This is a genomic window from Nocardioides sp. zg-1308 (assembly GCF_013155375.1).
In the GTDB taxonomy this organism is placed as follows: Bacteria; Actinomycetota; Actinomycetes; order Propionibacteriales; family Nocardioidaceae; genus Nocardioides; species Nocardioides renjunii.
Genome location: NZ_JABJQY010000001.1, coordinates 57672 through 112535, shown reverse-complemented (window position 1 = coordinate 112535; position 54864 = coordinate 57672). Strand labels below are relative to the sequence as shown.

At 73.4% G+C, this 54864-nt stretch carries 58 protein-coding genes and 2 tRNA genes (2 of these 60 running past the window's edge); 39 read left to right on the top strand and 21 right to left on the bottom strand.

The genetic code is table 11. The features are described 5' to 3' along the window. Window positions 1–101 carry the 3' portion of an MFS transporter gene (locus tag HN031_RS00570; protein ID WP_172264820.1) on the top strand. The gene continues 1096 nt to the left of window position 1, outside the view, so 101 of the gene's 1197 nt are visible here — the last part of the coding sequence; the start codon falls outside the window, past its left edge; the stop codon is at window positions 99–101. Window positions 102–208: 107 nt separating this feature from the next. After that, the gene (gene cimA / locus HN031_RS00565) at window positions 209–1789 is read left to right on the top strand and encodes a citramalate synthase (RefSeq protein WP_172264817.1); all 1581 of its coding nucleotides are present in this window, start codon (window positions 209–211) and stop codon (window positions 1787–1789) included. A gap of 77 nt (window positions 1790–1866) precedes the next feature. On the opposite strand, the gene HN031_RS00560 is transcribed toward cimA, so the two are convergent. Beyond that, window positions 1867–4281 (bottom strand): Ig-like domain repeat protein, encoded by a 2415-nt coding sequence (locus HN031_RS00560; RefSeq protein WP_172264814.1) that lies wholly within the window; start codon window positions 4279–4281, stop codon window positions 1867–1869. A 166-nt stretch (window positions 4282–4447) separates the two neighbouring features. Between HN031_RS00560 and HN031_RS00555 the strand changes: the two genes are divergently transcribed. Then, complete coding sequence (locus HN031_RS00555; RefSeq protein ID WP_172264811.1) at window positions 4448–5170, top strand: DUF305 domain-containing protein; 723 nt, start codon at window positions 4448–4450, stop codon at window positions 5168–5170. A 161-nt stretch (window positions 5171–5331) separates the two neighbouring features. On the opposite strand, the gene HN031_RS00550 is transcribed toward HN031_RS00555, so the two are convergent. Further along, entirely contained in the window at window positions 5332–5922 is a 591-nt protein-coding gene (locus tag HN031_RS00550) for a helix-turn-helix domain-containing protein (protein WP_172264809.1), read from the bottom strand. A gap of 72 nt (window positions 5923–5994) precedes the next feature. On the opposite strand from HN031_RS00550, the gene HN031_RS00545 reads away from it, so the two are divergent. Genes HN031_RS00545 through HN031_RS00535 form a run of 3 tightly spaced genes read left to right on the top strand, consistent with a single transcriptional unit; the run spans window position 5995 to window position 8410 of the window. Then, window positions 5995–6552 carry an NAD(P)H-dependent oxidoreductase gene (locus HN031_RS00545; protein ID WP_172264807.1) on the top strand — a complete coding sequence of 186 codons (558 nt, stop codon included), beginning with the start codon at window positions 5995–5997 and terminating at the stop codon, window positions 6550–6552. Window positions 6553–6606: 54 nt separating this feature from the next. Next, window positions 6607–8013: an amidase family protein gene (locus tag HN031_RS00540; protein WP_172264805.1), complete on the top strand. Its 1407-nt coding sequence runs from the start codon at window positions 6607–6609 to the stop codon at window positions 8011–8013. Window positions 8014–8023: 10 nt separating this feature from the next. Continuing rightward, window positions 8024–8410, top strand: a complete 387-nt coding sequence (locus tag HN031_RS00535; RefSeq protein ID WP_172264803.1) for a glyoxalase/bleomycin resistance/extradiol dioxygenase family protein — start codon at window positions 8024–8026, stop codon at window positions 8408–8410. An 8-nt stretch (window positions 8411–8418) separates the two neighbouring features. Here HN031_RS00535 and HN031_RS00530 read toward each other — a convergent pair whose 3' ends face one another. Genes HN031_RS00530 through HN031_RS00520 form a run of 3 tightly spaced genes read right to left on the bottom strand, consistent with a single transcriptional unit; the run spans window position 8419 to window position 10386 of the window. Beyond that, the gene (locus HN031_RS00530) at window positions 8419–9051 is read right to left on the bottom strand and encodes an energy-coupling factor transporter transmembrane protein EcfT (RefSeq protein WP_367650609.1); all 633 of its coding nucleotides are present in this window, start codon (window positions 9049–9051) and stop codon (window positions 8419–8421) included. Between the two features lie 7 nt (window positions 9052–9058). Beyond that, window positions 9059–9757 (bottom strand): energy-coupling factor ABC transporter ATP-binding protein, encoded by a 699-nt coding sequence (locus HN031_RS00525; RefSeq protein WP_172264801.1) that lies wholly within the window; start codon window positions 9755–9757, stop codon window positions 9059–9061. A gap of 8 nt (window positions 9758–9765) precedes the next feature. Further along, entirely contained in the window at window positions 9766–10386 is a 621-nt protein-coding gene (locus tag HN031_RS00520; protein WP_172264799.1) for a biotin transporter BioY, read from the bottom strand. A 131-nt stretch (window positions 10387–10517) separates the two neighbouring features. On the opposite strand from HN031_RS00520, the gene HN031_RS00515 reads away from it, so the two are divergent. Beyond that, window positions 10518–11075: a TetR family transcriptional regulator gene (locus HN031_RS00515; RefSeq protein WP_172264797.1), complete on the top strand. Its 558-nt coding sequence runs from the start codon at window positions 10518–10520 to the stop codon at window positions 11073–11075. Window positions 11076–11083: 8 nt separating this feature from the next. On the opposite strand, the gene HN031_RS22100 is transcribed toward HN031_RS00515, so the two are convergent. After that, on the bottom strand, window positions 11084–11692 hold the full coding sequence (locus HN031_RS22100; RefSeq protein ID WP_172264795.1) for a pentapeptide repeat-containing protein: 609 nt from the start codon (window positions 11690–11692) through the stop codon (window positions 11084–11086). Between the two features lie 53 nt (window positions 11693–11745). Between HN031_RS22100 and HN031_RS00505 the strand changes: the two genes are divergently transcribed. Beyond that, a complete protein-coding gene (locus HN031_RS00505; RefSeq protein WP_172264793.1) occupies window positions 11746–12387 on the top strand; it encodes a sulfotransferase family 2 domain-containing protein in 642 nt (213 codons plus the stop codon). Here the strand turns inward: HN031_RS00505 and HN031_RS00500 are convergent. Beyond that, entirely contained in the window at window positions 12375–13262 is an 888-nt protein-coding gene (locus HN031_RS00500; protein WP_172264791.1) for a 3-methyladenine DNA glycosylase, read from the bottom strand. The two genes, HN031_RS00505 and HN031_RS00500, sit on opposite strands and share 13 nt — an antisense overlap. Before the next feature lie 46 nt (window positions 13263–13308). Here HN031_RS00500 and HN031_RS00495 point away from each other — a divergent pair, with 46 nt between their 5' ends. From HN031_RS00495 to HN031_RS00470, 6 genes are all read left to right on the top strand, one after another. Next, a complete protein-coding gene (locus HN031_RS00495) occupies window positions 13309–14691 on the top strand; it encodes an aminotransferase class V-fold PLP-dependent enzyme (protein WP_172264789.1) in 1383 nt (460 codons plus the stop codon). A gap of 61 nt (window positions 14692–14752) precedes the next feature. After that, entirely contained in the window at window positions 14753–15580 is an 828-nt protein-coding gene (locus HN031_RS00490) for a fumarylacetoacetate hydrolase family protein (protein ID WP_172264788.1), read from the top strand. Between the two features lie 8 nt (window positions 15581–15588). Beyond that, window positions 15589–17055, top strand: a complete 1467-nt coding sequence (gene gltX / locus HN031_RS00485; protein ID WP_172264787.1) for a glutamate--tRNA ligase — start codon at window positions 15589–15591, stop codon at window positions 17053–17055. Window positions 17056–17059: 4 nt separating this feature from the next. Next, window positions 17060–18070 (top strand): CPBP family intramembrane glutamic endopeptidase, encoded by a 1011-nt coding sequence (locus HN031_RS00480; RefSeq protein ID WP_172264786.1) that lies wholly within the window; start codon window positions 17060–17062, stop codon window positions 18068–18070. 72 nt (window positions 18071–18142) lie between these two features. Continuing rightward, window positions 18143–18214: transfer RNA gene (locus tag HN031_RS00475), tRNA-Gln, on the top strand. A gap of 88 nt (window positions 18215–18302) precedes the next feature. Beyond that, window positions 18303–18378 (top strand) — tRNA-Glu (locus HN031_RS00470). Window positions 18379–18460: 82 nt separating this feature from the next. Here the strand turns inward: HN031_RS00470 and HN031_RS00465 are convergent. Genes HN031_RS00465 through HN031_RS00450 form a run of 4 tightly spaced genes read right to left on the bottom strand, consistent with a single transcriptional unit; the run spans window position 18461 to window position 21931 of the window. Beyond that, window positions 18461–18856: a universal stress protein gene (locus HN031_RS00465; protein WP_172264785.1), complete on the bottom strand. Its 396-nt coding sequence runs from the start codon at window positions 18854–18856 to the stop codon at window positions 18461–18463. Further along, a complete protein-coding gene (locus HN031_RS00460; protein WP_172264784.1) occupies window positions 18853–20403 on the bottom strand; it encodes a tripartite tricarboxylate transporter permease in 1551 nt (516 codons plus the stop codon). Before HN031_RS00460 ends, HN031_RS00465 begins: the two co-directional genes overlap by 4 nt. After that, a complete protein-coding gene (locus tag HN031_RS00455; protein ID WP_322425595.1) occupies window positions 20403–20939 on the bottom strand; it encodes a tripartite tricarboxylate transporter TctB family protein in 537 nt (178 codons plus the stop codon). Before HN031_RS00455 ends, HN031_RS00460 begins: the two co-directional genes overlap by 1 nt. Beyond that, a complete protein-coding gene (locus HN031_RS00450; RefSeq protein ID WP_172264783.1) occupies window positions 20936–21931 on the bottom strand; it encodes a tripartite tricarboxylate transporter substrate binding protein in 996 nt (331 codons plus the stop codon). Before HN031_RS00450 ends, HN031_RS00455 begins: the two co-directional genes overlap by 4 nt. 116 nt (window positions 21932–22047) lie before the next feature. On the opposite strand from HN031_RS00450, the gene HN031_RS00445 reads away from it, so the two are divergent. The 4 genes from HN031_RS00445 to HN031_RS00430 all read left to right on the top strand — a co-directional run bounded on the left by HN031_RS00445 (window position 22048) and on the right by HN031_RS00430 (window position 26378). Then, window positions 22048–23658: an ATP-binding protein gene (locus tag HN031_RS00445; RefSeq protein WP_172264782.1), complete on the top strand. Its 1611-nt coding sequence runs from the start codon at window positions 22048–22050 to the stop codon at window positions 23656–23658. Next, window positions 23655–24344 carry a response regulator gene (locus HN031_RS00440; protein ID WP_172264781.1) on the top strand — a complete coding sequence of 230 codons (690 nt, stop codon included), beginning with the start codon at window positions 23655–23657 and terminating at the stop codon, window positions 24342–24344. The genes HN031_RS00445 and HN031_RS00440 overlap by 4 nt, the downstream gene beginning before the upstream one ends. A gap of 74 nt (window positions 24345–24418) precedes the next feature. Then, window positions 24419–25894, top strand: coding sequence for a DNA-3-methyladenine glycosylase 2 (locus tag HN031_RS00435; protein WP_172264780.1), 1476 nt, complete (start codon window positions 24419–24421; stop codon window positions 25892–25894). 1 nt (window position 25895) lies between these two features. Continuing rightward, window positions 25896–26378, top strand: a complete 483-nt coding sequence (locus HN031_RS00430) for a methylated-DNA--[protein]-cysteine S-methyltransferase (protein WP_172264777.1) — start codon at window positions 25896–25898, stop codon at window positions 26376–26378. Window positions 26379–26390: 12 nt separating this feature from the next. On the opposite strand, the gene HN031_RS00425 is transcribed toward HN031_RS00430, so the two are convergent. The 3 genes from HN031_RS00425 to HN031_RS00415 form a co-directional block, all read right to left on the bottom strand. Beyond that, window positions 26391–26813, bottom strand: coding sequence for a hypothetical protein (locus HN031_RS00425; protein WP_172264774.1), 423 nt, complete (start codon window positions 26811–26813; stop codon window positions 26391–26393). A gap of 47 nt (window positions 26814–26860) precedes the next feature. Next, complete coding sequence (locus tag HN031_RS00420) at window positions 26861–27445, bottom strand: TIGR03086 family metal-binding protein (protein WP_172264771.1); 585 nt, start codon at window positions 27443–27445, stop codon at window positions 26861–26863. A 150-nt stretch (window positions 27446–27595) separates the two neighbouring features. After that, the gene (locus HN031_RS00415; RefSeq protein WP_090972091.1) at window positions 27596–28318 is read right to left on the bottom strand and encodes an IclR family transcriptional regulator; all 723 of its coding nucleotides are present in this window, start codon (window positions 28316–28318) and stop codon (window positions 27596–27598) included. A gap of 78 nt (window positions 28319–28396) precedes the next feature. Here HN031_RS00415 and leuC point away from each other — a divergent pair, with 78 nt between their 5' ends. The 3 genes from leuC to HN031_RS00400 all read left to right on the top strand — a co-directional run bounded on the left by leuC (window position 28397) and on the right by HN031_RS00400 (window position 31215). Next, window positions 28397–29803: a 3-isopropylmalate dehydratase large subunit gene (gene leuC, locus HN031_RS00410; RefSeq protein ID WP_172264768.1), complete on the top strand. Its 1407-nt coding sequence runs from the start codon at window positions 28397–28399 to the stop codon at window positions 29801–29803. Between the two features lie 3 nt (window positions 29804–29806). Next, window positions 29807–30406: a 3-isopropylmalate dehydratase small subunit gene (gene leuD, locus HN031_RS00405; protein WP_172264765.1), complete on the top strand. Its 600-nt coding sequence runs from the start codon at window positions 29807–29809 to the stop codon at window positions 30404–30406. Between the two features lie 116 nt (window positions 30407–30522). Continuing rightward, window positions 30523–31215, top strand: coding sequence for an HU family DNA-binding protein (locus tag HN031_RS00400; protein WP_172264762.1), 693 nt, complete (start codon window positions 30523–30525; stop codon window positions 31213–31215). A 35-nt stretch (window positions 31216–31250) separates the two neighbouring features. Here the strand turns inward: HN031_RS00400 and cofC are convergent, their stop codons facing one another. Then, on the bottom strand, window positions 31251–31940 hold the full coding sequence (cofC, locus tag HN031_RS00395) for a 2-phospho-L-lactate guanylyltransferase (RefSeq protein WP_172264759.1): 690 nt from the start codon (window positions 31938–31940) through the stop codon (window positions 31251–31253). A 137-nt stretch (window positions 31941–32077) separates the two neighbouring features. On the opposite strand from cofC, the gene HN031_RS00390 reads away from it, so the two are divergent. Next, window positions 32078–32869, top strand: a complete 792-nt coding sequence (locus HN031_RS00390) for a lysophospholipid acyltransferase family protein (RefSeq protein WP_322425584.1) — start codon at window positions 32078–32080, stop codon at window positions 32867–32869. Then, complete coding sequence (locus HN031_RS00385; RefSeq protein WP_172264756.1) at window positions 32866–33867, top strand: NAD(P)H-dependent glycerol-3-phosphate dehydrogenase; 1002 nt, start codon at window positions 32866–32868, stop codon at window positions 33865–33867. Before HN031_RS00390 ends, HN031_RS00385 begins: the two co-directional genes overlap by 4 nt. Before the next feature lie 4 nt (window positions 33868–33871). On the opposite strand, the gene HN031_RS00380 is transcribed toward HN031_RS00385, so the two are convergent. Further along, complete coding sequence (locus HN031_RS00380) at window positions 33872–34966, bottom strand: PLP-dependent aspartate aminotransferase family protein (protein ID WP_172264753.1); 1095 nt, start codon at window positions 34964–34966, stop codon at window positions 33872–33874. Window positions 34967–34998: 32 nt separating this feature from the next. Here HN031_RS00380 and HN031_RS00375 point away from each other — a divergent pair, with 32 nt between their 5' ends. Beyond that, a complete protein-coding gene (locus HN031_RS00375) occupies window positions 34999–36132 on the top strand; it encodes a D-alanine--D-alanine ligase family protein (RefSeq protein ID WP_172264750.1) in 1134 nt (377 codons plus the stop codon). Window positions 36133–36153: 21 nt separating this feature from the next. Here the strand turns inward: HN031_RS00375 and HN031_RS00370 are convergent, their stop codons facing one another. Beyond that, the gene (locus HN031_RS00370; RefSeq protein WP_216651953.1) at window positions 36154–36657 is read right to left on the bottom strand and encodes a DUF3515 domain-containing protein; all 504 of its coding nucleotides are present in this window, start codon (window positions 36655–36657) and stop codon (window positions 36154–36156) included. 25 nt (window positions 36658–36682) lie between these two features. Then, a complete protein-coding gene (locus HN031_RS00365; RefSeq protein WP_172265396.1) occupies window positions 36683–36919 on the bottom strand; it encodes an Lrp/AsnC family transcriptional regulator in 237 nt (78 codons plus the stop codon). 117 nt (window positions 36920–37036) lie between these two features. Here HN031_RS00365 and HN031_RS00360 point away from each other — a divergent pair, with 117 nt between their 5' ends. Continuing rightward, entirely contained in the window at window positions 37037–37987 is a 951-nt protein-coding gene (locus HN031_RS00360; RefSeq protein ID WP_172264747.1) for a thiamine-phosphate kinase, read from the top strand. Between the two features lie 193 nt (window positions 37988–38180). Here HN031_RS00360 and rpmB read toward each other — a convergent pair whose 3' ends face one another. Further along, window positions 38181–38366 carry a 50S ribosomal protein L28 gene (gene rpmB, locus HN031_RS00355; protein ID WP_129473193.1) on the bottom strand — a complete coding sequence of 62 codons (186 nt, stop codon included), beginning with the start codon at window positions 38364–38366 and terminating at the stop codon, window positions 38181–38183. A gap of 224 nt (window positions 38367–38590) precedes the next feature. Between rpmB and HN031_RS00350 the strand changes: the two genes are divergently transcribed. The 10 genes from HN031_RS00350 to HN031_RS00305 all read left to right on the top strand — a co-directional run bounded on the left by HN031_RS00350 (window position 38591) and on the right by HN031_RS00305 (window position 47824). Next, window positions 38591–40261 (top strand): DAK2 domain-containing protein, encoded by a 1671-nt coding sequence (locus tag HN031_RS00350; protein ID WP_172264744.1) that lies wholly within the window; start codon window positions 38591–38593, stop codon window positions 40259–40261. 27 nt (window positions 40262–40288) lie between these two features. Next, window positions 40289–42499, top strand: coding sequence for an ATP-dependent DNA helicase RecG (locus tag HN031_RS00345; RefSeq protein WP_172264741.1), 2211 nt, complete (start codon window positions 40289–40291; stop codon window positions 42497–42499). A 10-nt stretch (window positions 42500–42509) separates the two neighbouring features. Further along, window positions 42510–43079 (top strand): 16S rRNA (guanine(966)-N(2))-methyltransferase RsmD, encoded by a 570-nt coding sequence (gene rsmD / locus HN031_RS00340; RefSeq protein WP_172264738.1) that lies wholly within the window; start codon window positions 42510–42512, stop codon window positions 43077–43079. A 52-nt stretch (window positions 43080–43131) separates the two neighbouring features. Then, window positions 43132–43617, top strand: coding sequence for a pantetheine-phosphate adenylyltransferase (gene coaD / locus HN031_RS00335; protein WP_172264734.1), 486 nt, complete (start codon window positions 43132–43134; stop codon window positions 43615–43617). Between the two features lie 97 nt (window positions 43618–43714). After that, window positions 43715–44287, top strand: coding sequence for a DUF177 domain-containing protein (locus HN031_RS00330; protein WP_367650608.1), 573 nt, complete (start codon window positions 43715–43717; stop codon window positions 44285–44287). A 55-nt stretch (window positions 44288–44342) separates the two neighbouring features. After that, on the top strand, window positions 44343–44528 hold the full coding sequence (gene rpmF / locus HN031_RS00325; protein ID WP_056906555.1) for a 50S ribosomal protein L32: 186 nt from the start codon (window positions 44343–44345) through the stop codon (window positions 44526–44528). After that, complete coding sequence (gene rnc, locus HN031_RS00320) at window positions 44525–45268, top strand: ribonuclease III (RefSeq protein WP_216651983.1); 744 nt, start codon at window positions 44525–44527, stop codon at window positions 45266–45268. The genes rpmF and rnc overlap by 4 nt, the downstream gene beginning before the upstream one ends. 3 nt (window positions 45269–45271) lie before the next feature. Then, window positions 45272–46168: a bifunctional DNA-formamidopyrimidine glycosylase/DNA-(apurinic or apyrimidinic site) lyase gene (mutM, locus tag HN031_RS00315; RefSeq protein ID WP_172264725.1), complete on the top strand. Its 897-nt coding sequence runs from the start codon at window positions 45272–45274 to the stop codon at window positions 46166–46168. Between the two features lie 95 nt (window positions 46169–46263). Beyond that, a complete protein-coding gene (locus tag HN031_RS00310) occupies window positions 46264–46458 on the top strand; it encodes a hypothetical protein (protein WP_172264722.1) in 195 nt (64 codons plus the stop codon). Between the two features lie 46 nt (window positions 46459–46504). Further along, window positions 46505–47824, top strand: a complete 1320-nt coding sequence (locus tag HN031_RS00305) for an MFS transporter (protein WP_172264719.1) — start codon at window positions 46505–46507, stop codon at window positions 47822–47824. On the opposite strand, the gene HN031_RS00300 is transcribed toward HN031_RS00305, so the two are convergent. Further along, on the bottom strand, window positions 47804–48955 hold the full coding sequence (locus HN031_RS00300; RefSeq protein WP_172264716.1) for a bifunctional 2-polyprenyl-6-hydroxyphenol methylase/3-demethylubiquinol 3-O-methyltransferase UbiG: 1152 nt from the start codon (window positions 48953–48955) through the stop codon (window positions 47804–47806). The two genes, HN031_RS00305 and HN031_RS00300, sit on opposite strands and share 21 nt — an antisense overlap. A gap of 40 nt (window positions 48956–48995) precedes the next feature. Here HN031_RS00300 and HN031_RS00295 point away from each other — a divergent pair, with 40 nt between their 5' ends. Genes HN031_RS00295 through HN031_RS22095 form a run of 3 tightly spaced genes read left to right on the top strand, consistent with a single transcriptional unit; the run spans window position 48996 to window position 51964 of the window. Then, entirely contained in the window at window positions 48996–50357 is a 1362-nt protein-coding gene (locus HN031_RS00295) for an FAD-binding oxidoreductase (RefSeq protein WP_367650607.1), read from the top strand. A 28-nt stretch (window positions 50358–50385) separates the two neighbouring features. Beyond that, window positions 50386–51492 (top strand): alanine--glyoxylate aminotransferase family protein, encoded by a 1107-nt coding sequence (locus HN031_RS00290; protein WP_172264710.1) that lies wholly within the window; start codon window positions 50386–50388, stop codon window positions 51490–51492. Further along, entirely contained in the window at window positions 51485–51964 is a 480-nt protein-coding gene (locus HN031_RS22095) for a GNAT family N-acetyltransferase (RefSeq protein WP_172264707.1), read from the top strand. Before HN031_RS00290 ends, HN031_RS22095 begins: the two co-directional genes overlap by 8 nt. A 19-nt stretch (window positions 51965–51983) precedes the next feature. Here the strand turns inward: HN031_RS22095 and HN031_RS00280 are convergent, their stop codons facing one another. After that, a complete protein-coding gene (locus HN031_RS00280) occupies window positions 51984–52658 on the bottom strand; it encodes a hypothetical protein (protein WP_172264704.1) in 675 nt (224 codons plus the stop codon). Between the two features lie 143 nt (window positions 52659–52801). Between HN031_RS00280 and smc the strand changes: the two genes are divergently transcribed. Then, on the top strand, window positions 52802–54864 hold the 5' portion of the coding sequence (smc, locus tag HN031_RS00275) for a chromosome segregation protein SMC (RefSeq protein WP_172264701.1). The gene runs 1492 nt beyond the window's last position; only the first 2063 of its 3555 coding nucleotides appear in the window; its start codon is at window positions 52802–52804; its stop codon lies off the right edge, out of view.

Genomic DNA, 54864 nt, shown 5'->3' with positions numbered 1-54864 from the left:
TGCTCGCGGCGGGGGTCGCGGTGCTCGCGGCGGCGTGCGGCGCAACCAGATCCCGAGACACCGCCACGACCGTCCGGATGGATGCCACGATGGGCTCGTGAGCAGCACCACCATCATCATTGCCTAGCGCGACGGGACTCCCCGCCGCGCCGACCTCCTGCACCCCAGGAGGTTTTTTCATGTCAGACCACCGACCGAGAGAGCTCCGATGGACCTGCACGGCTCGTTCCACGTCTACGACACCACCCTGCGCGACGGCGCGCAGCAGGAGGGCCTCAACCTCTCGGTCGCCGACAAGCTGGCGATCGCCCGCCAGCTCGACGGGCTCGGCGTGGGGTTCATCGAGGGCGGCTGGCCGGGCTCGAACCCCAAGGACACCGAGTTCTTCCGCCGCGCCCGCGAGGAGCTCGACCTGCGGCACGCCCGGCTCGCCGCGTTCGGCGCCACCCGCCGCGCGGGCGTACGCGCCGCGGACGACCCGCTGGTCGGCGCCCTCCGCGACTCGGGAGCCGGGGTCGTGACACTGGTGGCGAAGTCGCACGACCGCCACGTCGAGCTCGCGCTGCGCACCACGCTCGAGGAGAACCTCGCGATGGTCCGCGACACGGTGACCCACCTGCGCGAGGAGGGGCAGACGGTGTTCCTCGACGCCGAGCACTTCTTCGACGGCTACCGCGCCAACCGGGCGTACGCCCTCGAGGTGCTGCGCACCGCCGCCGAGGCCGGCGCCGAGGTCGTGGCGCTCTGCGACACCAACGGCGGCATGCTGCCGGACTGGGTCAGCGACGTCGTCCACGACGTCATCGGCTCGACCGGCGCTCGGGTCGGCATCCACGCCCACAACGACAGCGGCTGCGCCGTCGCCAACTCCCTGGCGGCCGTCAACGCCGGCGCGACGCACGTGCAGGGCTGCATCAACGGCTACGGCGAGCGCACCGGCAACGCCGACCTCGTCACCGTCGTCGCCAACCTCGAGCTCAAGCTGGACCGCTCGGTCCTGCCGACCGGCCTGCTCCGCGAGGCCACCCGCATCGCCCACGCCGTCGCCGACGTGACCAACGTGCCGCCCGCCTCGCGCCAGCCGTACGTCGGCACGTCGGCGTTCGCGCACAAGGCCGGGCTGCACGCCAGTGCGATCAAGGTCGACCCGGACCTCTACCAGCACATGGACCCGGTCGGCGTCGGCAACGACATGCGGCTGCTCGTCTCGGACATGGCCGGGCGTGCCTCGATCGAGCTCAAGGGCCGCGAGCTCGGCTACGACCTGTCGGAGGACCGCGAGCTCGTCACGCGCGTGACCGCCCGGGTCAAGGAGATGGAGCAGGGCGGCTACACCTTCGAGGCCGCCGACGCGTCCTTCGAGCTGCTGCTGGCCGAGGAGGTCGAGGGCACGCGGCCGTCGTACGTCGAGGTCGAGTCGTGGCGCGTCATCACCGAGACCCGCACCGCGGGTGAGGCGATCTCCGAGGCGACGGTGAAGCTGCGGGCGGAGGGGGTGCGCTACGTCGTCACCGGCGAGGGCAACGGCCCGGTCAACGCCCTCGACGCCGCCCTGCGCGAGGCGATCGGGCAGGCCTTCCCGGAGGTCGCGAAGTTCGAGCTCATCGACTACAAGGTGCGCATCCTCGACCAGGGCCACGGCACCGACGCGATCACCCGCGTCCTCATCGAGACCACCGACGGCGAGTCGTCGTGGGTCACGGTCGGCGTCGGCGCCAACGTGATCGAGGCGTCGTGGGGCGCCCTGGTCGACGGGCTGACGTTCGGCCTGCGTCGTCACCACCGCTGACGCCGGGTCGACCCGACGAGGGCCCCGACGGATCTCTCCGTCGGGCCCCTCGTGGATGCGTCAGCGGCGGTGCCGGGTCAGCGCACGACCCGGAACGTCGCCTTGTCCCTGCTGGCCTCGACGGTGTCGGAGCCGCCGTAGCGGGCGACGACGGTGTGCTTGCCGACGCGCAGGTTCTTCGTCACCTTGACGGCGAGGCGGCCGTCGGCCAGCCGCTTGCTCGCGACCTTCTTGCCGTCGATCCTGACCACGACCTTGCCGGTCGCCTCGGCGCCCCGGGCCTTGACGGTCACCACGACGGTGACGTCCTGTCCGTAGCGGGGCTTCTCCGGCTTGACGACGACCTTCGTCCTCGAGTCGACGGGCTCCGCCGGGGGCTGGGTCGCGGCCTTGACGGTGGCGGTGAACGTCGCGGACGAGGCGGCGTTGGCCTCGTCGCCGGCGTAGGCGGCCGTCAGGGTGTGCGTGCCGACCGGGAGGTTGGCGGGCAGGGCGACGGCGGCGGCGCCGCGGGCGAGGGCGGCGGTGCCGAGCTGCTTGCCGGTGGTGTCGCTCACCACGACGTTGCCGCTGGGCAGGGCGCCCTCGGTGCCGACACGGTCGACGGTGACCGTCGCCGACGAGGCCTGTCCGAAGGTGGACGGCTCCGGCAAGTGCGTCGCGGTCGTGCTGGTGGGCAGCTTGCAGCCGGCGGCGCACGGCAGGCTGTCGCGCAGCTCGACGATGGCCCGACGGGCCTCGCCCTGGTCGCCGTTGTCACCGAGCAGCCTCAGTGCCGCGTTGAGGTGGTACCTCACCAGAGGCGCCGCCGACGCACCCTGGGCGGACAGCTCGCGGGCCTTGGCGAAGCTCGCGGTGACGGCGGCCAACGGCTCGCCCGACAGCGCACCCGAGCGCGCCGCCTGGTCGAGGTAGGAGCCGGCGACGCTGAAGCTGGGGTCCCACCTCAGCTCGGTCTGGTGCTGGGCGTTGAACTCGTCGACCTCTGCTTCGCCGGCGGCGGCGATCTCGTCGGCCGACAGCAGGGCGCTCGGCTGGAGAGCGAAGGCGTCGAAGCCGCGCGCGATCTCGGAGCCGAAGACGTTGCCGTTGTACCAGTAGGTCGACCAGAGGCCGCCCAGGTTGATGCCGGTCGCGTTGGGGGTGTCGATCGGCCCGCGGTCGTAGTAGGCCAGCTCGACCGGGTTGGCCGAGTCGGTGAAGTCGATGACCGACAGACCGCCCTGGTACCACGCCTGGACCATGATGTCGCGGCCCGGGACGGGGACGAGCGAGCCGTTGTGGGCCACGCAGTTCTCCTGGGCGGTCTGCGGCGCCGGCAGCTTGTAGTAGCTGCGGAACTCCATCTTGCTGTCGACGATGTCGAAGATCGCGTCGGCGCCCCACTCGGGCTTGTCGGTCACCCGGCAGCGTGCGCCCGAGCCGCCGCCCCACTCGTCGGTGAAGATGACCTTGGTGCCGTCGTTGCTGATCGTGGCGGAGTGCCAGTAGGAGAAGTTGGGGTCCGAGACCGCGTCGATGCGCTGGGGGTTCACCGGGTCGGTGATGTCGAGCAGGATGCCGTTGCCCTGGCACGCGCCGGCTGCGAGGCCGAGCTCGGGGTAGGCGGTGATGTCGTGGCAGGTGTTGGTGTTGGGCAGCGGCGAGTAGTTGGTCCCCGAGGGGTGCTGGGTGCCGGGGAGCGTGTTCTGCAGTCCGTTGTAGGCGCCGGTCACGGGGTCGGTGAAGATCCGCGGCTGACTGACGATGGCGGCGTCCTCGGGCGCGGCGAGCGGGACCTTGATGACGTCGATGCGCCACTGGGCCGGGTTGCCGGTCGTGACGGGGCCGGTGGTGGTGTTGGGGTTGACGTTCTCGCAGCCGGCGAGCTCGTCTCCCGACCGCACGCCGGCGGTGCCCGAGTTGTAGAGGTAGACGTTGTCGGGATCGTCCGGGTCGGTGACGACCGTGTGCGTGTGCGAGCCGCGACAGGTCTGCACGCCGCCCACCTGGACGGGGGCGGCGAGGTCGGAGATGTCGAAGATCCGGACGCCGCGGAACCGCTCCGGGCTGACCGAGCCCTGCACACCCTGGGTGCCGCAGTCGACGCGGGCCGAGGTCTGCTCGACCGAGAAGAACAGCAGGTCGCCGAAGACGCTCACGTCGCCCTGACCGCCGGGGCACACGAACGAGCCGGTCAGGGTGGGGTCGGCAGGATCGGACACGTCGTAGACCTGGAAGCCCAGGTAGTTGCCGACGATGGCGTGGTCGCCGGTGAAGGCGAGGTCGGAGTTGATGCTCGGGCCGCCCGGCGGACTGTCGAACGCACCCTCACGAGGATCGTTGTCGAGCAGCTCGATGTTGCTGCTCGCGTCCGAGTAGGGGAAGTAGCCCGGGGCCAGGCCGATGCGCGGGTCGTCGTCGGCGGCGTAGGCCGTCGCAGGCACGAGGGCGGCGACGAGGGCCAGCACCGGCAGGGCACGCAGTGGGCGTCGGGCGCGAGGTTGGGGCATGGCGGCGACCTTCTTCTCCAGTGGTCGCGCCGGCGGTCGGGTCGGAAGTCCCGGTCGCCCGAGCGACCTAGTATTGCGAGCAACCTAGCGACCCCCGGGGACGACCGCCATACCCTGGTGGACGCGTCGTCCGTCTTCGCGCCACACGACCCTCTCGGGAGCCCACATGACACCCAGCCGCCGCACCTGGACCGGCGTCGCCTCGCGCAGCGTCGTACTCCTGCTGTGCCTGGCGGCCACCGGGTGCACCGGCGACGAGCAGGGAGGCACGCGGGAGGAGGACGCCCCGCCCGTGGTGCAGCTCGGTGCCCCGGGGGAGCCCGGCACGACGCTCTCGTCGGACGAGGTCGAGGACCTCGAGGACCCCGCCCACACCGAGGCGGACGTGACCTTCGTGCAGGACATGATCCCGCACCACGCGCAGGCCCTCGAGATGACCGCGCTGGCCGAGCAACGCGCCGCCGACCCCGATCTCGCGACGATCGCGGAGCGCATCGAGGTGTCCCAGGTGGACGAGCTCGACCAGCTCCGGGGCTGGCTGGCCGAGCGCGATGAGACCTTGAGCGGCACCCACGGCGAGCACGGGTCGGATGACCACGGCGAGCACGGGTCCGACACATCGGGAACCACGGGCCACGCGGGCATGCCCGGGATGGCCACGCCCGAGGAGCTGGAGCAGCTCGCCGAGGCGCAGGGGCGAGCCTTCGACCGGCTCTTCCTCCAGCTGATGATCCGCCACCACGAGGGCGCGATCATCATGGTCGAGACGCTGCTGGCCGGCGGCGAGGGCGGTCAGGAGTCCGCGGTGTTCCAGCTGGCGAGCCACATCGCGTCCGACCAGGCCGTCGAGATCGCGGCCATGAAGCGGGAGCTCACGCAGGGGGAGTAGCCGACCGCGGTCGGACCGCGGGCGTCGTACGCCCCGCCGGAGCGAGCTGTGCACCCGAGTTGCGTGCTTCGAGGTCGAGATCCCCACCTGTAAGGCCGGTGGTCCCCGGATATCCGGGGACTCCAGAGGTCACCGGAGCCGCACAGCAGCAGCCCCCCACCTCAGCGCCCCACCACCCGCCGGACCAGGTCGTCCCAGCCCGCCTCGACCCGCTCGAGCGGGAGGCGCTCGCGGGTGACCTGCTGCTCCAGCACCACCATCTCGAGCGGGGCGAGGAGCGCCGTGGCCAGCATCAGCAGGTCGCCCGTGACGCCGAGCTCGCCGAGCAGGTAGCGCACGTGCATGTTGGCGAACGACAGCGCCGCGGCGGAGCGGGTCCCGGGCCGGCCGGCGGCCGCGATGAGGTCGGAGTGCGTCAGGTTGGTGCGCAGCCGGGAGTGGCCGAAGGCCAGCAGCCGCTCGTACGGCGGCGCGCCGGGGCCCAGCGGCGGGGGGCCGGAGATGACGCTCGCCTGCCAGGCGGTCTCGGACTCGTTGAGCACCGCGGCCATCAGGCCCTCGCGGCTCTCGAAGCGACGGAAGAGCGTGCCCTTGCCGACGCCGGCCTCCGAGGCGACCGTGTCCATGGTCACGCAGTCGACCCCCCGCGTCTCCACGAGGTGCAGCGCCGCTGCGAGGATCGCCTCGCGGTTGCGCGCCGCGTCGGCCCGTTCCGGCGCGGGCTCGTCGGCCAGCGGCAGGAGGTGGGGCACCCCTCCAGCCTAGGGGTGGAAAAAGTCGGGACGCACGGGAATAGAAGCGGACCGCGGTCCGTTTAACCCGGCATGACCACTGACAAGCAGACCCGCGTCGCCGTCCTCCTCGGCTCGAGCCGCACCGGCTCGCTCAACCGCCGCATCGCCGAGCACCTCCGCGACCACGCCCCCGCCGGTGTCGTCGTGGACGTCGTCCAGGGCCTCGACGCCGTCCCGTTCTACAACGAGGAGATCGACGGCGAGACCGCTCCCGAGAGCGCGACCGCGCTGCGCGAGTCCGTCGCGGCCGCCGATCGCGTCCTCGCCGTGACGCCCGAGTACAACGGCACGATGCCGGCCGTCCTCAACAACGCCATCGACTGGCTCTCGCGCCCCTACGGCCAGGGCGCCATCGTCGGCAAGCCGTTCGCCGCCATCGGCGCCACCCCCACGCCCTACGGCGGCAAGTGGTCGCACGAGCACGCCCGCCACTCCGCCCGCATCGCCGGCGCCCTGGTCGTCGACCACATCGTCGTCGACGAGCCCGCGGTCGACGGTGACCCGCTGGCCGACGAGGCCGCCGTGCGCCGCTTCCTCGACGCCCTCGACGCCCTCGTCGCGCACGAGGCCGAGGCCGCCGTCGCCTGACCCGGCGACCCCGGCGACCCCGCCGGCACCGCGGACGTCGGTACGGTCGGCGGTGTGCTCCACGACCTGACCGCGCTCGAGCAGGGCGACGCCGTACGCCGCGGTGACGTGTCGCCGCTCGAGCTGGTCGAGCACTACGCCGACCGTGCCGATCGCGTGGGTGCGTTCGTCACGACCACCCACCAGCAGGCTCGCGACCACGCGCGCCGGCTGACCGACGCGGGTCGGCCCGAGGGGGCCGGCCCGCTGTGGGGCGTCCCGACCGGCATCAAGGACCTCCACCCCACCGCGGGCGTGCGGACGACGTTCGGCTCGGCGGCGTACGACGACTTCGTCCCCGACGAGTCCGACGAGCTCGTGCTGTCCGTGGGGCGGGCCGGCATGCCGAGCCTCGGCAAGACGAGCACGCCCGAGTTCGGGTCGCCCTGCTACACCGAGCCGGACGTCGCGCCGCCGGCGGTGACGCCCTGGGACACCACCCGCACGGCCGGCGGCTCCTCCGGCGGGGCTGCGGCAGCCGTCGCCGCCGGCCTGCTGCCCGTGGCGCCCGGCTCCGACGGCGGCGGCTCGATCCGGATCCCCGCCTCCTGCTGCGGACTCGTGGGACTCAAGCCGTCGCGCGGCCGGGTCAGCGGCGCCCCGCGCTACGGCGACCCGGTCGGGCTCGCCACGCCCGGCACGCTGGCCCGCACCGTCCGCGACGCGGCGGCCCTGCTCGACGTGCTCGCCGGCCGTCGGGTCGGCGACCCCTCTTGGGCGCCGCCGCCGTCGGCCCCGTTCCTCGCCGCGTGCGACCGGGAGCCCGGCCGGCTCCGCGTCGCCCGCTTCGCGACCCCGGTGATCGCGGACGTCGACGTGCACCCGTCCAGCCTCGCCGCCTGGAACGACGCCGCGCGGCTGCTGGAGTCGCTCGGCCACGACGTCGAGGACGTCGCCGGCCCCATCCCGCCCGAGGCGGTCGCCGACTTCGAGACCTGCTGGGCGGTGCTCACCGCGCTGGCCGCCGCGCCGCCGGGCCGGGAGGACCGCCTGCGCCCCCTGACCCGGTGGCTCGCCGGGCGCGGTCACGCGGTCAGCGGCCCCGAGTTCGGGCTGGCGATCGGGCGCCTGCGCCAGCACGCGGCGGTCGCGCTCACGGCGCTGGCGCCGTACGACGTCGTGCTCACGCCCACGCTCGCCCGTCCGCCGGTGCTCGTCGGGGAGCTGCGCGACGACGCCGACCCGGCCCGCGACTTCGACCGGCAGAAGGCGTTCACGCCCTGGACCAGTGCCTGGAACGTGACCGGGATGCCGGCGGTGTCGCTGCCGCTGCACTGGACCGACGATGGCCTCCCGGTTGGCGTGATGCTCGCCGCGCGCCCGGCCGAGGAGGAGCTGCTGCTGTCCGTGGCCGCCCAGGTCGAGGCGGCGCAGGCCGACAGCGGGGCGGCGTGGGTGGACAGGCGTCCCCCCGGCTGGTGAGGTGGGGGGCATGGGTGAGCTGACGCCGTACCTCTGCGTCACGGACGCCCGCCGCGCCATCGACTGGTACGTCGACGTGCTCGGTGCCGAGGTCGTCCTCGAGCCCATCGTGATGGACGACGGCCGCGTGGGCCACGTCGAGCTCGCCGTGGGCGGCGGGCGCTGGATGATGTCCGACGAGTTCGGCTCGGCCGGCGTCGCCGCGCCCGACCCGACGCGGGGGGCCGCCGTGTCGCTGCACCTCGAGGTGACCGACGTCGACGCCGTCTGTGCCCGCGTCACCGGGGGAGGCGTCACGCTCGACCGGGGCCCGGAGGACGATCCGACCGCCGGTCGCCTGGCGGTGTTCCGCGACCCGTTCGGGCACCGCTGGTTCGTCACCCAGCCCGCCGGCTGAGCGGGACGTCAGTCGGACGGACCCGCGCCGTGGTCGTCCCCGATCCCACGCGCGTGGAGCGCGTCGCCGGACTCGTGGGCGCGGGCGACGACGCGGATGACGAACGGGGACAGGTGGGCCCGCGGGCTGCGGTCCAGCCCCCGGGCCCGCGCGGCGTCGCGGGTCTCGCGGGCGACCGCGATGGTGCCGGGCAGCGCCCCGACCGTCAGGGCCACCGTGAGTGCGACCCGCTCGGGATCGAGCCCCACCACCTTCAGCGGCCGGGCCCACCGGGACAGGGCGTCGACCATCTCGTTGACCTGCGTCGTGGCGGTCAGCGACAGCGCCGCGAGGCCCAGGCTGAGCAGGTCGAGGAAGGTCTCCGCGGCCTTCTCCGCGCCGTACCACCACCACTGGAACAGGCTCGCCACGACCGCGATGAGGAGCACGCCGCGCGCCGCGCGCCACACCGAGCGCAGGGGCACCCGCGCGACGGCCGCCAGCAGCAGCGTCACCAGCAGGAAGACGGCGGCCACGCGCACGTCGCGGACCACCACGATGACCAGGCTGAGCACGGCCAGGCCGAGCACCTTGGCCCCGACGGGCAGCCGGTGCAGGACGGTGTCGCCGGGCTGGTGCAGCCCGGCCATCAGGTCGCTCACCGGGCGGTCACGCGTCGGCCATGGCCGTGTAGCGGGCGATGGCCTCGCCCGGCGGGCCGTCGGCGACCACATGCGCCGCGTCGACGACGACGACCCGGTCGCAGCGTCCGGCCAGGTCGAGGTCGTGGGTGACGAGCACGAGCTGCTGCTCGAGGCCCAGGAGGATGTCGCCGACACGTCGGGTGTTGGCGCGGTCGAGCAGCGTCGTCGGCTCGTCGGCCACCACGACGATCGGCTCGAGGGCGAGCACACCGGCGAGGGCCAGCAGCTGCCGCTGACCGCCCGAGAGTGAGTGCACCGAGTCGTGCGCGTGGTCGAGGAGGCCGTTGTCGGCGAGCACCCCGAGCGCCTGCTCGCGGCGCGCGCCGGCCGACCGCACCCGGCGGCGGAGCGAGAGCTCGACGTCCTCCACGCAGGTGGGCATGACCAGCTGCGCCGCCGGGTCGGTGAAGCAGAACCCGACCATGCGCCGCACGGCCGCGCCGTCGCGCACGACGTCACGGCCGTCCACCGTCACCCGGCCGGAGGTGGGACGGACCAGCCCGTTGAGCAGCCGCGCCAGCGTCGACTTCCCCGAGCCGTTGGCCCCGACCACGGCGATCCGACGCTCGGTGAGGGTCAGCGTCGTGGGCGCCAGCACCTCCCGCTCGCCGCGTCCCGGCAGCGGGACGCGGACCGAGGCGGCGTCGAGCCGGATCGTGGGCAAGGAGCGCGTCAGCCGCGGTGGAGCAGCTGGGGGAAGGCGCGGTGCACCTCGGCGGCGATCATCGCCACGACCGAGGTCTTCACCACGTCGCCGAGCCAGAAGGGCATGTCCCACGCCGCCGCCTGGGCGAACGACACGTCGAAGTGCAGCATCATCCCGAGGATGCCGAGCGGGTGGATGACCAGCACGCTGGCGGTGATCGAGCAGGCGAAGACGACGATCGCCCGGGTGCGCCGCTCGCGGGCGACGTGCTGGACGAGGAAGCCGCCCAGCGCCGCCGCGAGCGGGAAGGCGAGGAGGTAGCCCCCGCTGGGCCCGGCGAAGACGCCGATGCCCGAGGAGTGCTCGGCGAAGACCGGCAGGCCGACGGCGCCCAGGGCGAGGTAGAGCGCCACCGCGGCGAACCCGCGGACCGGCCCGAGGATGCACCCGGCGAGCATGACGGTCAGCGTCTGCAGGGTGATCGGCACGCCCGCGCTGCCCACCGGGATGGCCCCGACGTAGGCGCTGGCGCACACGAGCGCGGCGAAGGCGGCGACGAGCGCCACGTCGCGGGTCGGCGAGGACCCGGGACGTACGCCGTCGTGGCCGGGGCCGGTGGCGGTCTCGGGCCGGGTGGTGGCAGTCATGGGGGTCCTTGCTGGTTCCGCGGAGGCGACCTGAACGGTGTTCAGGTTAGGCTGGCGCCGACACCCCGTCAACGCGGGACCGGACGCGGGACCAGACACACAGCCGGACGCACGGCAGGCCGGGAGGACGCGTGGCCCACCATCGCAGCGACGTCCTCGCGCACGCCGTCGCGCTGCTCGACGCCCACGGCCTCGCCGCGCTGACCATGCGCCGGCTCGGTGCCGAGCTGGGCGTGCAGCCGAGCGCGATCTACCACCACTTCCCGAGCAAGCAGGCGCTGCTGGCCGCCGTCGCCGACGAGATCCTGGCGCGCGGTGCCCGCCCGCGGACGGCGGCGGCGTGGCCCGACCGGCTCCGCGAGGTCTGCTCCGAGCTGCGCCACGCGATGCTCGGCTGCACCGACGGCGCCGACGTGGTCGCCACGGTGTGGGCCTTCGGGCTCGGCGCGGCGGCACCGGTCGTCGAGCTGGAGAAGGTGCTGGCGGACGCCGACGTGCCGGCGGAGCTCGTGCCGGTCGCCTCGCGCGCGCTGGTGCACTACGTCTTCGGGCACGCGTTCGAGGAGCAGACCGCGCGCCAGGCCGTCAGCCTCGGGGCGGTCGAGCGGTCGCTGGAGTCGCTGCCCGACTTCGACCTCGGGCTCGACCTGGTGATCGACGGGCTGCGCGCGCGGCTCGCCGGGTCCTGACCGCGCCCTCAGGCCGAGGCGTCGACCACGGCGCCGTGCAGCTCGGCGAGCAGGACGGCCCCGGCGAGGTCGAGCTGCGTCCGGGTGAGCACGGCCTCGGACAGGTCGACGCCGTCCAGGCTCGCGCCACGCAGGTCGGTGCGGTCGAGGACGGCCTCGCGGAGCACGGCGCGGTCGAGGCGCGCCCGGGCGAGCGTGGCGAGGGTCAGGTCGGACAGGGAGAGGTCCGCCTCGCGGAGGTCGACGCCGGAGAGGTCGAGCCGCGACAGGTTGGTGCCGCGGATCGTCACCCCGAGCCAGGAGCCGCCGGTCACCGTCAGCGGTCGCAGCACGCACTCGCTGAAGATGCTGCCGACGAGCTTGCAGCCGTCGAGGGTCGCGTCGAAGAACGACGTGCGCCGGAAGTCGCAGCCCACGAACGCCGTCGCCGTGTGCGTCGAGGCGTTGAGGCGACCGCCGTGGAAGGTGCACCGCTCGAAGACCGCCCCCGACGTGGCCGCCTCGGAGAGGTCGACGTCGGTGAACGTGCACTCCACGAAGCGGGCCGCGCCGAGGTCGTCGCCGTACCAGTCCTCGCTCCGGAAGTGCTGGCCGGAGGCTCCCTGGTGCTCGGTCACGGCAGTCACCGTATCCGTGGGCCACGGGACGGCCGACGGATAGGGTCAGGGCCGTGATCGCGTCCCACCAGCACCGCTTCATCTTCCTCAAGACCCGCAAGACGGCGGGGACGAGCGTGGAGATCGCGTTGTCCAAGGTGTGCGGGCCCGACGACATCATCACCGAGATCAGCCCCGAGGACGAGGCGCTCCGCGAGGCGGCCGGCGGCCGGCCGCCGCAGAACTTCGACTCCCCGCCCCTGCCGCGCAAGGCCTACAACCACATGGGCGCGAAGGCCACCCGCGACCTGGTGGGCGCGCAGGTGTTCGACGACTACTACACCTTCGCGATCGAGCGGAACCCGTGGGACGCGGTGGTCTCGCTCTACTTCTGGAAGTACAAGGACCGCGACGAGCTGCCCGACTTCGAGACCTACGTCCAGGAGATCTGGATCGAGCAGCTGGCCAACAACCGCCGGCTCTACCGCATCCGCGGCTCGATGGTCCTCGACCGGGTGCTGCGCTACGAGAACCTCGACGCCGAGCTGCGCGAGGTGTGGGCGCACCTCGGCCTGCCGGGGGAGCCTGACCTGCCGCGTGCCAAGGGCAACGCCCGGCCGGCCGGCCACTACCGCGAGCTCTACACCCCCGCCTCGAAGGAGCGCGTCGCGACGGTCTTCGCCGACACGATCGAGGCCTTCGGCTACGAGTTCTGAGCGACGGCCCGCTCGCCCGCGACGGCCAGCAGCCGCTCGCACGCGTCGACGAGCCTCGCCCGCAGCGGGGCCCCGCGCTCGGCGAACCCGCGCTGCGCCTGGACGTACGCCGCCTTGCCCGCCGTCGTCTCGATCCGCACCGGCTCGACGCCGAGGTCGGTGAGGTCGTACGGCGCCGCCCGCATGTCGAGGACGCGGATGTCGCGGGCGAGCTCGAAGCAGTCGGCCACCAGGTCGCTGGGGACCATCGGCGTCAGCCGGAAGGCGTGCTTGTAGAGGTCCATCCCGGCGTGCAGGCAGCCGGGCTGCTCGAAGGCGGGCCGGTCGTCGCGGCCCGGCTGGAGCGTGTTGAGCGGGCGGGCGGTCGGGGTGAAGAAGCGGAACGCGTCGAAGTGCGAGCAGGCGATCCGGTGCGACTCGACCACCGCGTCCGTGCCGTCCTGGCCGAGTCGCAGCGGCCGGTCGTGCCGCGTGCCACCGTCGACGTCGCCCGCGCGGTGGACCATCGCCCACTCGTGCAGGCCGAAGCAGCCGAGCTGGGCGGGGCGGGCGGCCGTGGCGGTCAGCAGGCGGTGCAGCTGCTCGACCAGCGGCCGCTGCGAGACGACGTACGCGTCGCTGACGGTCACCGGCTCCTCGGCGGCGTAGCCCTTGAGCCCGGTGTACGCCCCGGCGTCCTCGAGCGCGACACCGTGGCCCGGGTGCCAGCGCCGCAGCTGCGCGGGGCGCTGCGAGTAGTAGGTGAAGAGGAAGTCGTGCACCGGGTGCCTGACCTGGTCGGCGCGGCGGGCGAGGTGCGGCTCGAGGAACTCGTCGACGCGCGCGGCATGCGCGTCGGCGAGCGGACGCCACTCGGCGGGGGACAGCACCTTCACTGATATGAGGCTAGTGCGTCGGCCCCCACGGGCGGACACTGACCGGATGGACATCGAGCGCAGCGCCGGACTGGAGCGGGCCCACGCGCACGCACTCACGTGGCTGGAGTCGCTGGCCGACCGGCCGGTCCCGCCGCGGCTCGGTGTGGAGGAGATGGCCGCACGCCTCGACCCGGTGCTCAACGAGGGACCGCTCGACGTGGCCGAGGTCGTCGACGAGCTGGCCGCGACGTGCGAGCCCGGACTGACGGCGATGCCGGGAGGTCGCTTCTTCGGGTTCGTCATCGGCGGCTCGCACCCCGCCGCGCTGGCGGCCGACTGGCTGGTGAGCGCGTGGGACCAGAACGCCGGCCTGCGCACGATCACCCCGGCGCACTCCGCGATCGAGGAGCTGACCGAGTCGTGGGTCGTCGACCTGCTCGGCCTCCCCGCCGGCAGCGCGGTCGGCTTCGTGACGGGCGGGACGATGGCCAACTTCACCTGCCTGGCCGCCGGGCGCGACGAGGTGCTGCGCCGGGCCGGCTGGGACGTCGCCGAGCGCGGCCTCGTCGGCTCGCCCGGCGTCCGCGTGCTGGTGGGCGCCGAACGCCACGACACCATCGACCTCGCGCTGCGCTACCTCGGCCTGGGCGCGCCCGAGCCCGTGGCGGCCGACGACCAGGGCCGCATCGAGCCCGCCGCGCTCGCCGCCGCCCTCGAGGCGGGTGACGGCCGTCCGACGATCGTGTGCCTGCAGGCGGGCAACGTCCACTCCGGCGCCTTCGACCCCTTCGACGAGACCATCGCGGCGGCGCACGACGCCGGGGCGTGGGTGCACGTCGACGGCGCGTTCGGCCTCTTCGCCGCCGCCTCGCCGCGCAGGCGGCACCTCGTTGCGGGCGTCGAGCAGGCCGACTCCTGGGCCACCGACGCGCACAAGACCCTCAACGTGCCCTACGACTGCGGCCTGGCGATCGTGCGTGACCGGCCGGCCCTGCGCGCCGCCATGGGCATGCACGGCGACTACCTCATCCACGACGCGGCGGGGGAGCCGCTCGACAAGGTGCCCGAGATCAGCCGCCGCGGCCGGGCGGTCCCGGTCTGGGCGGTGCTCCGCGCGCTGGGTCGCCAGGGGGTCGCCGACCTCGTGGACGCCTACTGCGAGCACGCCTCGGCGTTCGCCGAGGGGATCGCCGCCATCGACGACGCGACGGTGCTCAACGACGTCGTGTTCACCCAGGTGTGCGCGGCCTTCGGCGACGACGACCGCACCCGGGCCGCCGTCGCGGCGATGCTCGCCGACGGCACGGCCTGGACGACCGGCTCCCGGTGGCACGGGCGTGCCGTGCTGCGCGTGAGCGTCAGCAACTGGTCGACGACGCTGGACGACGTCGCCACCACGCTCGACGCGCTGCGCCGGGCGGCGGGCGACCAGGCAGCCGCGCACTGAGCCGTGACCGGCGGCCGTCCCGGCGTCGTCGCCGTGGCGGGCGGTTGGATAGCCTCGGTGCATGCGCATCTGCAGGTTCAGCACCGGCGAGGAGCCCCGCTTCGGCGTCGTGACCGGCGAGGTCGACGACTACGGCCAGCCCGCCGAGGACTCGGTCGTCGTGGCCCTCGCCGGCGACCCGCTCTACGTCGGCATCAAGGTCGTCGAGGAGGAGCACCGGCTCGGCGACGTACGCCTCCTCGCGCCGATCATCCCGCGCAGCAAGGTGGTGGGCATCGGGCGCAACTACGCCGCCCACGCCGCGGAGCTCGGCCACGACCTGCCGGAGGAGCCGCTGATGTTCCTCAAGCCCAACACCACGGTGGTCGGACCCGGTGACCCGATCTTCTACCCGCCGCAGACCAGCGACCTGCACTACGAGGGCGAGCTCGCGGTCGTGATCGGCCGCATCTGCCGCGACGTCCCCGCCGAGCAGGCCACCGACGTGATCTTCGGCTACACCGTCGCCAACGACGTCACCGCGCGCGACCTGCAGCGGTCCGACGTGCAGTTCACGCGGGCCAAGGGGTTCGACTCCTTCTGCCCGATCGGTCCGTGGATCGAGACCGACCTCGACCCGCAGGCCTTCATCGACGGCCGCCAGGTGCAGACCCACCTCAACGGTGATCTCGTCCAGGACGGCTCGACGGCCGACATGATCTTCGACGTGCCGACCCTGGTCGCCCACGTCTCGTCGGTGATGACGCTGCTGCCCGGCGACGTCATCCTCACCGGCACCCCCGAGGGCGTCGGTCCGATGGAGGTCGGCGACGAGGTCGAGATCTCCGTCGCCGGCATCGGCGCCCTGACCAACCCCGTCGCCCGCCGCAGTTCCGACCAGAGAAGCTGAGCACCCCGATGACGTCCCACGTCCGCGTCCGATTCTGTCCCTCGCCCACCGGCTCGCCGCACGTCGGCCTTGTGCGCACGGCCCTGTTCAACTGGGCCTTCGCGCGCCGCCACGGCGGCACGATCGTGTTCCGGATGGAGGACACCGACCGCGAGCGCAGCACGCAGGAGTCCTATGACGCGATCCTGGAGCTGTGGCGCTGGCTCGGCCTCGACTGGGACGAGGGGATCGAGGTCGGCGGGCCGCACGGGCCCTACCGGCAGAGCGAGCGCGGCGACGTCTACCGCGACGTGCTGGCCCGGCTGCACGAGTCGTCCTACACCTACGACTGCTTCTGCACGCCCGCCGAGGTCGACGCCCGACGCAAGGTGTCGGGGTCGAAGATGCAGGGCTACGACGGCTTCTGCCGCGACCTGACCGCCGAGCAGCGGGCGGCGTTCGAGGCGGAGGGCCGCTCGCCGGTCGTCCGGTTCCGGATGCCCGACGGCTCGATCGCCTGGGACGACCTGGTGCGCGGAGAGATCTCCTTCGGGACCGAGAACGTCCCCGACTTCGCGCTCTCGCGCGCCAACGGCGACCCGCTCTACACGCTGGTCAACCCGGTCGACGACGCGCTGATGCAGATCACCCACGTCCTCCGCGGCGAGGACCTGCTCTCCAGCACGCCGCGCCAGCTGGCGCTCTTCGAGGCGCTCGTGGCGCTCGGCGTCGCGCAGGAGGTGCCGGCCTACGGCCACCTGCCCTACGTGATGGGGCAGGGCAACAAGAAGCTGTCCAAGCGCGACCCCGAGGCGCACGCGCTGGCCTACCGCGACCAGGGCTTCCTGCCCGAGGGGCTGCTCAACTACCTCGCCCTGCTCGGCTGGGCGATCGCCGCGGACCGCGACATCTTCACGGTCGCGGAGATGGTCGAGACGTTCGACATCAAGGACGTCAACCCCAACCCCGCCCGCTTCGACCTCAAGAAGGCCGAGGCCATCAACGCCTCCCACATGCGGCTGCTGTCGGTGGAGGACATCACCCACCGGGCCCTGCCGTTCCTCAAGGAGGCGGGGGTCGTCAGCGACCCGGTGTCCGACGCCGACGCGCAGCTGCTCGAGCTCGCCATGCCGCTCGTCGCCGAGCGGATCAACAAGCTCACCGAGGCGGCCCCGATGCTGGGCTTCCTCTTCGTCGACGAGGCCGACTTCACGCGCGACCCCGACGACGTCGCCAAGCTGCTCGACGAGACGGGCCGCGGCGTGGTCCAGGCGTCGTACGACGCCCTCGAGGGGCTGCGCGAGTGGTCGACGGCCGCCATCGAGGAGGCGCTGCGCGTGGCGCTGATCGAGGGCATGGAGCTCAAGCCCCGCGTCGCGTTCGGCCCGGTCCGCGTCGCCGTCACCGGGCGCCGGGTGAGCCCGCCGCTCTTCGAGTCCATGGAGCTGCTGGGTCGCGAGCGGAGCCTGGCGCGGCTCCGGTCCGCGCTGGCCTGAGGCCATGCCCGCTCCGCTGGCGCCCGACTTCCGGCCGCGCTACCACCAGCTGCACCGCGTCGGGCGTCCCGGTGTCTGGCGCTCGCTCGTCGGCGCCGTCCTGCTCCTGCTCACGGTCTTCGGGCTCGTCCCGCTCGTCGCCGGCCTGGTCGCGTTCGCGCTCCTGCTGGCCACGGGCAGCACGAGCGACGAGGCGGCGGCCGTCCTCGACGTGACGGCGGAGGCGACCCCGGCGGGCCTGGCCCTGCTCAACGTGGTGATCGCGGCCGCCATCCCCGCGACGTTCGCGGTGACGTGGTGGCTGCACCGGCTCAAGCCGCGCTGGGTGTCCTCGGTGGCACCGCGCATCCGCTGGCGCTACCTGTTCGTGTGCGTGGGCCTCTCGGTCGTGGCCCTGGTGGCGTCCCTCCTCGTCGCCCTGCTGCTGCCGGTCGCGCCGGGCGAGGCGCCGATCGGCGAGGTCAACGACTTCACCGCCCGCACGCGCGACTTCCTCATCGTGATCCTGCTCCTGACGCCGCTGCAGGCGGCCGGCGAGGAGTACCTCTTCCGCGGCTACCTCACCCAGGCGTTCGGCTCGCTGGTGTGGGCCCGGCGCGCCTCGCAGGCGCTGGCCGTGCTGGGTCCGGCCCTCATCTTCGCGCTCTTCCACGGGCTGTCCCAGGACTGGCCGGTCTTCTTCGACCGGTTCGCCTTCGGGGTCGTCGCCGGCATCCTCGTCATCCGCACGGGCGGGCTCGAGGCGCCCATCGCGATGCACGTCCTCAACAACTTCCTGGCGTTCGGCCTGGCGCTCGCCTTCGGTGACCTCACCACCGCCCTCAACGCGACCGGCGGCAGCAGCTGGTGGATGATCCTGTCGACCCTCACCCAGTCGCTCGTCTACCTCGCGCTGGCGAGCTGGGTGGCCCGGGCGATGGGGCTGGTCGAGGTCGGCCCGCCGGTCGGAGGAGCACTCCCGCCGCCCTCTCCGCCGGACCACCCCGAGTTGGTCGGTCAGCCTCCTCGCGTGTAACGTTCGGGGTCGTTCCGCAAGGAACGACGTGGTGGTCAGGCCGATCGCGACTCGATCGAACTGATACCCCCATGGGGTATGGTGTAATTGGCAACACGGCTGGTTCTGGTCCAGTTGTTCTAGGTTCGAGTCCTAGTACCCCAGCGGATCCGGTGCGAGAGCCCCGGATTTGGAGCGTCACTCCGACTTCGGTAGAGTCTCGCTCCGTCGCTCGCAGGAGCGGCACCTGCAAGCCCCCGTCGTCTAGCGGCCTAGGACGTCGCCCTCTCACGGCGGTAACGCCGGTTCAAATCCGGTCGGGGGTACCAACGCAGCAACGAAGGGCCCGGTCAGCAGACCGGGCCCTTCGTCGTGCTCGGGGTGGGTTCGGGGTGGGTCCGGGCGGGCCGCTCAGTGGGGCGGCTTCACCGCGAGCACCGCGCACTCGGCGCCGAGCAGGATCCGCTGCGCCACGCTGCCCATCAGCAGCTTGCCGACCGGCGAGCGCCGGCGCAGGCCGATCACGACGAGGTCGGCCGACACGTCCTCGGCGACCGACAGCACCTGGTCGCCCACGTCGGCGCCCATCGAGCGTCGTACGTCCACCTCGACCCCGCGGCCGGCCAGGTCGGCCGTCAGCCGGGACAGCTGGTCGTCGTCGGCGTAGCGCTCGTCGACGAGGGCGTCGCCGCGGGTGGCGTTGACCACCACCAGCCTCCCCCCGCGCAGGGTCGCCTCCTCGACGCCGCGCGCCAGGGCGGCCTCGCCGAACTCGTCGGGCGTCCAGCCCACCACGATGGTCGTCATCGCACCTTCTCCTCGTCCGTGTCGTGCGTGTGCGTGCTGAGGTCCTCGGCCACCGCGGCCGGCGTGGGACGGATCCGGCGGACCGCGAACGGCGCCACCACGGCGATCGCCACGATCACGTAGATCACGATCGCGAGCGGCTCGCTCCAGAGGGCTGACACCTCGCCGCCCGAGATGGCCATCGCCTCGCGCAGGCGGTACTCCATGAGCGGCCCGAGGATGACGCCGAGGATCAGCGGCAGCACCGGCAGCCCGAACCGGCGCATCATCAGCCCGAGCAGGCCGAGGAGGAGCAGCAGGAACAGGTCAAAGGCCTGGAGGTTGGCGGCGTAGGCGCCCAGCGCGGCGAAGAACAGGATCCCGGCGTAGAGCTGGGGCCGCGGGACCTGCAGCAGCTTGGCCCAGACCGGCGCGAGCGGCAGGTTGAGCACCAGCAGCAGCACGTTGCCGATCAGCAGGCTGGCCAGCAGCGCCCACACCAGCTCGGGCTGGTCGGTCATCAGGCCGGGGCCGGGCTCGATGCCGTAGCCCTGCAGGGCGGCGAGCATGACGGCCGACGTGGCCGTGACCGGCAGGCCGAGCGCGAGCAGCGGCACGAAGGTGCCCGCCGCGGAGGCGTTGTTGGCCGCCTCGGGCCCGGCAACGCCCTCGATCGCACCCTCGCCGAACTCGTCGCGACCCTTGCGGGCGGCGATCCGCTTCTCGGTGACGTAGGAGAGGAACGTCGGGATCTCCGCGCCGCCGGCCGGCAGCGCGCCGAACGGGAAGCCGTACGCCGTGCCGCGCAGCCAGGGGCCCCACGACCGCTTGACGTCCTCGCCGCTCATCCACGGACGCCCCACCGGGATCACGTGGGCGGGCGTGCGGCGCAGGTGGGCAGCCACCCAGAGCGCCTCGCCGAGGGCGAAGATGCCGACGGCGACCACGACCACGTCGATCCGCTCCGCGAGCAGCGGCTGGTCGAAGCTCAGCCGGGTCTGCCCGGTGTTGAGGTCGAGGCCGACCAGCCCGAGGGTGAGGCCGAGGAAGAGCGCGATGAAGCCGCGCAGCGGCGAGCCACCGAGCACGCTCGTCACCATGATCATCGCGAGCACCATGAGCGCGAAGTAGGACGGGGCGCCGATCTCGACGGCCACGGACGCCAGCGCGGGAGCGAAGAAGACGACCAGCAGGGTGCCGATGGTGCCCGCGATGAACGAGCCGATGGCAGCGGTGGCGAGGGCCTGCGCGGCCCGTCCGCCGCGGGCCATCAGGTTGCCCTCGAGGGCGGTCATCACCGACGCCGACTCACCAGGCGTGTTGAGCAGGATCGCCGTCGTCGAGCCGCCGTACATGCCGCCGTAGTAGATGCCGGCGAACATGATGAACGCCGAGATGGGGTCGAGCCCGTAGGTGACGGGCAGCAGCAGCGCGACCGCCATGGCCGGGCCGATGCCCGGCAGGACGCCGACGAAGGTGCCCAGCAGCACGCCGATCACGGCGTACAGCAGGTTCTCCGGGGTCAGGACGGCGCCGAAGCCGTCCGCGAGCAGGCCGAGGTTCTCCATCAGAGCACCCCGTCCAGGATCCCGGCGGGCAGGATGACGCCCAGCCCCTCGTGGAAGAAGTACCAGCTGCTGACCGACAGCACGAGGCCGACGATCACGTCACGCACCAGCGTGCGGCTGCCGAGCGACCAGGCGGCACCGACGAAGAGCAGCGCTCCGCTCACGGCCCAGCCCAGGAACGAGATGGTCAGCACCGTGAAGAGCAGCACGCCGACGAGCTTGAGGACGGTGGTCCAGTCGGCCGGCTGGCGCAGGTCGACGTCCTCGCCGCCCTCGCCCTCCGGCACGTCGCCGCGGAAGGTGGCGAGGACCAGCAGCAGGCCGAGGACGACCGTGACCGCCCCGATGACGTAGGGGAACAGGCGCGGGCCGACGGGGTCGCCGAACCCGACCCGCAGCGTGGTGGCGTCGTAGAGCGTGTAGGCGCCGACGACGACGAGCAGTGCGGCGAGGCCGAGCTGGGCCATGTCACGGTCGGGACCGTCGGTGGTCCCCGGCGCGGCCGGGGAGGTGGGGGTGTCGAGTGGTGTGCTCACAGCAGGTCCAGCTCCTCAAGGGTGGTGGCGACGCGCTCGTCCTGCTCCTGGAGGAACGTGGTGAACTCGTCGCCGGTCTTGAACTCGTCGATCCAGCCGTTGTCCTCGAGGGCCTGCTGCCACTCGGGGGTGTCGTGCATCTCCTCGAGCATCGCGATCAGCTCGTCGCGGCGCTCGTCGCTGATGCCGGGGGGCGCGAAGACGCCGCGCCAGTTGGTGAAGACCAGGTCGATGTCGGACTCCTGGAGGGTGGGGGCGTCGCCGATGATCTCGCCCTCGAGCCGCTCCTCGCCGGAGACCGCCAGCAACCGCAGCTCGCCCTCGGACAGCGGCCCCTCGAACTCGCCGACGCCGGAGAAGCCGACGTCGATCTTGTTGCCGAGCAGGGCGCTGGTCAGCGGGCCACCACCGTCGTACGGCACGTAGCGCACGTCGCGGGCATCGATGTCGATCGCGGTCGCGAGCTGCATCGGGAAGAGGTGGTCGGGGCCGCCCGGGGAGGACCCGCCGCCGACGACGATCGATCCCGGGTCGTCCTGCCACGCCGCCACGAGGTCGTCGATGGTCTCGAACGGGGAGTCCGCGGGGACGAGCACGCCCTCCTGGTCCTCGATGACCTGGGCCAGCGGCGTCGCGTCCTGCAGCTTGTAGGGGGCGGCGAAGGAGTAGAGCGAGCCGACGACGCCGAGACCGGCCGTCATCATCGTGCGCTCGTCGCCCTCGGCGTTCATCAGCCGGGCCATCGCGACCGAGCCGCCGGCGCCGATCACGTTGGTGACCTCGAACGACCCGCCGGTGATGTCGGACTCCTCCATCACCGCGATCGCCGTGCGTCCGGTCTGGTCGTAGCCACCGCCGGGGCTGTTGGGGATCAGCATCGTCATGTCGCTGCTCGCCGCACCGCGGGTGACCCCGCACCCCGTCGCGAGGAGCAGCGTGCTCGCGAGGGCCACGACCGTGGCGGCTGTCCGCCTCGTCCTCTGGCGCAGCATGGGCACTCCGATCTCTGTCAGGGTTCGTCCGTCGGTCCCGGAGGGGCCGACCACACGATGGTGGAGACTGCGTGTGGCGTCCGTCACGCTTGGGTAAGCAATGGAGGTTGTGGAACTTGTGGTCACGCTCGCGCTGGTGGCCGGCGACGCTGGCCGGCCAGTTCCTGGTGCTCCAGCTGACCGTGCTGCTGGCCGTGGTCGCGGTCGCCAGCGTGGTGTCGGTGCAGCAGAGCGACGCGGACTTCCGTGACACCCGGGGCGCGCTCCTGCGCGACGCCGCCGAGTCGCTGGCCAACACCGCAGCGATCCGCGACGCGTTCGTCGAGGACCGGATCGAGAGCAACCGCGGGACGCTGACGTCCTACACCCAGCGGACCCGCGGCAACTACCAGGCCGGTGGCGTCTACCTCACGGACGCCGACGGCGTGGTCCTCGTCAGCAGCGACATCGCGGGGCGGGGCGAGAAGATCGACCTCGACGGGAGCACGGTCCAGCGGCTGCGGGCCTGGACCGGTGACGTCGACGACTTCGGCGACCGCGCGATCGCCGCGCAGGTGCCGATCATCGACGACGGGGGCGAGCTCGTCGGCATCTCGATGGTCGCCCAGACCTACCCGTCGTGGGCCGAGCGCGCCCGCGGCGTCCTGCCCGACCTCATCACCTTCGCCGGCCTCGGGCTCGGGCTCGGGGTGGCGGGCTCGCTGCTGCTCTCGCGGCTGATCCGGCGGCGTACGCGGGGTCTCGAGCCGGCCGCGATCGCCGCGCTGGCCGACCAGCGCGAGGCCCTGCTGCACTCGATCCGCGAGGGTGTCTTCGCCGTGGCGGACGACGGCACGGTCACGGTGATGAGCGACAGCGCCCGCGAGCTGATCGGTCTCGACGGCGACGTCGAGTCGCGCCGGGTCGACGACCTCGACCTCGACCCGGCCGTGCGCGACCTGCTCGCCGACGACACCGCGATCCGCGACCACGTCGTCGTGCTGGGGGAGCGGGTGCTGGTCGTCAACCGGAACCCCGTCGTCGAGCGCGGGCGGCGGGTCGCGTCGGTCACCACCCTGCGCGACCGCACCGAGCTCCTGGCGCTGCAGAGCGAGCTCAGCGCCCGCGAGTCGATCACCAACACGCTGCGCGCGCAGACCCACGAGTTCCACAACCAGCTGCACACGATCTCCGGCCTGGTGCAGCTCGGGGAGTACGACGAGGTGTCCCGGCTGGTCGGCACGCTGAGCCGCCGCCGCGCCGAGATCTCCGACGCCGTCACGTCCCGCGTCGAGGACCCGGCCGTGGCGGCGCTGCTCATCGCCAAGACCAGCCTGGCCGCCGAGCGCCGGGTCGACCTCGAGGTGACCAGCGGCAGCGAGCTGCCCCGCCTCGACCCCGAGACGTCGACCGACGTCGGCACGGTGCTGGGCAACCTGGTCGACAACGCGGTCGACGCGTCGGTCTCGGTCGGGGGCACGAGCGTCGAGGTCGAGCTGCACCTCGACGCCGGCACGGTGTGCCTGGCCGTCTCCGACACCGGGCCCGGGGTGCCGCCCGACCGGGTGGGCGAGATCTTCCGCCGCGGCTGGAGCACCAAGGCGGCCACCGACGAGGGACGGGGCGTCGGACTGGCGCTGGTCCAGGTCGTCTGCGAGCGTCGGGGTGGCGCGATCACCGTCCGTCCGCGCCCGGACGGCACGGGCGCCGTCTTCGAGGCGCGACTCCCGGGAGCGGAGGTCGGATGAGCGGCGAGCCGGGCGAGGTGACGGTCCTCGTGGTGGACGACGACTTCATGGTGGCCCGCATCCACACGCAGTTCGTCGAGCGCACCGACGGCTTCCGGGTCGTCGGCGTCGCCAGCAGCGGCCAGGCGGCCCTCGACGACGTCGCGCGGCTGCGCCCGGACCTCGTGCTGCTCGACGTGCACCTGCCGGACATGACCGGCATCGACGTGCTCCGCCGGCTGCGGGCCGGAGGCGACGACGTCGGCGTGCTGGTGGTCACCGCCGCCCGCGAGGCCGACACCGTGCGCGCCGCGGCGTCCGGGGGAGCGGTGCACTACCTCGTCAAGCCCTTCGACTACGAGGACCTGCGGGTCCGGCTCGAGTCCTTCAGGTCCGCGCACCTGGCGCTCTCGGGGTCGGGCGCACCGGGCCAGCAGGACATCGACGCCGTGTTCGGCGCCGCCACCGTCCCGCCCGCCGCCGTCAGCCTCCCCAAGGGCCTCAGTCCCGAGACCGCCGACGCCGTGCTCGCCGCGCTGCGCCAGGCCGGCGAGCTGTCCGCCGCCGAGTGCGCCGATGTCGTCGGGATCTCGCGGGTCTCCGCGCGGCGCTACCTCGAGCACTTCGTCGCGCGCGGCCAGGTGTCCGTGCGGCTGCAGTACGGCGGCGCCGGCCGGCCGGAGCGCCGCTACCGCAGCGGCGGCTGAGGCCCGTCGGTCCGGCGGACGGCCGTGTCCGATTTCCGCTGGTCCGGTCACCGGTCACGGTCCAGACTGGTGCCATGACGCCGACCGGACACCTCGACACGGAGGCCTGCTACCGCGCGGTGCAGAGCCGTGACCGTCGCTTCGACGGCGTCTTCTACACCGCCGTGCGCACCACCGGCATCTACTGCCGGCCCTCGTGCCCGGCACGGACCCCGGCCGCCGGCAACGTCACCTTCCACCCCACATCCGCCAGCGCCCACGCCGCGGGCTACCGCGCCTGCAAGCGCTGCCTGCCCGACGCGACGCCCGGCAGCCCCGAGTGGGACGTCGCGGCGGACGTCGCCGGCCGGGCGATGCGTCTGATCGCCGACGGGCTCGTGGACCGCGAGGGCGTGGACGGCCTGGCCCGCCGCGTCGGCTACACCCCGCGCCACCTCGGCCGCCTGCTCACCCAGCAGCTCGGCGCGTCGGCGCTGTCGCTCGCGCGGGCCCGCCGCGCGCAGAGCGCACGGGTGCTCATCGAGACGACCGACCTGCCGCTCACCGACGTGGCCTTCGCGGCTGGCTTCGCCAGCGTGCGCCAGTTCAACGAGACGCTCCGCGAGATCTACGCCGCGTCGCCGACCGAGCTGCGCGGCCGGCGCTGCGCGGCGGCCGGCCACGGCACCGTCACCATGCGCCTCGCGGTCCGTACGCCGTTCGCCGGTCGGCGGCTGCTCGACTTCCTCGCCTACCACCTGGTGCCGGGCGTCGAGACCGCCGGTCCCGGCTGGTACGCCCGCACGCTCGACCTGCCGCACGGTCCCGGGACGGTCCGCCTCGAGCTCGCCGACCTCCCCGCCGACGGTCGCACCGGGCACGTCGTCGCCGACTTCCGGCTGGAGGACCTGCGCGACACCGCCGCCGCCAGCGAGCGCGTACGCCGGCTCCTCGACGCCGACTGCGACCCGCGCGCGGTCGACGAGCACCTCGGCGCCGACCCTGCGCTGGGCGACCTCGTCCGGGCGACGCCCGGGCTGCGGGTGCCCGGCCAGGTCGACGGCGACGAGACCGCGGTGCGCACCGTCATCGGCCAGCAGGTCAGCGTCACCGGTGCCCGCACCGTCGCCGGCCGCCTGGTCGCCGCGCACGGCCGGCCGGTGGAGACGCACGTGCCCGGCCTCACCCACCTCTTCCCGGACGCCGCCACGCTGGCGGCGGTCGACCCCGAGACCCTGCCGATGCCGCGCGCGCGTGGTCGCGCCCTCGTCGGCCTGGCGACGGCGCTCGCCGACGGCACGGTCGCGCTCGACCGCAGCCCCGACCGCGACGACGTACGCCGGGCGCTGGTCGCCCTGCCCGGCATCGGACCCTGGACCGCCGACTACGTCGCCATGCGCGCGCTGGGGCACCCCGACGTCTTCCTGCCCACCGACCTCGCCGTGCGCAGGCTGCTCGCCGACCTGGGCGGCTCGGCCGACCCGGAGCGGTGGCGGCCGTGGCGCTCGTACGCCCTGATGCACCTCTGGAACACCCTGATGCCCGACACCCCCGCTCCGAAGGAGAACTGACATGTGGACCGTGATGCCCTCGCCCATCGGCGACCTGCGCATCGTGGAGCGGGACGGAGCGATCGTCGCGATCGAGTTCTCCCCGTTCCGGCGACCCGCCGACGGCCGCCCGCTCGGCCCGCGCGCCGACGACGAGCCGGTGCTCGTGGAGACGGTGCGCCAGCTGACGGCGTACTTCGACCGCACCCTCACCGACTTCGACCTGCCGCTCGCGCCGGTCGGCACCGAGTTCCAACGGCGGGTGTGGACCCAGCTGGAGAAGATCGGCTACGGCCGGACCGCGTCCTACGGCGAGGTCGCCGGCCTGCTCGGGATGACCAACGCCGCCTCCCGCGCGGTCGGCCTGGCCAACGGCCGCAACCCCATCCCGATCGTCGTGCCGTGCCACCGCGTCATCGGCGCCAACGGCACGCTCACCGGCTACGCCGGCGGACTGGAGCGCAAGCAGCAGCTGCTCGAGCTGGAGCAGGACGCGTTGTTCTGAGCCCGGGTCGCATCACGCGCGGCGCCCGGCCGTCCCGAGCGAGCGACCGATCACCGCGCCGATCACCGCCCCGATCACTGCGGGCACGGCGACGAGGCCGAACGAGAAGGTGACGATCCCGGCGTCCATGGCGAGCAGCTCGCCGTAGGACGCGTCGCCGCTCCGGTCCAGCAGCGGCGGCACCAGCCACCAGCCCAGGGCGAGGCCCGCCGCGACGGCGAGCCACCACGCGACGGCGACGAGCGCCCCGCGACGCCGGGCGTCGACCAGCCCGCCGGCGAACCCGACCAGCACGAGCGCCCCGAAGGCGATCAGGCCGGCGCCGATGTCGGCGTCACCGGACTCGGACATGGCCGGCACCACGAGGACGGTGTAGAGGGTCAGGCCGATCGCGAGGACGGCGAGGCGGACGAGGACGGCGACGACGTGGCTCATGCCGCCATGCTCCTGCGGCCGCTCGGCACCCACACCCGCCCGCGGGCTCAGGTCGCGGACCACTGGGGGTCGCGGCCGGAGCGGGCCAGGACCTGCTCGAAGGCGGACGCACCGGGCGCGGCGGGCACCGACGGACCGAACAGGCCGGGCGTCCCGCCCTCGGCGAACCCGCCGACGAAGGCCATGCACGCCTCTGCGGTGGCGTCGTCGCAGTCGTAGGTCTGTCCGGTGGCGCGGGCCAGGTCCCACCCGTGCAGCACCACCTCGTCGAGCGCCACCAGTCCGGCCACCTGGCCCGGCAGGTCGACGCCACCGGCTCGGGTCATCCCCTCCCAGGCCCGCGGGTCGCGCCAGGATGCGACGAGCGCCGGCACGTGCCGGCCCAGCGACTCGCGCCACCCCGGCTCCGGGTCGGGCCAGCCGGCATCGTCGGGGTCGGTGTCGGTCCAGGGGCCGAAGTCCTTGTCGGCAGCGGCGCGGAAGGCGCCGGTCAGCCCGACGAGGTGCTGCACGAGCTGGCCGACGCTCCGGCCCTCGCACGGCGTCGGTGCCCCGAGCTGGTCGTCGGTGACGTTGGCGGCGACGGCGAGCAGGCGCTCGCCGGCGGGCCCGAGGTCCACGAGGTCTGCCATGGCGCCCACCCTGCCACGGATGCACTACACGTGAGCGGGCACTTCGTGCCCGTCCGGCACGGCGAGCGGGCACTTCGTGCCGGTCAGCCGGCCGGGACGGGCACGAAGTGCCCGGTGGGGGGTCAGGACGGGCACGACGTGCCCGCTCGGCTACTCGGAGGCAGCGCGGCGCAGCGACTCCGAGAGCCGGTCGGCGGCGGCGAGGACCGCGGGCGCGTGCATCCGCCCGGGCTGGCGGGAGAGGCGCTCGAGGGGGCCGGAGACCGACACGGCGGCGATGACCTTGCCGCCGGGGGAGCGGACGGGGGCCGAGACCGAGGCCACGCCCTGCTCACGCTCGCCGACGGACTGCGACCAGCCGCGGCGGCGGATGCCGGACAGGGCGGTGGCGGAGAAGGCAGCGTTCTGCAGGCCGCGGTGCATCCGCTCCGGGTCCTCCCACGCGAGCAGGATCTGCGCGGCGGAGCCGGCGTTCATCGTCAGCTGCGAGCCGACGGGGATCGTGTCGCGCAGGCCGGAGGGGCGCTCGGCCGCCGCGACGCACACCCGGTGCTCGCCCTGTCGGCGCCACAGCTGGGCGGACTCGCCGGTGATGTCGCGGAGCCGGGCCAGGACGGGGCCCGCGGCCGCGAGGAGCCGGTCCTCGCCGGCGGCGGCGGACAGCTCGGCCAGGCGAGGTCCGAGCACGAAGCGGCCCTGCATGTCGCGGGCGACCAGGCGGTGGTGCTCGAGGGCGACGGCGAGGCGGTGGGCGGTGGGTCGAGCCAGTCCGGTGCCGGCCACGAGCCCGGCCAGGGTGGCCGGTCCGGCCTCGAGGGCGGCGAGCACGAGAGCGGCCTTGTCGAGCACTCCGACGCCAGATCCGTTGTCCATATTGCGATATTCTCATCTCAGCCAGTGGGATGCAAGCCGTATGGTCGGTGCATCGCCTGATCCGAAGGAGAACACGTCGTGGGCAAGACCCTGTCCGAGAAAGTGTGGGACGAGCACGTCGTCCGCAGTGCCCCCGGAGAGCCCGACCTGCTCTACATCGACCTCCACCTGCTGCACGAGGTCACCTCGCCGCAGGCCTTCGACGGCCTCCGGCTCGCCAACCGTACGGTCCGGCGGCCCGACCTGACGCTGGCGACCGAGGACCACAACGTCCCCACGCTCGACTGGGACAAGCCGATCGCCGACCCGGTGAGCCGCACCCAGGTCGAGACCCTGCGCAAGAACGCCGCCGACTTCGGCGTGCGCCTGCACCCCCTCGGCGACGTCGAGCAGGGGATCGTGCACGTGGTCGGCCCCCAGCTCGGCCTGACCCAGCCCGGCATGACCATCGTGTGCGGCGACTCGCACACCTCGACGCACGGCGCGTTCGGCGCGATCGCGTTCGGCATCGGCACCTCCGAGGTCGAGCACGTCCTCGCCACCCAGACACTCATGCAGGCCAAGCCGAGGACGATGGCCGTCACCGTCAACGGCAGCCTGCCCGAGGGTGTCACCGCCAAGGACCTCGTGCTCACCCTCATCACGCACACCGGCACCGGTGGTGGCCAGGGCTACATCGTGGAGTACCGCGGGCAGGCGATCGAGGAGCTCTCCATGGAGGGCCGGATGACCGTGTGCAACATGTCGATCGAGTGGGGCGCGAAGGCCGGGCTGATCGCCCCCGACCAGACGACGTTCGACTACATCGAGGGCAAGCCGGAGGCGCCGACGGGCGCCGACTGGGACGCCGCCGTCGCGCACTGGAGGACGCTGCGCACCGACGACGACGCCGTCTTCGACAAGGTGATCGAGCTCGACGCGTCGACCATGACGCCGTTCGTCACCTGGGGCACCAACCCCGGGCAGGGCGCGCCGCTCGGCGCGACCGTGCCCGGCCCGGACGACTTCGACGAGCCGAGCGACAAGGTCGCGACCGAGAAGGCCCTGCAGTACATGGGTCTCGAGGCCGGTACGCCGCTGCGCGAGGTCAAGGTCGACACCGTCTTCGTCGGCTCGTGCACCAACGGCCGGATCGAGGACCTGCGCCTCGCGGCGTCGATCCTCGAGGGCCGCACGGTCGCCGCCGACACCCGCCTGCTCGTCGTGCCCGGCTCCGTGCGCGTACGTCTCCAGGCCGAGGCCGAGGGCCTCGACAAGGTCTTCGTCGCCGCGGGTGCGGAGTGGCGCGGTGCCGGCTGCTCGATGTGCCTGGGCATGAACCCCGACCAGCTGGCCCCGGGCGAGCGCAGCGCGTCCACGTCCAACCGCAACTTCGAGGGCCGCCAGGGCAAGGGCGGGCGTACGCACCTGGTCTCGGTGCCCGTCGCCGCGGCCACGGCCGTGCGCGGCACGCTCTCCAGCCCCGCCGACCTGCAGGAGGTCTGACCCATGGACAGGTTCACCACCCACACCGGCGTCGGCGTTCCGCTCAAGCGCAGCAACGTCGACACCGACCAGATCATCCCGGCGGTCTACCTCAAGCGCGTGACGCGCACCGGCTTCGAGGACGGGCTCTTCGCGGCCTGGCGCAACGATCCTGACTTCGTGCTCAACGACCCGACGTACGCCGCCGGCTCGGTGCTCGTCGCGGGCCCGGACTTCGGCACCGGCAGCTCGCGCGAGCACGCGGTGTGGGCGTTGCAGAACTACGGTTTCCGGGTCGTCATCTCCTCACGGTTCGCCGACATCTTCCGCGGCAACTCCGGCAAGGCCGGGCTGCTCGCCGCGCAGGTGGACGAGAAGGTCGTGCAGCGCCTGTGGGACTGGCTCGAGGACAACCCGGGCGGCGAGATCACCGTCGACCTCGAGAGCCGCACGGTCCGCGCCGGCGTCGGCGAGGACGCCGTCGAGGACTCCTTCGACATCGACGACTACACCCGGTGGCGCCTCCTCGAGGGCCTCGACGACATCGGCATCACCCTGGGCCACGACGCCGTGATCGCCGCCTTTGAGGGTGAGCGTCCGAGCTGGAAGCCCGCCACCCTCTGAAAAACCCCTGCAAATAAGGGCTTCGGTGATTGTCCTCACCCTTCCATGTGCTTAGCGTGCCTCGCAGAGGGCCGGGCACGAGCTCGGCATCCCGTGGTTCATTGGAAGGGAAGCTAGTGAACAAGACAGAGCTCATCGACGCGCTCGCCGCGCGTTACGAGGGAAACCGCAAGCAGGCGGCACACGCCCTCGAGTCGGTCCTCGACACCATCACCCGTGAGGTCGCGAAGGGCGAGAAGGTCGCCATCACGGGCTTCGGCTCCTTCGAGAAGGCGGTGCGCAACGCGCGCTGGGTGCGCAACCCGCAGACCGGCGAGCGGATGAAGTCGAAGAAGAAGGCCGTGCCGAAGTTCTCCGCCGGCAAGGAGCTCAAGGACGTCATCTCGGGTGCGAAGAAGCTGCCCCGGCTGACCGCCGCCACCATGCCCAAGCCGCCGGGTGTGCGCTACGCGGCCGCCGCCGTGTCGTCCGTGACGGGCAAGAAGGCCGCGGCGACCAAGGCCCCGGCGAAGTCGACCGCGTCCACGAGCACGACGTCGACGACGGCCGCGAAGAAGTCGGCACCGGCCAAGAAGACCACCGCCAAGAAGGCCTCGACGACGTCGAAGACCGCCGCCAGCAAGGCGCCGGCCAAGAAGACCTCGACGACGTCGAAGACCGCCGCCAAGAAGGCGCCGGCCAAGACGTCGGCCGCCAAGACCTCGGCGAGCAAGACGTCCGCGAGCAAGACGTCCGCGAGCAAGTCGACGGCCAGCAAGACGACGGCGGCCAAGAAGGCGCCGGCCAAGAAGACCGCGAAGAAGTCCTGACGCCGCAGCACCGCTGCGCCGCCAGTGCAGGCGGGTCACCCCTCGTGGGTGGCCCGCCTTCCGCTTGCCCGGGACGTGTGCGGGCCCACGCCGGCGACGAGAGCGGCGCCCAGGTCGGCCACGTCGTCGACGTCCGCGCGGACGCTGGTCGCCGCGGACCCCACCTCGACCGCTCCGGACCCCGCGTGGCGCTCCGCCGAGCCGAGCCCGAAGCCGGGCTCGAAGCGGGCGGGGGGCGCGGCGTAGAGCGTCGTACCGACCCCGGCGCGGTCGCGCACGAACACCGCGCGGCCGGCGTCGACGTGCTCCACGACCTCGTCGAGGACGGCGGCGAGCTCCTCGGGGAGCAGGCCCGGCAGGTCGGCCACGAGGGCCACGGGCACGGCATGCGGCCACCGCCGCGCCACCTCGGCGGCTCCCTGGACGAGGGTGGCGTTGAGGTCCTCGCTGGCGCCGTCGGGCATCACCTCGGCGCCGAGGTCGCGCATCGCCGCGGCCAGGCGGAAGTCGTCGGTGACGACGAGCACGGCCTCGACGCCCGGCGTGGCGGCGGCCGCACGGACGGTGTCGAGCGCGAAGGCCTCGGCGAGCTCACGCCGCTGCGGGTCCGGCAGCCCGTGCTGGGCGTCGCCGCCGAGGCGGGACTTGCCGCACGCCGGCGGCTTGACGGGTACGACGACCACGCACCGCGCGGGCGTCGGAGGGGTCGGCGGGTGGTTGGACATCACCCGGATCCTGCCACCCGGGACAGCGCGGCGGTGGGGCGCCCGGGGCCTGGCGACCGAGTAGCCTGCTCGCGACGAGGGAGCGTCAGGGCGGGACCGAGCACGAGCGCCCCGGGACAGCGACGAGGAGGGGACGCGTGCGCGTCAGGAAGCTGGAGCAGGATCGCGGCTGGGCCATGACGGTGGCCGCGAGCATCCTCAAGCCGACGCTGCTCACCGCGACCTCGCGCACCTGGATCGACGGCGAGAAGATCCCCGCCACGGGCGGCTGCATCGTCGCGCTCAACCACATCTCCCACGTCGACCCCCTGCTGTCGGCGCACTTCGTCTACGACCACGGCCGGCTGCCGCGCTACCTCGCGAAGTCCGGGCTGTTCCGCAACAAGCACCTCGGCGGCTTCCTGACCGCGCTGGGCCAGATCCCCGTCGAGCGGCTGAGCCGCAACGCGGTCGGGGCGTACGACGCGGCGGTCGAGGCCATCGGCAACGGCGAGTGCATCATCATCTACCCGGAGGGGACGCTCACCCGCGACCCCGACCTGTGGCCGATGAAGGGCAAGACCGGCGCCGCGCGGATCGCGCTCGCCACGGGGTGCCCGGTGATCCCGGTGGGGCAGTGGGGTGCCCAGGAGGTGCTGCCGCCCTACACCAAGACGCCCCACCTGGTGCCGCGCAAGAACATCGTGATGAAGGCCGGTGACCCGGTGCCGCTGGACGACCTGGTCGCGGCGCGCACCACCCCGGAGACGACGGCGGAGGCCACCGACCGGATCATGTCCGCCATCACCGGGATCGTCGCCGACCTGCGCGGCGAGGTGGCGCCGAGCGAGCGCTTCGACCCGCGCCTCAGCGGCGTACGCGAGACCGGCAACCCCCACGACGACGCCCGCCGGGCCAGTCCCCGCACGAGGAGGAAGCACAGCCGATGACGAAGATCGCAGTGTTCAGCGCCGGATCGTGGGGCACGGCCTTCTCGCTGGTCCTGGCCGACGCCGGCAACGACGTGTCGCTGTGGGGCCGGCGCGAGGAGGTCGTCGAGGCGATCAACGACCGCCGCGAGAACACCGACTACCTCCCGGGGATCGAGCTGCCGCCGTCCATCAGCGCGTCGACCGACGCCGAGCAGGTCGCCGCCGACGCCGACCTCGTCGTGCTCACCGTCCCCTCGCAGACCCTGCGCGAGAACCTCACCGACTGGGCGCCGGTCCTGCCCGCGAAGGCGACCCTCGTGTCGTTGATGAAGGGCGTCGAGCTCGGCTCCCTCATGCGGATGAGCGAGGTGATCCAGGAGGTCACCGACGCACCCGCCGACCGGATCGCCGTCGTCAGCGGGCCCAACCTGGCCCGCGAGATCGCGCGCCGCGAGCCCGCCGCCTCCGTCGTGGCGTGCCTCGACGAGGAGCGCGCCAAGCAGATCCAGGCCATCACCCACGGCCCGTCGTGGCGGCCCTACACGTCCGTCGACGTGCTGGGCTGCGAGATCGGCGGCGCCTACAAGAACGTCGTCGGCCTCGCCGTCGGCATGGCCGTGGGCCTCGGCTTCGGCGACAACACCACCGCCTCGGTGATCACCCGCGGCCTCGCCGAGACCGCGCGGCTCGCCACCGCGCAGGGCGCCAACCCGCTGACCCTCATGGGCCTGGCCGGGTTGGGCGACCTGGTCGCCACCTGCTCCTCCCCGCTGTCGCGCAACCGCACCTTCGGCGAGCGCCTCGGCCAGGGGATGACGACCGAGGAGATCTACGCCTCCACCCGCCAGGTCGCCGAGGGCGCGAAGTCCTGCAAGTCGCTGCTCGCCCTGGCCCGCCAGACCGGCGTCGACGCGCCCATCGCCGAGGCCGTCGACGCGGTGGTCGACGGCAAGATGACGGCGCTCGACATGATGAACTCGTTCATCGCCCGGGACACCAAGGCGGAGATGGGCTGAGGGTTCAGCCCACGCACCCGTCCAGCGCGTCGCGCAGGTCCTCCCAGAGGTCCTCGACGTCCTCGACGCCGACGGAGAGCCGGACGAGCCCCTCGGGGATGGTCGCCGCCTCGGCCTTCCAACGCCGACGGCGCTCGAGGGTCGACTCGACGCCACCGAGCGAGGTGGCGTGGACCCACAGGCGCGTCTTGCGGCTGAGCAGGTCGGCCGCCATCTCACCCTGGGCGAGCACGATGCTCACGATGCCGCCGAACCCCGGGTAGCGGACCTCCGACAGCGCGGGGTGCTCGCCGAGGCGGCGTACGAGCTCCTGGGCGTTGGCCTGGGCCCGCTCGACGCGCAGGTGCAGCGTGCGCAGCCCGCGCAGCGTCAGCCACGCCTCGAACGGGCCCGGGATCGCGCCGACCAGGTCGCGGCGGCCCTTGATCACGCCGTGCAGCTCGTCGTCGCGGGTGACGATCGCGCCCATCTGCACGTCGGAGTGCCCGGCGAGGTACTTCGTGGCGGAGTGCACGACCAGGTCGACGCCGTCCTCCAGCGGACGCTGCAGCAGGGGAGTGGCGAAGGTGTTGTCGACGACGACGTACGCCCCCGCCTCGTGGGCGGCGGCCGTGATGGTCGCGATGTCCGCGACCTCCAGCGCGGGGTTGGTCGGCGACTCGAGCCACACGAGCGCGGCGTCGGCGCACGCCGCGACGACGGCCTCCGTGTCGGTGATGTCGACCAGCTCGGCCTTGAGCCGGCCGCGTGACTCGAGGTCGGCGAGCTGCATCATCGTGCCGGTGTAGGCGTGCCGGGGCACGACCACCGTGCCGTCGGCGCCGACCAGGTCGAGCACCGTCGCCACCGCCGCCAGCCCGGAGGCGAACGTCAGGCAGCGTCCACCCTCCAGCGCCCCCAGGGCGTCCTCGAGGGCGGTCCAGGTCGGGTTGCCGTAGCGGCCGTACTCCACCTCGCCGCCGGCGACGTACGTCGCCGCCATGGTGATCGGCGTGTTGAGCGGGGCGTCCGGCGTCCGCTCGGGACGTCCGGCGGTGACGGCGATCGTGCCGGGCCTGAGGGACGGGCCGGCCGGGTCGGGGGTCGTGTCTGCTGCCATGCGCGCCAGCGTAGGTGGATAGGGTCGAGCCGATGAACGACACCTCGCAGGACAAGACCGCACGCAAGCCGCGCGTCGCCGTCGTCTTCGGCGGGCGCTCCTCCGAGCACGGCATATCGTGCGTGACGGCGGGCAGCGTGCTGGCGGCGATCGACCGCGACGCGTACGACGTCGTGCCGGTCGGCATCGCCACCGACGGCCGGTGGGTCCTCGAGGCCGACGAGCCGTCCCGGCTCGCCATCCGCGGCAACGACCTGCCGTCCGTGGACGCCGACCGCTCGCCCGTCGCGCTGATGGGCGCGACGAGCGGCACCGACCTCGTGGTGACCGAGCCGTCGAGCGTGCCGTCGGTGATCGGCGAGGTCGACGTGGTCTTCCCGCTGCTCCACGGCCCGTGGGGCGAGGACGGCACCCTGCAAGGGATGCTCGAGATGGCGGGCGTGCGCTACGTCGGCTCGGGCGTGCTCGCCTCGGCGGTCGGGATGGACAAGGCCTACATGAAGGTCGTGCTGCAGGCGGCCGGCCTCCCGGTCACGCCGGGCATCGTCGTCACCCGCTCGGAATGGCAGCAGGACCCGCTCGGCTGCCGCGCGCGGGTCGAGGACCTCGGCTTCCCGTCCTTCGCCAAGCCGGCCCGGGCGGGGTCCAGCATGGGCATCAGCAAGGTGCACGACGCCGCGGAGGTCGAGGACGCGCTCGAGGAGGCGTTCCGCCACGACCCCAAGGTCCTCGTCGAGCAGTCGATGGAGGGCGCGCGCGAGGTCGAGTGCGGCGTGCTCGGCACCGTCGAGGGGCCGCCCGAGACGTCGCGTCCGGGCGAGGTGCGCACCGGTGGTGACCACGAGTTCTACGACTTCGAGGCCAAGTACCTCGCCGACCAGCACACCGAGATCGACATCCCCGCCGACCTGCCGGCCGAGACCGAGCAGGCGCTGCGCGCGATGGCGGTGCGTGCCTTCGAGTCGCTGTCGTGCGAGGGCCTGGCGCGGGTCGACTTCTTCGTCATGCCCGACGGCTCGCTCGTCATCAACGAGCTCAACACCATGCCGGGCTTCACGCCCACCTCGATGTACCCGCAGATGTGGGCCGCGTCCGGGCTCGGCTATCCCGAGCTGGTCGACCGGCTGCTCCAGCTCGCGCTGCGCCGCGACACCGGCCTGCGCTGAGCCTGCTCGAGTCCTCTGGGGCTACAGGCAGGGGAGGCCCTCGCGCAGGTGCTCCTCCAGCGCCGGGGCGAGGTCGGCGAGGGCGCGGTCGATGCCCTCGGTGCGGTAGTCGGTGGGCACCCGCAGCTCGACGTAGGGCGTGCGGGTCAGCGCGATCGGCGTCGCGTCCTCCTGCAGGTCGCTGAGCTGGTCGTCGGTGACGTACCAGCCGACGCCCTCGATGACGCTGCACGTCGCGGTGGGCTCGTAGTCCTCCGGCTCCGGGACGCCGCAGGAGAGGACGTACGCCGGGTCGCCCCAGGCGGCTCCGAGCGCGCCGTCCGGCTCGACGTCGCGGCGCTCCTGGCCCGCCAGGGTGTCGGGCAGGTCCGCCACGAGGGCCTCGCAGGCGGCGCGGTCGGCGTCGTCGAGGTCGCGCTCCTCGATCTCCGGCGTGCCCCCGCTGCAGGCGGCGAGGAGGACGCAGGCGGCCGCAGACACGGCGACGCCCCGGCCCGCGGGGCCGAGGCGTCGTCGTGGCTGCACGCGTCGTCGGGTGCTGGTCAGCGGATCAGATGTGGACGACCGGGCAGGTGAGCGTGCGGGTGATGCCGTCGAGGTTCTGCACCTTCGAGACGACGAGCTTGCCCAGCTCGTCGACGTTCTTGGCCTCGGCGCGGACGATCACGTCGTAGGGACCGGTGACGTCCTCCGCGAGGGTGACGCCGTTGATCTGGGCGATCTCGCGGGCAACCTCGGCTGCCTTGCCGACGTCGGTCTGGATCAGGATGTAGGCCTGGACGACCATCGTGGACTCCTCGGTCTCGTTCATCGGGTGTGACCGGCACAACCTACCGCGCGGCGCTGGCCACCCGACAGGGGATGGGTGACTGTGGTCACGGCTCCGGTCTGGTGGGATGAGGTCATGGCTCCCGCATCGGACGCAACCCTCGGCGAGACCGGCGAGTTCGGCCTCATCTCCCAGCTCGTGGACATCTTCGAGGGCGACGAGCACGTGCTCGTCGGACCGGGCGACGACGCCGCCGTCCTGCGCATCAAGCACGGCCACGTGGTCGTCTCCACCGACCTCATGGTCGAGGGGCGCCACTTCCGCCGCGACTGGGCGGACGCCGCCGACGTCGGCCACCGGGCCGCCGCCCAGAACCTGTCCGACATCAACGCGATGGGCGGCACCGGTCGCCACCTCACCATCGGCCTCGCCGCGCCGGCCGACCTCCCGGTGGCGTGGGCCCTCGACTTCGCACGTGGCCTCGCCGAGGAGTGCGCGATCGTCGGTGCCACGGTCGTCGGGGGCGACGTCACGCGCGCCGACGAGCTCGTCATCGCCGTGACGGTGATCGGTCAGTGCACGCAGGCGCCGGTGCTGCGCTCCGGCGCCCGGCCGGGCGACGTGCTCGCGCTGACCGGCCGGCAGGGCTGGGCGGCCGGGGGACTGGCCGTCCTGGGCCGGGGCTTCCGCTCGCCGCGGGTCCTCGTCGAGGCCTACCGCCGTCCGGAGCCGCCGTACGCCGCCGGCCGCGAGGCCGCCGAGGCCGGCGCCACCTCCCTCATCGACGTCTCCGACGGTCTGCTGTCCGAGGCCGGCCACATCGCCGAGGCGAGCGGGGTCGCCGTCGACGTGCGCCGCGGCTCCTTCGACATCCCCGAGCCGCTCCAGGCGGTCGGCGCCGCCCTCGGCGCGGACCCGATGCAGTTCATCCTGACCGGGGGCGACGACCACTCCCTGCTCGCGACCTTCCCCGACACCGCCTCCGTTCCCGCCGGCTGGCAGGTGGTCGGCGAGGTGCTCGAGGGGGAGGGCGTGACGGTCGACGGCGCGGCGTACGACGGGCTAACCGGCTGGACGCACTTCTGAGCCGCCCTCGCACGTGAGTCGCCCAGAGACTCACGACCGACTTCTTGGGCGAGTCTCCAACTTCTCGAGGTGTGTACGCCCCCGGAAGTTCGGGTTTCCCCGCATATGCGGGGAAACCGCAAGCAACCCGCCCCCACCACGACGAAGCCCCCGCCGCAGTGCGACGGGGGCTCGTACGAGGTCTGGGATCAGGTCAGCGGGTGACCTTGCCGGCCTTGAGGCAGCCGGTGCAGACGTTCAGGCGCTTGGGCGTGCCGTTGACGGTCGCCCGGACGCGCTGGATGTTGGGGTTGAAGCGACGCTTCGTGATCTTGCGCGACCAGGGACGGTTGTTTCCGAAGCCCGGCTTCTTGGCGCAGATGTCGCAGACGGCAGCCACCGTGCACTCCGATCCGTTCGAGGGTGATGTTCTGAAGGGCCCGAGCCACCGAGGGCGGCAGCGGGCAACCGGGAAAGAGTAGCCGAGGACCGGCGACGAGATGAAATCGCAGCACGGTCGGAGGCGGGCACTACCCTGTGGCGCGCACCACAACCCGCTGATCATCCCACCAGACCGACCGCCCGTTCGACCCGTCCACGCACACCCGGGAGCACACCGACTCGATGGAGCCAGTCACCCACGGCATCGACCTCGACGCGGTTGCCCGGTTCGTCGACATCGCCACCGATGCGCTCTCCGCGGCCCGCGAGGAGATCGACGCGCTCAACGTCTACCCCGTCCCCGACGGCGACACCGGCACCAACATGTTCCTCACCGTCTCGGCCGCCCGTGACGAGCTGCGCGCCGCCCGCGCCGCCGACCCCGGCCTCGGCATCGAGGAGGGGCTGGCGCTGCTGGCGCGTGCCGCGCTGATGGGTGCCCGCGGCAACTCCGGGGTGATCCTGAGCCAGATGCTGCGCGCCTACGTCACCCACCTGGCCGGCGCGGGCCTCGAGGACCGGCGCGCGCACACGATCGCGGCTGCGATGCAGGCGGCGACCGACGCCAGCTACGCCGCGGTCGGCACCCCCGTCGAGGGCACCATCCTCACGGTGGCGCGCGCCGCCTCCGACGCCGCCCGCGTGGCCGCGCAGCGGCCGGGCGCCCGCGCCCGCGACGTCTTCACCGCCGCGGCCGCCGCGGCGCGCACCGCCCTCGCCCGTACGCCGGAGCAGCTCCCCGTGCTGGCCCGTGCCGGTGTCGTCGACGCGGGCGGTCGCGGCCTCACCGTGGTGCTCGACGCCGTCGAGACCACCGCGACCGGCCGGCGCCCGATGCAGCTCGCCGCGCCCATCGGGACGCACCACATCCCGGTCACCCTCCCCGACGGCTCGTCGGGCGGTGACCCAGCGGAGGACGGCCCGGGCTACGAGGTGATCTACCTCCTCGAGACCGCGCGCGACGCCGAGGAGGAGGCGATCCCCGTGCTCCGCGAGGCGCTGGGGGCGCTGGGGGACAGCCTCGTGGTCGTCGGCGGCGACGGCCTGTGGAACGTCCACGTCCACGTCGACGACGTCGGTGCGGCGATCGAGGCGGGCGTGGTCGCCGGCCGGCCGCACCGGATCCGGGTCACCCACTTCGCGGACCAGGCGGCCGAGGCCCGGCACCGGGCCTCGGGCCGCACCGCCCGCACCGGCCGCAGGGTCGTCGCGGTGGCGGCCGGACCCGGGCTGGCGGAGCTCTTCGAGTCCGCCGGTGCCCTCGTCGTCCCCGGCGGTCCCGGCCGTCGTCCCTCGACCGGCCAGCTGCTCGAGGCCATCACCGGCTGCGGCGCCTCCGAGGTGGTCGTGCTGCCCAATGACGGCGACACCGTCCGCGCCGCCGAGATCGCGGCTCGCACCGCCGAGGCGGAGCACGACGTGTCGGTCGAGGTGATCCCCACCCAGGCCCAGGTGCAGGGCCTCGCGGCGATCTCGGTCCACGAGCCGGGCCGCACGTTCGACGCCGACGTCCGGGAGATGACCGCGACCGCCCGCCACGCCCGCCACGGCGCCGTCACGGTCGCCGCCCGGCAGGCGATCACCATGGCCGGGCCGTGCGAGCCGGGTGACGCCCTCGGTGTCATCGCAGGCGACTTCGCGGTCGTCGGCGCCGACCTCGAGGCCGTCGCCCACGAGGTCCTCGAGCGCCTGCTCGCCGGCGGTGGCGAGCTCGTCACCATCGTCGCGGGGCAGGACGGCAACGACCTCGCCGCACGGGTCTGCGCGCGCGTCGAGGAGCGCCACCCGCACGTCGACGTCGCGGTCCACGAGGGCGGCCAGCCGCGCTACCCGCTGCTCGTCAGCGTCGAGTGACCGGCACCCCTCCGGCAGGATTCCTCCATGGTCGCGATCACGCCTGACAGCCCGATCCAAGCGGTGTTCGGCTCCCACCACAAGAAGCGCAAGCTCGCCGAGGAGGGCCTCGGCCTGGCCACGGTGGGCGACCTGCTGCGCCACTTCCCGCGCCGCTACGTCGCCGCCACCGAGCTCTCCGAGGTCGCCACGCCGGTCGTGGGGGAGCAGCTGACGATCGTCGGCGAGGTGCGGTCCTGCGAGAGCGCCTCGTTCTTCGGCGGCAACCGGCGCCAGTTCCGTACGACGGTGCGGCTGCGCACCGACGGTCCCGACTTCTCCGTCACCCTGTTCAGCCCCTACCAGGGCCTGGCGGACCGCCACGAGGCCGAGTTCCGCCCCGGCAGCAGGGCGGTCTTCACCGGCAAGGCCAAGCAGTTCCGCGGCAGCTGGCAGCTCGACCAGCCCCACGGCTTCGCGCTCGACGGCGCCGAGGCCGCCTCGATGAGCAAGCTGATGCCGGTCTACCCGCTCACCGCCAAGCTCTACTCCTGGGACCTGCAGAAGGTCGTGGCGGCCGCCCTCGACCTCGTCACCGGGGTCCCCGACGTCTTCACCCCCGAGCTCCGCGAGCGCTACGAGCTCCTCGGGGTGATGCAGGCGCTGCGGTGGATCCACGCCCCCGACGAGTGGAGCCAGCTCGGCGCGGCCCAGAAGCGGTTCCGGTTCGAGGAGGCGCTGGTCCTCCAGCTCACCCTCGCCCGGCGGCGCGCCACCCACCGGGCGCAGGGCGCCCGGTCCCGCGCCGGTCGCCCCGACGGGCTCCTGGCGGCGTTCGACGAGCGGCTGCCGTTCGAGCTCACCGGCGGCCAGCGCGAGATCGGTGAGCTGGTCGCCGAGGAGCTCGCCCGTGACCACCCGATGAACCGCCTGCTGCAGGGTGAGGTCGGCTCCGGCAAGACGCTCGTCGCGCTGCGCGCGATGCTGCAGGTCGTGGACTCGGGCGGGCAGGCGGCGCTCCTCGCGCCCACGGAGGTCCTCGCGCAGCAGCACCACCGCTCGATCTCGGCCATGCTCGGCGACCTCGCCCAGGGTGGCATGCTCGGCGGGGCGGCCGAGGCCACCTCGGTCGTCCTTCTCACCGGCTCGATGGGCCGGGCGGCCCGCCAGGAGGCGATGCTGCGGATCGTCACCGGCGAGGCCGGGATCGTGATCGGCACCCACGCGCTGCTCGAGGACCGCGTCGAGTTCGCCGACCTCGGGCTCGTGGTCGTCGACGAGCAGCACCGCTTCGGCGTGGAGCAGCGGGCCGCGCTCACCGACAAGGCCGGCACGCCGCCCCACGTGCTGGTGATGACCGCGACCCCGATCCCGCGCACGGTCGCGATGACGGTCTTCGGCGACCTCGAGACGTCCGTCCTCGCCGAGCTCCCCGCCGGCCGCGCGCCGATCCAGACCAACGTCGTGCCCCTCGCGGACCAGCCGAGCTGGATCGAGCGGGTGTGGCAGCGCGTCCGCGAGGAGGTCGAGAAGGGCCACCAGGTCTACGTCGTGTGCCCGCGGATCTCCGGCGACTCCGGGGAGGAGGGGGAGACCGACCAGGTCGACCTCGACGAGGAGGGCGCCGAGATCGCGCCGCCCAAGCGGTCGCTGGCCGCGGTGGAGGACGTCCACGAGGAGCTGGCGGCCGGACCGCTCCGCGGACTGCGCACCGCCGTCCTGCACGGCCGGCTCGCGCCCGACGACAAGGACCGCACCATGCGCGCCTTCGCGGCCGGCGACGTCGACGTGCTGGTCTCCACGACCGTCATCGAGGTCGGCGTCGACGTGCACAACGCCACCATGATGGTGCTCCTCGACGCCGACCGGTTCGGTGTCTCCCAGCTGCACCAGCTCCGCGGCCGCGTCGGCCGGGGCGGGCTCCCGGGCCTGTGCCTGCTCGTCTCCCACGCCGAGCTGGGGTCGCCGGCGCGCGACCGGCTCGACGCCGTCGCGTCGACCACCGACGGCTTCGAGCTGAGCCGCGTCGACCTCGAGCAGCGCCGCGAGGGCGACGTGCTCGGGGCGAGCCAGTCCGGCTTCCGGTCCGGGCTGGTGACGCTGCGGGTGCTGCGCGACGAGAAGACCATCGTGCGTGCCCGGGAGGCAGCGGAGGCGCTACTCTCCGAAGACCCTGCGCTGGCGCAGGCGCCCGAGCTCGCCGACGCCGTCGCCGAGGTCGAGCGCTCGGCGGCGTCGGGATTCATGGAGAAGGGCTGATCGCGACGACATGACTCGGATCATCGGGGGAACGGCGGGCGGCCGCCGGCTGGAGACGCCGCGCGGCCAGACGACCCGCCCGACGAGCGACCGGGTGCGCGAGGCCCTGTTCTCGGCCGTCGAGTCGCGCACCGGGTCCCTCGACGGGCTGCGCTTCCTCGACCTCTACGCCGGCTCCGGCGCGGTCGGCCTCGAGGCGTGGTCGCGCGGGGCCGGCGTGGTCACCATGGTCGAGCAGGACCGGCGCACGGCAGCGCTGATCAGTCGCAACGCCACGACCCTCGGCTTCGGCCGGGCCCGCGTGGTGGCCGCAGGCGTGTCGACCTTCCTCGCCAGCTCGCCCGCCGCTCCCTACGACGTGGTGTTCTCCGACCCGCCCTACCCGATGCCCGACGGCGACGTCCGCGCCGACCTGGTCGCGCTCGTTGCCCACGGCTGGCTCGTGCCCGGTGCGCTCGTGGTCGTCGAGCGCGCCGCCAAGCGCAGCGCGGTGACCTGGCCGGACGGCATCGAGGGCGACCGTACGAAGCGCTACGGCGAGACCGCGCTTTGGTACGGTCACGCCACCCCGGCACCCTGACGGCCAGCCTCCACCGCACCCGTCCTGGAGCCTCCGCTCGAAGGGAGTCCGCGTGCGTCGCGCCGTCTGCCCCGGGTCCTTCGACCCGGTGACCCACGGCCACCTCGACATCGTCGCCCGGGCCGCCGGGCTGTTCGACGAGGTGGTCGTCGCCATCGGCACCAACATGTCCAAGAACCGGCTCTTCACCCCCGACGAGCGCATCGCCATGCTCGAGGAGGCCACGGCCGGGATGGCCAACGTCCGGGTGGCCGGCTTCGAGGGCCTGATCGTCGACTTCTGCCGCGAGCTCGACGCCGTCGCGATCGTCAAGGGCCTGCGCGGCCCCGGCGACTACGAGTACGAGCTCCCGATGGCCCAGATGAACTCGCACCTGACCGGGGTGGAGACGGTGTTCCTGCCCACCGCCGTGGGCAACGCGTTCGTCTCCTCGAGCCTCGTCAAGGAGGTCGCCGGCCTCGGTGGAGACGTACGCGGGCTGCTGCCCGAGCCGGTCCGCGAGCAGCTCGTACGCCGTCTCGCCGACCGCCGCGGCTGAGGTCCGAGCGGCCCCACCCGCCACTCGTTTTGCCCCGCCGGTGGGGCGACCGATACGATTCCGAGGTTGTGTTGGTGTCCAGATGTGGGAGTTCGTCGTGACCAGCCTGGACCCGAGGGCGCCGCTCGTGCTCGATACTCGCGAGCTCGGCCGCCGCCCGGGGTCCCAGCGGGAGCTCGAGCTGACCGTTCCGGCACCAGCAGAACTTGGCATCGAAGTCCTCGGTGTCCCCGAAGGATCGCCGGTCGAGCTCGACCTGCGGCTGGAGGCGGTCATGGAGGGCGTGCTGCTCACGGGCACGGCCACGGCCACGCTCGAGGGGGAGTGCGTGCGGTGCCTGGAGCCGATCAAGGACGAGATCCACGCTCGGCTGCAGGAGCTGTACGTCTACCCCGACCAGCACGTCAAGGCCACGGAGCACGACGACCGTGACCTCGACGACGAGACCAGCCTGCTCGAGGACGACCTGCTCGACCTCGAGCCCCTGCTGCGGGACGCGGTGGTGCTCGCACTACCGTTCCAGCCGCTGTGCATGGACGATTGCCCCGGGTTGTGCACCGAGTGCGGTGCGCGGCTCGCGGACGACCCCGACCACGCGCACGACGCGCCGATCGACCCGCGATGGGCAGGGCTGCAGGGGCTGCAGCAGGACTCGCACGACCAGGACTGACCACTCACCGGGAATCCCCGGCTGACCAGCAAGCCGAAGCAACAGGAGACACACCATGGCTGTTCCGAAGCGGAAGATGTCGCGCAGCAACACGCGTCACCGCCGTTCGCAGTGGAAGGCCGTCGCGCCGACCCTCGTGACCTGCGCCAACCCCGCCTGCGGCGCCAAGCACCTCCCGCACCGCGCGTGCGGCCAGTGCGGCCAGTACGGCGCCCGGGCCGACCGTCGCCAGGTCCTCTGACCACCGACGAGCTCCGCGCAGCGCTCGGTGATCCGGTCCTGGATCCCGAGCTGCTGCAGCGTGCCCTGACGCACCGCTCGTACGCCTACGAGAACGGGCAGATCCCCACCAACGAGCGCCTGGAGTTCCTCGGCGACTCGGTGCTCGGGGTGGTGGTCACCGAGACGCTCTACACCACCCACCCGGACTTCTCCGAGGGCCGGCTGGCCAAGCTGCGCGCGGCGGTCGTCAACGCGCGCGCCCTGGCCGACGTGGCGCGCGAGATCGACCTCGGCCGGCACATCAAGCTCGGCCGGGGCGAGGAGACGACCGGCGGTCGCGACAAGGCCTCGATCCTGTCCGACACCGTCGAGGCGGTCATCGGCGCGATCCACCTCAGCGGCGGCATGGACGAGGCCGCCAAGGTGGTCCACCGGCTGTTCGACCCGGTGATGGAGGCGGCCGCCTCGATGGGCGCCGGCCTCGACTGGAAGACCTCCCTGCAGGAGCTGTCGGCCGACCTCGGCCTCGGCGTGCCGGAGTACCTCATCGAGGACGACGGCCCCGACCACATGAAGACCTTCGTCGCGCGGGTCCGCGTCGGCGACCTCGTCCTCGGCAACGGCAAGGGCCGCTCCAAGAAGGAGGCCGAGCAGGGCGCCGCCGAGACGGCCTACCGGGAGATCCGGACCGCCCACGCCGCCCACGCCGACGGCACCGCGGTCGAGCCCGAGGCGGCTCCCGTGGGCACCGACGCCTGAGCCGTGCCCGAGCTCCCCGAGGTCGAGGTCGTCCGCGCCGGCCTCGAGCGCCACGTCGTCGGCAGCACCATCGCGGCCGTCGAGGTGCTGCACCCGCGGCCCGTGCGCCGCGACCACCGCGGCTCGACCGGCTTCGTCGCCGCGCTGGTCGGCCAGCGGATCACGGCCGTTCGCCGTCGCGGCAAGTACTTCTGGCTCGCCCTCGCGCCGCAGTCGGGGCAGGAGAGCGGTGACGCCCTGCTCGGTCACCTCGGCATGAGCGGGCAGATGCTGCTGCACGAGCCCGGCGCACCCGACGAGCGGCACCTGCGGGTGCGGTTCCTCCTCACCCCGGCCGAGGGCGCCCCCGAGGCACGGCCCCTCGAGATGCGCTTCGTCGACCAGCGCATGTTCGGCGGCCTCGTCGTCTCCGAGGGCGGCGCGGGGCTGCCGACCGAGATCGTGCACATCGCCCGCGACCCGATCGACCCCGACTTCGACGACGAGGAGTTCGTGCGCCGCGCCCGCCGGCGTACGTCCGCGGTCAAGCGGCTGCTCCTCGACCAGGGCCTCATCTCCGGGGTGGGCAACATCTACGCCGACGAGGCGCTGTGGCGCGCCCGGCTGCACGGCGAGCGCCCCGGCGACCGGCTCACCGGGCCGGTGCTGCGTGAGCTGCTCGGCCACGTCCGCGCCGTCATGGGCGAGGCGCTCGCCCAGGGCGGCACGTCGTTCGACGCGCTCTACGTCAACGTCAACGGCGAGTCGGGCTACTTCGACCGGTCCCTCGACGCCTACGGCCAGGAGGGCCAGCCGTGCCGCAGGTGCGGCACGCCCATCCGCCGCGTCGCCTTCATGAACCGGTCGTCGTTCTTCTGCCCCACCTGCCAGCGCCCGCCGCGGGCCCGTCCCCGCCGCTGAGGCGTTGACCCGCCCGTCGCGCGGTGGGACTCTTGGAGACGGCCGGTCCCCGTGGCCGGCCGCTCGTGTCCGGACCTTGTCCCGAAAGGCTCCCCATGGCCAAGGCGCTGATGGGTCACATCGACAACGACGTGCGGAGCACCGCCGTCCTCGCCGTGCAGAACCGCCGTCTGCGGCGCCGCGTCGCCGACCTCGAGGCCCTCGTCCTGAGGCTCCAGGCCGACAACGACCGGCTCGCGGCGGCCGCGCGCGAGCAGGAGCTCACCGTGGAGGACCTGCAGCCCGCCTGATATCCCGGTGCGTCGGCGCCGGCGCGCCACGTAGGGTCCGGTGCTTGTGAGCGCCCTCGTCGAGACGATCTTCCCGACGCGTCTCGGCAGCGGGTTCCGCTGGCTCGTCGGGTCGTCGTGGGTGACCAACCTGGGCGACGGGATCCTCATCGCGGCGGGCCCGCTGCTCGTGGCCTCCCAGACCCGCAGCCCGGTCCTCGTCTCCGCGGCGATGATCGCGCTGCAGGCCCCGTGGCTGTTCTTCGGCCTCTTCGCCGGCGCGATGGCCGACCGCCTCGACCGGCGCCGCGTCATCATGGCCGCCAACGCCGCGCGGGCGGTGGTCCTCGCCGGGCTGTGCGTCGTCGTGGCGACCGGGCACGTCAACATCGCGATCGTCCTCGGCGCCATGCTGGCGCTCGGAACGGCCGAGGTGTTCGTCGACGCCACCGCCGGCACGCTCACACCGATGCTCGTCGAGAAGCGGGACCTCGGCATCGCGAACTCCCGGCTCATGGCCGGGATGATCACCGGCAACCAGCTCGTCGGCCCCGCCGTCGGCGCCGTGCTCTTCACGGTCGGGATGGTGTGGCCGTTCGCCGTGACGGTGGTGTGCATCGCGGTCGGCGTCGTTCTCGTGTCCCGGATCGGCACGCCACCCGGCCCCGTTCGCGCCGACGTCGACACCCACGTCCGCCAGGACATCGCCGACGGGGTGCGGTGGCTGATGGGCAACCCGCCGGTCCGCACGCTCGCCGTCATCATCGTCGTCTTCAACGTCACCTGGGCGGCGCCGTGGTCGGTGCTCGTGCTCTGGGCGCTGGAGCGCGTGGGCATCGACGAGGCCGGGTTCGGGCTGCTCATCACCGCCTCCGCCCTCGGCGGGCTCCTCGCGACGTTCGCCTACGGGCGCCTCGAGAAGCGCGTGCCGCTCGCCACGCTCATGCGGGCGGTGCTGCTCGCCGAGGTGCTCTTCCACCTGGCGATGGCCCTCACGACCTCGCCGTGGGCGGCGTACCCGCTCCTGTTCTTCTTCGGGGCGTACGCGTTCGTGTGGGGCACGCTCTCGCAGTCCGTGCGCCAGCGCGCGGTCCCCAGCGAGCTGCAGGGCCGGGTTGGCTCGGTCTACATGATCTGCGTGATGGGCGGGATGCTCGTCGGCTCGCTCCTCGGCGGGCTCATCGCCGACGTCTGGGGGCTGACCGCGCCGTGGTGGTTCGCCTTCGTCGGCTCGGGGGTCACCCTGGCGCTGGTGTGGCGCTCGCTCGCCCAGATCGCGCACAACGACGAGGTCGTGGCAGCGCGGGCGGCCGAGCCTGCAACCGAGTCGGGACCCGAGTCGGCACCCGAGTCAGCGGCGCCCGGGTCAGCCGCGCCCGGGGCGTAGCCGGCCCAGCCGGCGGCGCACGCCGCCGACGAGGCGTACGGCGGGCCGGGTCCGCTGCGGCTCCACGAGCGCGGCGAGCTCACGGGCACTCGCCCGCGCTCGCCGGCGGTCCCTGCGGGCGCGGTCGCGCTGCTCGCGGGCCCGGTCGCGGGCCGCCGTGGCCGTGGCGAGCCGTGCCTCCGCCCGCGCCAGCCGGCGCTCGAGCACCTGCTGCTGCTCGAGCAGCTCCGCCTCGCGGACCTGGTGCGGCCACGTGCGGTCCTCGTCGGGGAGGTCGGCGCGCAGGCCGCCCAGCGCGGCGACCGCCTCGGCGGCCTGGACGTCCCGGTCGCGGGCGCGGTGGAAGCGGCGCAGGGTCACGTAGAACTCGTGGTGCCCGCGCTGCGTCGCGGTGACGCGCTCCACTCCGAAGTCGACGAGGCCGAGCTCGACGAGGTCGGCGAGGAGGTCGGCGAGCCCGACGGGGCTGGTCGGCCAGACGTGGCAGTCGACATAGAGCCCCTGCTGCTGCTGGGCCACCATCGTCCGGGCGCGATCGAGCGGCGCGGTGCGCTGCTCGGGCGGCCATGCGCCGGCCCAGGCGGCCGCGGTGGGGAACTCGACCGAGGTGCGGGCGTAGTCGTAGACGGCGCGCACCGAGGGGATCCGGTCGCCGTCGTGGTGTGCCTGCAGCACCTGCCCGACCGTCGCCGGCGAGCGCAACGCGTCGAAGCAGAAGCGCCGGTCGGGCACGGCGAGCAGCAGCGACCCGCCGTCGACGAGCACGTCGGCGACGTCCTGGAGCCACCGCACCATGTCGGGGACGTGCTCGATCACGTGGCTGGCCACCACGTGGTGGTAGGGACCGTCTGGCGCGACCGCCTCGGCGAGGGTGCTGACGCTGCCGTCCTCGCGGGTCAGCCAGAAGTCGACCTCCACGATGTCCTCGGTCACCACGGTGGCGTCGGTGCCGTAGTGCTCACGCAGCCCCGCCAGGTCGACCACGTCGACGTAGCGGACGTCGCCCATGTCGCGGGTGAGGATCGGGGTGGCCAAGGGGCCGATCTCGAGGCTGCGGCCCTGCGTGACGTCCGTGCCGTCGAGGATGTGCTGGCGCCGGGTGGCGACGATGGCGGCGGCGGTGTCGTCCATGCCCGGGAGCATAGGGCCCCGTCCGTGCCACGATGGCCGGGTGGAAGCCCTCGCCGACCTCGTGGCCTCGCTGCCGGCCGGCGTGGTCGTCACGGACCCCGCCACCGTCGCCGGATACCGCTTCGACTGGGCGCGGGACACCGCCGCGGGCACGCCCGTGGCGGTGGTGCGCGCCGAGGACGCCGCGCAGGTGCAGACCGCCGTGCGGTGGGCCGCGACGCACGGCGTCCCGGTGGTCCCGCGCGGCGCCGGGTCCGGGCTGTCCGGTGGCGCGAGCGCCGTCGACGGCGGCATCGTGCTGAGCCTGGAGCGGATGCGCGCGATCGAGGTCGACGCCGACTGCCAGGTGGCGGTGGTGGAGCCGGGTGCCCTCAACGCCGAGGTCAAGGCGGCGGTCCGCGAGCACGGCCTGTGGTACCCGCCCGACCCGTCGTCCTTCGAGATCTGCTCCATCGGCGGCAACGTCGCCACCAACGCCGGCGGGCTGTGCTGCGTCAAGTACGGCGTGACGACCGACTACGTCCTCGGCCTCGACGTCGTGCTCGCCGACGGCACGCTGGTGACCCTGGGCGGCAAGCGGATCAAGGACGTGGCCGGCCTGTCCCTCGTCAAGCTCTTCGTCGGCTCCGAGGGGACGCTCGGGATCGTCACCCGGGCGATCCTGCGACTGGTCCCGCTGCCGCTGCCCCCGGCGACGCTCGTGGCGTCCTTCCCCTCGGTCGTGGCCGCGGCCGCGGCCGTCGTCGCCGTACGCCGGACACTGCGCCCGTCGATGATGGAGCTGATGGACCGGGCCTCCATCAACGCCGTCGAGGACTTCTCGCCACGCGGGCTCGACCGGCGGGCCGGCGCCCTCCTCGTCGTGCAGTCCGACGCCCCCGGCGACGCCCGTACGGCGGAGGTCGTGGCCGTCGAGGCGGCGTGCACGGCCGCCGGCGCCACCGAGGTCGTCGTCACCGACGACCCGGCGGAGGGCGAGATGTTCGTCGCGGCGCGGCGTGCGGCGTTCCCGGCGGTCGAGGCCCGCGGCGCGCTGCTGCTGGAGGACGTCGGGGTGCCCGTGCCGCTGCTGCCGGACCTGCTCGCGGCCGTGACGGAGATCGGCGTGCGCCACGGCGTGGAGATCCCGACGGTCGCCCACGCGGGCGACGGCAACACCCATCCGATCATCGTCTACACCGCCGGTGACGCCGACTCCGAGCGTCGCGCCCGCGCCGCCTTCGACGACGTGCTGCGCGCGGCGATCCGGCTCGGCGGCACGATCACCGGCGAGCACGGCGTGGGCCGGACCAAGAAGGTCGCGCTGCCGGAGATGCTCGGCGACGACGTGATGGCGCTGACGCGGCGCATCAAGGACGCCCTCGACCCCGACGGCATCCTCAACCCCGGTGCGGTGCTCTGAGCGCGACCGGTTGGCTAGGTTCGGTCCCATGATCCGCGAGCGCCACCTCCTCGGTCCCGGTCCCTCGAACCCCTATCCCGAGGCGACCAGCGCCCTCGCCCAGCCGTTGCTCGGCCACCTCGACCCGGAGTTCCTCCGGATCATGGACGACACCTGCGAGATGCTGCGCACGGTGTGGGGCACGACCAACACGCGCACGCTCCCGCTCAGCGCCACCGGCTCGGCCGGCATGGAGGCGGCCTTCGTCAACACCGTCCATCCCGGTGACGTGGTGGTGGTGGCGGTCAACGGCCTGTTCGGGCAGCGGATGACCGACGTGGCCGCCCGCTGCGGCGCGGAGGTCGTCGCGGTGGAGCACGAGTGGGGTCACCCGGTCGACGTCGACCGGGTGCTGGCCGCGCATCCCGCGCCGGCCATCGTGGCCGCGGTGCACGCGGAGACCTCGACCGGTGTCCGCTCCGACATCGCCGCGCTCGGAGCGGCGCTCCGGGCGCAGGGCAGCGAGGCCCTGCTGCTGGTGGACGCCGTGACGTCGATCGGCGGCATCGAGGTGCGTGCCGACGACTGGGGCGTCGACGTCGCCTACGCCGGCACCCAGAAGTGCCTCGGCGTCGCGCCCGGGCTCGCGCCGTTCACCATCGGCGAGCGGGCCTTCGAGCGCCGGGTCGAGAAGCCGAGGTCGTGGTACCTCGACCTGGGCATGCTCGGCGGCTACGTCGGTGAGGCCGGGGTCCAGGGCGGTCAGCGGACCTACCACCACACGGCCCCCACGGCGATGGTCGCCAGCCTCCACGCCGGTCTCGCGCGCGTCCTCGACGAGGGGCTCGACGCCGTCTGGGCCCGCCACCGGGCCGCCGGCGAGGCCCTGCAGGCGGGGCTCGAGGACATGGGGCTCGAGCTGTTCGCGGCCGAGGGGAGCCGGCTGCCGCAGCTGACCACCGTGAAGGTGCCCGAAGGCGTCGACTCCGCCGCCGTCCGGCGCGAGCTCCTCGAGCGCCACGGCATCGAGATCGGCGCCGGCGCCGGGGCGTACGCCACGAGCGTGTGGCGGATCGGCCTGATGGGCCGCAACGCTCGGCCCGACACCGTGCTGCTGGTGCTCGCCGCGCTGCGGGAGGTGCTCGGTCGTGGCTGAGCGGATCCGGCTGCGCCCGATGACCCCGGAGGAGTACGCCGCCTACCGCGAGCGGTCCGAGCACGGGTACGCCGCGGAGATGGCGGCCTCCGGGCAGCTCGACGCGGACGCCGCCGCCAAGCGGGCCGCGGTCCAGCTCGCCGAGCTGCTGCCGGACGGACTGTCGAGCCCGGGGATGCACCTGTGGACCGCGCTCGACGGCGACACGGGCGACGCCGTCGGCGTCGGGTGGGTCGAGGTGCGCCGGCGGGCGGCCGGCGTGTCCGCGTGGATCTACGACGTCGAGGTCGTCGCGGGGCGCCGCGGCGAGGGCCTCGGCCGCGCCCTGATGGAGGCCCTCCACGAGGCGTCGCGGGACCTCGGGGCCACCACCATCGGGCTCAACGTCTTCGGCCACAACACGACGGCCATGCGGCTCTACGACTCGCTCGGCTACGGCGTGACGGCCCAGCAGATGAAGCGCGACCTCTAGGAGCGCACCCGTCGGACCGTCAGCCGAGGCGGTCGACCGCGATCTCGCCCAGCTCGAGCACCCCGGACCTCGGCGGGCGGACGTCGGTGAAGCTGACGTCGAGCACGGACACCGTCCGCCCGACCCGGCTCACCAGCACCCGCCGCCAGTCGGCGGACCCGCGGGAGAACCAGCCGACGAGCATCCCGGCGGACTCCTGACCGACCCGCGGCGGGAACCAGGCGCGGTTCTTGAGGCGTACGGCGCCGCCCTCGCCGTCGTCGGTGTCGACGTCGCCGACGCACCCCCTGCTGAAGTGCCGGTAGCGCTGCACGAGGGAGCGCGCCTGCCCGACGGAGGAGAACCGGACGACGTGGTGGTCGACCATCGACACGGAGCGGCGCCGGACGCTCGGGGAGAAGCTGGCCAGGATCACGCTGCTGCCGCGCACGACCTGCGCCTGGTCCTCGCACCCGCGTGGGGCGAAGACGGGCGAGCGCAGCACGATCCGCAGCGGGTCGAGGGTCTCGGGGTGGACCGACTCGACGTCGGCCCGGGTGAGCAGGTGCTCCCGCGTCACGGGCTCCGGGGCCGCGTCCGCCCGCCCCGCGGTCGCCGGTGCCACGACGGCTCCGACGAGCGCACCGAGGGTCACCAGCGCGACGACCCTCCCGACCACCCTTCCGACGATGGTCCTCGTGACGGTCCGCCGCATCGACCCAGCATGGCCCCGTGGCACGCCCACGCGCAACGGCTGCCGCGGCGGTGCGTGTCGTAGGGTGATCCGCGCTGAGCTTCCCCAGTCTTCAGTGACCCACGTGGCGGTGGGAGTTGGCCTGACCCGGTGAGGAGCACGCGTTGTACCTGAAGAGCCTGACCCTCAAGGGGTTCAAGTCCTTCGCGTCCTCGACGACCTTGCAGCTCGAGCCGGGCATCACCTGCATCGTCGGGCCCAACGGGTCGGGCAAGTCCAACGTGGTCGACGCGCTCGCCTGGGTCATGGGTGAGCAGGGCGCGAAGAGCCTGCGCGGCGGCAAGATGGAGGACGTCATCTTCGCCGGGACGTCCGGCCGGCCGCCGCTGGGCCGCGCCGAGGTGCAGCTGACCATCGACAACTCCGACGGCGCCCTGCCGATCGACTACGCCGAGGTCACGATCAGCCGGACGATGTTCCGCAACGGCGGCTCGGAGTACGCCATCAACGGGCAGTCCTGCCGGCTGCTCGACGTGCAGGAGCTGCTCAGCGACTCCGGCATCGGCCGCGAGATGCACGTGATCGTCGGCCAGGGCCAGCTCGACTCGATCCTGCACGCCACCCCCGAGGACCGACGCGGCTTCATCGAGGAGGCCGCGGGGGTGCTCAAGCACCGCAAGCGCAAGGAGAAGGCGCTCCGCAAGCTCGACGCCACCGACGGCAACCTGACCCGGCTGGCCGACCTGCTCTCCGAGATCCGCCGCCAGCTCAAGCCGCTCGGGCGCCAGGCGGAGGTCGCGCGCCAGGCCCAGACGGTCCAGGCCGACGTGCGCGACGCCCGCGCCCGCCTGCTCGCCGACGACCTCGTCACCGCCCGCACCGCGCTCGAGACCGAGCTCGCCGACGAGTCGGTGCTGCTCGAGCGCCGCGAGCAGGTGGAGGCGGAGATCGCGGCGGGCCGTGAGGAGGAGTCGCGGCTCGAGGCGGCGCTGCGCGACGACCTGCCGCGGCTCGCGGCCGCCCAGGAGACGTGGTTCGCGCTGTCCGGGCTCAAGGAGCGCCTCCGCGGGACCGCTTCGCTGGCCGACGAGCGGATCCGCAACGCCGCCGGGGCCGCCGAGGGCGACACCGTCGACTCCGGGCGCGACCCCGACGAGCTCGAGGAGCAGGCCGGCCGGGTCCGCCGGCAGGAGGCGGAGATCGCCGAGCAGGTCGAGCAGCAGCGCGCCGCCCTCGACGCCGCCGTCGTCGCCCGGCGCGCCGCCGAGGAGGCCGCCGCGCAGGAGGACAAGCGCATCGCCGGCCTCCAGCGCGCTGCCGCCGACAGGCGGGAGGGGCTGGCCCGGCTCACCGGCCAGGTCAACGCCCTCACGTCCCGCGCCGAGGCCGCCGACGCCGAGATCCGCCGCCTCACCGACGCCCGCGAGGACGCCGCCACCCGCGCCGAGCGCGCGCAGCGCGACTTCCTGGCGCTGGAGACCAAGGTCGCCGGCCTCGACGCGGGTGAGGAGGGCCTCGACTCCGAGCACGAGGAGGCCGTGGCGGTCCTCGACGACGTCGAGGAGCAGCTCGCCCGGGCGCGCGAGGACGCCCAGCGCGCCGACCGCGAGCGCGCCGGCCTGGTCGCTCGCCGCGACGCCCTGGAGATCGGGCTCAACCGCAAGGACGGCGCGGGCGCCCTGCTCGCCGCCACCGACAGCGTCGACGGACTGCTCGGCTCGGTCGCCGCGCTGCTCGACGTCGACCACGGCTTCGAGACCGCCGTCGCGGCCGCGCTCGGCACGGCCGCCGACGCCGTCGTCGTCACCGACGCCCACGCCGCCGTCGCGGCGATCACGCACCTCAAGGACGACGACCTCGGCCGAGCCGGGCTGGTGCTGGGCGGAGCCCCGGCCGGCGACCGCGACTGGCCCGGCCTGCCCGACGGCGCGACGTACGCCGTCGACGTGGTCGCCGCGCCCGACGACGTACGCCCCGCGCTGGTGCGGCTGCTGCACCGGGTCGCCGTGGTCGACGACCTCGCCGCCGCCCGGCGGCTGGTCGCCGAGCTGCCCGACGTGGTGGCCGTGACCCGCGAGGGTGACGTCCTCGGCTCCCACTTCGCGGCCGGTGGCTCCAGCAGCCAGCCGAGCCTCATCGAGGTGCAGGCCGCGGTCGACGAGGCCACGACGATGCTGGCCGACGCGACGGCCGCCACCGAGCGGCTCGGCTTCGAGATCTCCCGCCT

What these genes read in the sequence shown, in the direction of transcription:
- HN031_RS00495 (WP_172264789.1), top strand. Translation starts at nt 13,309, where the DNA reads ATGGACATCGAGCGCAGCGCCGGACTGGAGCGGGCCCACGCGCACGCA.
- HN031_RS00535 (WP_172264803.1), top strand. Translation starts at nt 8,024, where the DNA reads ATGGGTGAGCTGACGCCGTACCTCTGCGTCACGGACGCCCGCCGCGCC.
- HN031_RS00415 (WP_090972091.1), bottom strand. Translation starts at nt 28,318, where the DNA reads ATGGACAACGGATCTGGCGTCGGAGTGCTCGACAAGGCCGCTCTCGTG.
- HN031_RS00345 (WP_172264741.1), top strand. Translation starts at nt 40,289, where the DNA reads ATGGTCGCGATCACGCCTGACAGCCCGATCCAAGCGGTGTTCGGCTCC.
- HN031_RS00465 (WP_172264785.1), bottom strand. Translation starts at nt 18,856, where the DNA reads ATGACGACCATCGTGGTGGGCTGGACGCCCGACGAGTTCGGCGAGGCC.
- cofC (WP_172264759.1), bottom strand. Translation starts at nt 31,940, where the DNA reads ATGTCCAACCACCCGCCGACCCCTCCGACGCCCGCGCGGTGCGTGGTC.
- HN031_RS00480 (WP_172264786.1), top strand. Translation starts at nt 17,060, where the DNA reads ATGCCCGCTCCGCTGGCGCCCGACTTCCGGCCGCGCTACCACCAGCTG.
- rpmF (WP_056906555.1), top strand. Translation starts at nt 44,343, where the DNA reads ATGGCTGTTCCGAAGCGGAAGATGTCGCGCAGCAACACGCGTCACCGC.
- HN031_RS00430 (WP_172264777.1), top strand. Translation starts at nt 25,896, where the DNA reads ATGTGGACCGTGATGCCCTCGCCCATCGGCGACCTGCGCATCGTGGAG.
- HN031_RS00290 (WP_172264710.1), top strand. Translation starts at nt 50,386, where the DNA reads ATGATCCGCGAGCGCCACCTCCTCGGTCCCGGTCCCTCGAACCCCTAT.
- HN031_RS00490 (WP_172264788.1), top strand. Translation starts at nt 14,753, where the DNA reads ATGCGCATCTGCAGGTTCAGCACCGGCGAGGAGCCCCGCTTCGGCGTC.
- HN031_RS00450 (WP_172264783.1), bottom strand. Translation starts at nt 21,931, where the DNA reads ATGCTGCGCCAGAGGACGAGGCGGACAGCCGCCACGGTCGTGGCCCTC.
- HN031_RS00545 (WP_172264807.1), top strand. Translation starts at nt 5,995, where the DNA reads ATGACCACTGACAAGCAGACCCGCGTCGCCGTCCTCCTCGGCTCGAGC.
- HN031_RS00435 (WP_172264780.1), top strand. Translation starts at nt 24,419, where the DNA reads ATGACGCCGACCGGACACCTCGACACGGAGGCCTGCTACCGCGCGGTG.
- HN031_RS00365 (WP_172265396.1), bottom strand. Translation starts at nt 36,919, where the DNA reads ATGGTCGTCCAGGCCTACATCCTGATCCAGACCGACGTCGGCAAGGCA.
- HN031_RS00360 (WP_172264747.1), top strand. Translation starts at nt 37,037, where the DNA reads ATGGCTCCCGCATCGGACGCAACCCTCGGCGAGACCGGCGAGTTCGGC.
- leuD (WP_172264765.1), top strand. Translation starts at nt 29,807, where the DNA reads ATGGACAGGTTCACCACCCACACCGGCGTCGGCGTTCCGCTCAAGCGC.
- HN031_RS00280 (WP_172264704.1), bottom strand. Translation starts at nt 52,658, where the DNA reads ATGCGGCGGACCGTCACGAGGACCATCGTCGGAAGGGTGGTCGGGAGG.
- HN031_RS00440 (WP_172264781.1), top strand. Translation starts at nt 23,655, where the DNA reads ATGAGCGGCGAGCCGGGCGAGGTGACGGTCCTCGTGGTGGACGACGAC.
- HN031_RS00560 (WP_172264814.1), bottom strand. Translation starts at nt 4,281, where the DNA reads ATGCCCCAACCTCGCGCCCGACGCCCACTGCGTGCCCTGCCGGTGCTG.
- HN031_RS00460 (WP_172264784.1), bottom strand. Translation starts at nt 20,403, where the DNA reads ATGGAGAACCTCGGCCTGCTCGCGGACGGCTTCGGCGCCGTCCTGACC.
- HN031_RS00350 (WP_172264744.1), top strand. Translation starts at nt 38,591, where the DNA reads ATGGAGCCAGTCACCCACGGCATCGACCTCGACGCGGTTGCCCGGTTC.
- cimA (WP_172264817.1), top strand. Translation starts at nt 209, where the DNA reads ATGGACCTGCACGGCTCGTTCCACGTCTACGACACCACCCTGCGCGAC.
- gltX (WP_172264787.1), top strand. Translation starts at nt 15,589, where the DNA reads ATGACGTCCCACGTCCGCGTCCGATTCTGTCCCTCGCCCACCGGCTCG.
- rsmD (WP_172264738.1), top strand. Translation starts at nt 42,510, where the DNA reads ATGACTCGGATCATCGGGGGAACGGCGGGCGGCCGCCGGCTGGAGACG.
- HN031_RS00425 (WP_172264774.1), bottom strand. Translation starts at nt 26,813, where the DNA reads ATGAGCCACGTCGTCGCCGTCCTCGTCCGCCTCGCCGTCCTCGCGATC.
- HN031_RS00520 (WP_172264799.1), bottom strand. Translation starts at nt 10,386, where the DNA reads ATGACTGCCACCACCCGGCCCGAGACCGCCACCGGCCCCGGCCACGAC.
- HN031_RS00555 (WP_172264811.1), top strand. Translation starts at nt 4,448, where the DNA reads ATGACACCCAGCCGCCGCACCTGGACCGGCGTCGCCTCGCGCAGCGTC.
- HN031_RS00310 (WP_172264722.1), top strand. Translation starts at nt 46,264, where the DNA reads ATGGCCAAGGCGCTGATGGGTCACATCGACAACGACGTGCGGAGCACC.
- HN031_RS00300 (WP_172264716.1), bottom strand. Translation starts at nt 48,955, where the DNA reads ATGGACGACACCGCCGCCGCCATCGTCGCCACCCGGCGCCAGCACATC.
- HN031_RS00385 (WP_172264756.1), top strand. Translation starts at nt 32,866, where the DNA reads ATGACGAAGATCGCAGTGTTCAGCGCCGGATCGTGGGGCACGGCCTTC.
- HN031_RS00420 (WP_172264771.1), bottom strand. Translation starts at nt 27,445, where the DNA reads ATGGCAGACCTCGTGGACCTCGGGCCCGCCGGCGAGCGCCTGCTCGCC.
- HN031_RS00375 (WP_172264750.1), top strand. Translation starts at nt 34,999, where the DNA reads ATGAACGACACCTCGCAGGACAAGACCGCACGCAAGCCGCGCGTCGCC.
- HN031_RS00380 (WP_172264753.1), bottom strand. Translation starts at nt 34,966, where the DNA reads ATGGCAGCAGACACGACCCCCGACCCGGCCGGCCCGTCCCTCAGGCCC.